The sequence below is a fragment of the Mesorhizobium sp. M2E.F.Ca.ET.209.01.1.1 genome (assembly GCF_004010375.2).
Classification (GTDB): domain Bacteria; phylum Pseudomonadota; class Alphaproteobacteria; order Rhizobiales; family Rhizobiaceae; genus Mesorhizobium.
In genome coordinates, this window is sequence record NZ_SADP02000013.1 from 1 (window position 1) to 54,432 (window position 54,432).

The following is a 54,432-nucleotide window of genomic DNA, read 5'->3' on the forward strand; positions in this document are numbered from 1 at the left end:
TCCTGTCCTCAAGGCCTTCCATCAGCGTCTCATTGCCAAGGGCAAAGAGCCCAAGGTCGCGCTCGTCGCCGTCGCGCGAAAGATCCTGACCATCCTCAGTGCAATGATCCGAAACAACGAACCTTGGAATCCAAACAGGCTCTGACAAACACAGTTGCTCATCCGTCTCGGCGCTGCGCGCCGAGCCACCTTCCCCCACAAGGGGGGAAGGGGAGGTCGCGGCACATTCACCCAGCTATTTTCCTCCCCACCCCCTTGGCATCGCCGCGCCTCATGCCATCATCCCGCCATCGGCCGAGGGGGCCGATTCGACCTGGGGGTTACCATGTCCATCTCTTTCGCGCGCCGCGTTGCCGCCGCGCTTTCGCTTGCCGTCCTCATCGCGCCCGCCGCCCATGCCGGCGACGTCACCTTCCAGATCAGGAACAACCATCCCAACGCCATGCGCGTCGAGCTCTACAGCCAGGACCGCGACTATGTCTGGCCGGGCAACGGCAAGGATTTCTATCTCGACGACGGCGAGACCAAGCAATTGCCGATCTCCTGCAACGATGGCGAGAAGATCTGCTACGGCGCCTGGGTCGACGGCGACGAGAGCACCTATTGGGGCGTCGGCCCCAACAACCAGGAGAGCTGCGAGGACTGCTGCTACACCTGCAGCGGCGGGCAAACGGAGGAGATTGATTTGGAGGAGTAGGGACGACAGCCCATCCTCCCAGCTTGACGCCCCTCGCGCCCGCGCCCTAAGCCTTGTCTCCACCCAACAGGAGACCCCACCCAAATGGCAGGCACGGTCGAAGGCGAGAAGATCGACGTTTCCTTCAACGGCAAGCGCTGCATCCATTCGCGTAATTGCGTGCTCGGAAACCCGCATGTCTTCGTGCCCAACGCGCCGGGCGAGTGGATCCACCCGGATGCGGCGAGCGTCGAGCAGGTGGTGGCGCTGGCGCAGAACTGCCCGTCGGGCGCCATCACCTACCACCGCAAGGATGGTGGGCCGCAGGAAAAGCCGCCGGTGGTCAACACGGTGCGTGTCCGCGAAAACGGCCCGCTGGCGGTCCATGCCGAGATCGTGCTCGGCGAGGAAACCTTCCTGCGCGCCACGCTCTGCCGCTGCGGCTTGTCGCAGAACAAGCCGTTCTGCGACAACAGCCACATCAAGGCCGGCTTCTCCGCCACGGGCGAGCCGCCGCTGAAGGAAGCGCAGGTGCTGGAAGCGCGCGACGGCCCGCTGACGGTGACGCCCACCGTTAACGGCCCGCTCAAGGTCGAAGGCAATGCCGAGCTCGTCACCGGCACGGGGCACACCATCGCCCGCACGACGAAGGTATTCCTCTGCCGCTGCGGCCATTCGGCGAACAAGCCGTTCTGCGACGGATCGCATAAAAGGGTGGGGTTCGTGGGGTAATTTCCTTCTCCCCGTTCTACGGGGAGAAGGTGCCCGAAGGGCGGATGAGGGGCAGCGCCGGGGCTGGATGATTGACGGCGAGGCCGGCGCGAGGCCCCCCTCTCTGCCCTGCCGGGCATCTCCCCCTCAAGGGGGGAGATTGGCAGTTCAGGCGCCTCGCTCCTTTCTATAACGTTGGCGATTGGCGAAAGCCGGCGTGACATCCGATCTCCCCCCTTGAGGGGGAGATGGCCGGCAGGCCAGAGAGGGGGGCCTCGCGCCGGCGTCTCAAAGCTTGGGTTCCTCGCCCCGCCAAAGGCGGGGAGAGGTGGCCGCGAAGCGGACGGAGAGGGGCCTTCGTAGGGCGCTCCCCTCTCCGTCTCGGCTTCGCCGAGCCACCTCTCCCCGCCTTTGGCGGGGCGAGGAACTTGCTCTCCACCCTTTGGCCCATTTCTCTCTTCTTTATCCGCCGGCCCGTATCGGCTAAGGGGCACGCACCAAATCCTCTTGCCCGGATTGCCGCCCCGCCCATGACCGCCAAGCCTCACCCCCTCTTCCTCGGCATCGACACCGGCGGCACCTACACCGATGCGGTCCTGTGGTGCGAGGAGGGCGGGCCTAAGGGAAAAGTTCTGGCCAAGGCGAAGTCGCTGACGACGCGCCACGATCTCGCCGTCGGCATTTCCGGCGCGGTCGATGCTGTGCTTCAGGAATCCGGCACCGATCCGGCCGCCATAAAGCTGGTCTCCATGTCAACCACGCTGGCCACCAACGCGCTGGTCGAGGGCCAGGGCGGGCGCGTGGCGCTCATCATGATCGGCTTTTCCGAGGCCGACCTTGCCCGCGACGGGCTGAAGACGGCGCTCGGCACCGATCCGGTGGTGTTCTGCCCCGGCGGGCATGACGTGCATGGCAATGCGGCCAAGCTCGACCTTTCCGGCCTCGAGGCAGCGCTGCCGGAATTGGGGCGTTCGGTGTCGGGCTTCGCCGTCTGCGCCTATTTCGCCACCCGCAACCCGGCGCATGAGCTCGCCGCCCGCGATCTGATCCGCGAGAGGACCGGCCTGCCGGTCACCGCCAGCCATGAGCTTTCGGCCAAGCTCGGCGGTCCCCGTCGCGCGCTCACCACCTTGCTCAACGCCCGGCTTATCTCGATGATCGACCGGCTGGTCGCGGCGACCGAAGGTTTTCTTACTAAGCGCGGCATCGCGGCGCCGCTGATGGTGGTGCGCGGCGACGGCGCGCTGGTGTCGGCGGCGTTCGCCCGCCAGCGGCCGATCGAGACCATCCTCTCAGGCCCGGCTGCCTCTCTGGTCGGCGCCCGCCACATGACCGGGCTGGACGACGCCATGGTGTCGGATATCGGCGGCACCACCACCGACGTCGCCGTGCTCGATGGCGGCCGGCCGCGCCTCGATCCGGAAGGCGCCACCGTCGGCGGCTTTCGCACCATGGTCGAAGCCGTCGCCATGCGCACTTTCGGCCTCGGCGGCGATTCCGAAGTGGCGCTGGAGGACGGCGCGCTCGACCCGAAGATCCTGCTTGGGCCGCGCCGCCTGGTGCCGCTGGCGCTGGCCGGCATGATGCATGGCGAGGCGGTCACATCAGAGCTGGAGCGGCAGCTGCGGGCGCCGAACCCCGGCCGCATGGACGGGCGTTTTGCCCTGCGCACCGGCGTGCCGGACCGGCTCGCCGCCGGCCTCACCGCGCCGGAAGCGAAACTCTACGAGGCCATCGGCGCCACGCCGCTGGCGCTCGACCGACTGCTCTCGTCGAATGCGCAGAACGCCACGCTGAACCGGCTGGTCGCGCGCGGGCTGGTGCATATCTCCGGCTTCACGCCATCTGACGCCGCCCATGTGCTGGGCAAGCAGTCGAACTGGGACGCCGCCACCGCCCGGCTCGGCGCCGAGCTTTTCGCCCGCCGCCGCGATGGCCGCGGCCAGGCGATCGCCGCGACGCCGGAAGCGATCGCCGGGCGCGTGCTGGTCACGCTCACCCGCTGGTCCGCCGAATACATCCTCGAAACCGCTTTCGCCGAGGACGGGCTGGACGGCGCCGCCACCGTCGCGCACGCGCTGGTGCAGCGCGCGGTCGACGCCCATCCCGGCATCGCCCGCTTCACCGTCGCCCTCGACCGTCCGGTCATCGGCCTCGGCGCCTCGGCGCCGCTGCATTACGCCGGCTTGGCCGTGCTCGTCGGCAATGGCTGCATCGTCCCGGAAGACACCGACGTCGCCAACGCGCTCGGCGCCGTGGTCGGCCAGGTGCGCGTCTCGGCCGAAGCTCGCGTCAGCCAGCCCAAGGAAGGCCTGTTCCGCCTCGCCTCCGGCCAGACGGTGCGCGACTTCACCGACGAGGCGAAGGCGATCGAGGCGGCCGAAGCCGATGTGCGGGCGATCGCGGCCGAGCGCGCCAAGGACGCCGGCACCGACAGCGCCGAGATCGGCATTTCTACCGAATTCAAGGTCTCGACCATCGAGGGCCAGCGCATGTTCATCGAGGCGCATGTCGTCGCGGTGGCGTCGGGACGGCCGCGGATTGCGGTGTGAGAGCTTTCCTTCTCCCCGTTTCACGGGGAGAAGGTGCCCGAAGGGCGGATGAGGGGCGGCGCCACCGTACGTTGTTGTTCTCCTCGTCGGCGGCTCAACGAATGCTAATTGTCAACGTCGGCGCCGCCCCTCATCCGGCTGCCGCCACCTTCTCCCCGTGAACGGGGAGAAGGCATGCTACACCCTAAGCCGAATTGACCCTCGCCCCCCAAACATGCCAAAGGCCCCGGCAAGCCTACCTATCTGGAGACGTGCAGATGACCGACCGCATCGAGATCGCCGGGTTGCGGATTGCCCGGGAACTCCATGACTTCGTGGCCGACGAGGCCGCGCCGGGCACCGGCATCGATCCGGAAAAATTCTGGGAAGGCTTTTCCGCCATCGTCCACGACCTCGCGCCGAAGAACCGCGCGCTGCTGGCCAAACGCGACGCCATGCAGGAAAAGCTCGACGGCTGGTATCGCGAAAACGGCGCGCCGATCGACATGGAGGCCTACAAAAACTTCCTCAAGGAGATCGGCTATCTGGTGCCGGAAGGTCCGGCCTTCAGCGTCTCGACCGAGCATGTCGATCCCGAGATTGCCGTCGTCGCCGGGCCGCAGCTCGTCGTGCCGGTGATGAACGCGCGCTATGCGCTCAATGCCGCCAACGCCCGCTGGGGCTCGCTCTATGACGCGCTTTACGGCACCGACGCCATTCCCGAGACGGGAGGCGCCGAGAAGGGCAAGGGTTTCAATCCCGCGCGCGGCGCCAACGTGATCGCCTGGGCGAAGGATTTCCTCGACCAGTCGGTGCCGCTGACCACCGGCAAATGGGCCGGCGTCAACGGGCTGTCGGTGGCGAACGGCGCGCTGAAGGCGGGCGAGGGCGCCGGCGCCACCACGCTCGCGGACCCGAAGCAGTTCGCCGGCTATCGCGGCGATGCCGAGAATCCCGAAGCCGTGCTGCTGGTCAAGAACGGCCTGCATATCGAGATCGTGATCGACCACGCCAGTGGGATCGGCAAGACCGATCCGGCCGGCATCGCCGATGTCATCCTGGAATCGGCCTTGACCACCATCCAGGACTGCGAGGATTCGGTCGCCGCCGTGGATGCGCAGGACAAGGTCGTCGTCTACCGCAACTGGCTCGGCCTGATGAAGGGCGACCTGGCGGAAGAAATCACCAAGGGCGGCAAGACTTTTACCCGCAAGCTCAATCCGGACCGCCGCTACACGGCGCCCAATGGTGGCCAGCTTCTGCTGCCTGGCCGCTCGCTGATGCTGGTGCGCAATGTCGGCCACCTGATGACCAATCCGGCGATCACCGACCGCGACGGCAACGAGGTGCCGGAAGGCATCATGGATGCGGCCATCACGGCGCTGATCGCGCTTCATGATGTCGGCGAGAACGGCCGCCGCGCCAATTCCCGCGCCGGCTCGATGTATGTGGTGAAGCCGAAGATGCACGGGCCGGAAGAGGTCGCCTTCGCGGTTGAAATCTTCGACCGCGTCGAAGCCCTGCTCGGCATGGCCAGGAACACCATCAAGATGGGCATCATGGACGAGGAGCGGCGCACCACTGTCAACCTCAAGGAAGCGATCCGCGCCGCGAAGGAACGCGTGGTGTTCATCAACACCGGCTTCCTCGACCGCACCGGCGACGAGATCCACACCTCGATGGAAGCCGGCCCGATGATCCGCAAGGGCGACATGAAGCAGGCCGCCTGGATTTCCGCCTACGAGGCCTGGAATGTCGATACGGGGCTCGAATGCGGGCTCGCCGGCCACGCCCAGATCGGCAAGGGCATGTGGGCGATGCCCGATTTGATGGCGGCGATGCTGGTTGAGAAGATCGCGCATCCCAAGGCCGGCGCCAACACCGCCTGGGTGCCCTCGCCGACGGCGGCGACGCTGCACGCCACGCACTATCACAAGGTCGACGTGCACGCAGTCCAAGCGGCGCTCAAGAGCCGGCCGAAGGCGAAGCTCAACGACATCCTGTCGGTGCCGGTCGCCGTGCGGCCGAACTGGACGCCGGACGAGATCCAGCGCGAGCTCGACAACAATGCGCAGGGCATCCTGGGCTATGTCGTGCGCTGGATCGACCAGGGTGTCGGCTGCTCGAAAGTGCCCGATATCAACGATGTCGGCCTGATGGAGGACCGCGCCACGCTGCGCATCTCCTCGCAGCACATTGCCAACTGGTTGCGCCACAAGGTCTGCTCGGAAATCCAGGTCCGGGATTCGCTGCAGCGCATGGCGGCGATCGTCGACCGCCAGAATGTCGGCGATCCGCTCTACCGCCCGATGGCGCCGGACTTCGACAAGTCCATCGCCTTCCAGGCTGCCTGCGACCTGGTGTTCAAGGGAACGAGCCAGCCCAACGGTTATACCGAGCCGGTGCTGCACGCGCGACGGCTGGAGCTGAAGGCGAAGGGCTGAACTTGTGCGGGGGCCATCGCCCTCGCTGCCTTCCGTCGAAGCCGGATGCGATCGCCGGCTTGAGCGCGCTCTTTATCGCACCCCGGACAAGGCGGAGCGCGACAGGAACACATCCGTGTGCCTGACATGCGCCGGGGTGTCGCGAAACGGCGCGCAGGGCCTGAAGCCGAATGCCTCGTACACGGTGATCGCGCTTTCCATATAGAAGGTGGTGTGGATCAGCACCGTGCGGGCCGGGCCTTTGTCGATCTCGGCCAGGACCGCGCCCATCAGCGCGCGGCCTATGCCTTGCCCCCGGAAAGCAGCGTCGACGAAGAACCTGTGAAGTTCCACCATGCCCTCGCCGAATGGATCGAAGGCGAGGCAGCCCGCCGGCAGGCCTCCGGATCTGGCGATGAACGCCACCGCATCCGGCGCGCCGAACTGCGCGGCCAATTGCGGGCCGCTTGTTTCGGGATGGAACAGAGCCCTGACATCCGCGGCCAAGACGCCATGCGGCGCCGAAGCTTCGACATCCCACTGCGCGAGCTTGCGGCAGAGCCCCGCCAGTGTCTCGAAATCTTCGGCGCTGCGCGCCGGCAGAACTGAAATCATCCCTCGCCCCCACGCGGACCGGCCCCACCATACCACGCAGCTTTCCGGGTGCGAATGCGTCGTCAAGCGTTCAACGCGATGGGGATGCCTCGCAAAACGCTTGACAGATATCGGTCTACCTACTAGTAGGTAGATTAAGACATCAAAGAAAGGTATCCGTCATGTCTGCACAAACAAGCGTTGAAAGCCCCGCCCGGTCCTCGAACGCCTGGCTCAAAAACTATTACTATCTGCGCTTTGCCGTATCGGCGGCCTGGGTCCTGGCGGCCTTCACCGTCGCGAAGGCAGTTCCGACGCTCGCCGCCGTCATGCTGGTCGCCTATCCCCTGTGGGACGCGCTTGCGAATTATGTCGACGCGCAGCGCAGCGGCGGGCTCGGCCGCAACAGGTCGCAACTGCTCAACTTCGTGGTCAGCATCGTCACCGCGATCGCGGTTGCCGTCGCGCTTGGCCACAGCATGAACGCGGTGCTCGCGGTCTATGGTGTCTGGGCCGTTTTCTCCGGCGCGTTTCAACTCCTGACGGCGTTTCGTCGCTGGAAGACCAACGGCGCCCAGTGGGCGATGATCCTGAGCGGCGCCCAGTCGGCGCTGGCCGGTTTATTCTTCGTCAAGATGGCGGGCGGCGCGGAGGCCATCGGCATCGCCAATGTCGCGCCCTACGCCGCTTTCGGCGCCTTCTATTTCCTGGTGTCCGCCATCTGGCTTTCGGTGAGCGATATGCTTCGCAAGTCGCCGCAGGCCGCGCGTTGAGATTTCTTCAGCCGGAGGTTAGAGCAATTCCAGGAAAAGTGTTTACGGTTTTGCGTCCGGAATTGCGTCAAAACAAAGGGATAGAGTGGTTCGCCGTTTCCGTGAAACGGTGAAACGCTCTAGGCATGCTTATGGACAGGCCTTCGAACACCGCCGATGACATCCTGGCCGCCGCGCGACGCTTCATCGTCGCCGGCGGCTATAACGGCTTCAGCTACGCCGATATCGCCGAGGTGGTCGGTATCCGCAAGGCGAGCATCCATCATCATTTCCCGAGCAAGGTCGATCTCGTGCAGACTCTGGTGAAGCGGTACCTCGAGGATGCCGTGGCGGGCATGACGGAGCTCGAGCGCAATGTGCCTGAACCGCCGGAGCTGCTCAGAACCTATGCCGGCTTCTGGGCCCAGTGCATCGAGGACGCGAGCAGGCCGTTTTGCGTGTGCGCGTTGCTGGCGAGCGAGCTTCCGGTCCTGCCGCCGGAAGTTGCCGTGGAGGTTCGGGCCTATTTCCAGTTTCTGTCGGGCTGGCTGACAGGCGTGATCGAGCGCGGCGCCGGGCAAGGCACATTGACGATCGCCGCCACGCCGCGCGTGGAAGCCGAGGCCTTCATGGCGACCGTGCACGGGGCGATGCTTTCCGCCCGGGCCTATGGCGACGTCCTGACCTTCGGCATGATCCTGGCGCCAACCCTGCAGAAGTTTATCCCGGCAACCGATTGACGTGAAATCGGTCAGGGCGGATCCAGCGTGGCTGCGAACGCCTTCCGGCTCACGCCGCCTGCGCCATCCGCTCCGCGCTCATGCGATAGGAAATCGCTTCGGCGAGATGGATGCGGCCCACCGTCTCGCTGACGTCGAGGTCGGCCAGCGTGCGCGCCACCTTGAGCACGCGGTGATAGGCGCGGGCCGAGAAGCCGAGCTTCTCGCTGGCGTCCTTGAGCAGCGCCAGGCCGGCCGTATCGGGCCTGGCGATCTCCTCGATGATCGAAGGCGGGCAGTGCGCGTTGGTGGTGGCGCCCGCGCCCAGTTTTTCGAGCCGTTCCCGCTGCATGGCCCGCGCCCGGGCCACGCGCTGCGCCACCGAAGCGCTCGTCTCGGCCTTGTCCGGGCGGATCAGGTCGCTCGCCGAGACTGCCGGCACCCCGATCCGAAGGTCGATGCGGTCGAGCAGCGGGCCGGAGATCCGCGCCTGGTATTCCGTGCGGCAGCGGTCGCCGCGCAGGCAGCGATAGCCGGGCTCGCCCGACATGCCGCAGCGGCACGGATTCATCGCCGCCACCAGCTGGATGCGCGCCGGATAGGTGACGCGGTGGTTGGCGCGCGCGATCATGCAGTCGCCCGTCTCCAGCGGCTGGCGCAGCGCGTCCAGCGTCTGCGGCGCGAATTCCGGCAGCTCATCGAGGAACAGCACGCCGTGATGGGCGAGCGAGGCTTCGCCCGGGCGGGCGCGCAGCCCGCCGCCGACCATGGCCGCCATCGAGGCCGAGTGATGCGGGGCGCGGAACGGCCGCCGGTCGGTCAGCTTGCCCTCGCCGAGCTCGCCGGCGACGGACGCGATCATCGAGACTTCGAGCAGTTCCTTTGGCGCCAGCGGCGGCAGGATCGAGGGCAGCCTTTGCGCCAGCATCGACTTGCCTGAGCCGGGCGGCCCGACCATGAGGAGATTGTGGCCGCCGGCCGCCGCGACCTCCACCGCCCGCTTGGCGCTTTCCTGGCCCTTGATGTCGGAGAGGTCCGGCAGATCGCGCGCGGCGAGCTGGATGCCGGCCTCGGGCCGCGACAGAACCTGCGTGCCGCGAAAATGGTTGGCGACGGCGATCAGGCTGCGCGGCGCAAGAATGTCGAAATCCTTGCCTGCCCAGGCCGCCTCCGGCCCGCAGGCGAAGGGGCAGATCAGGCCCTTGCCTTCGGCATTGGCGCCGATCGCGGCCGGCAACGCGCCGGCCACGCCCGCGATCGTGCCGTCGAGCGACAATTCGCCCAACACCACATAGCCGGTGAGCATGTCGCCCGGGATGGCGCCCAGCGCCGCCATCAGGCCGAGCGCAATCGGCAGGTCGTAATGGCTGCCTTCCTTGGGCAGGTCCGCCGGCGCGAGGTTTACCGTCACCTTCTTCGACGGCATCGACAGGCCGGATGCATGCAGAGCCGCCTGCACGCGCTCGCGGCTCTCGGCCACCGCCTTGTCCGGCAGGCCGACGATCTGCATGCCGACCTTGCCCGGCCCGACCATCACCTGGACATCGACCGGCAAGGCCTCGATGCCCTGGAAAGCGACCGTGCGAACCCGCGCCACCATGTTTCCTGCCCCCGGCAGCAACCCCTGCGATTGTCCAAGAATGGACTCTCGTTGAAACAATCACAATTCTTCGGTCGAATCAAGAACATTACGAGAACACGCAAACGCTGTGGTTGCAGGCGGATTGTGCCCCCGGGTGCAAAAGCGGAACATCGTTAAGGCAAAAGGAAAACGGCTGTCGCCGCGTGCTCTCGACCCGTCGAAAAGGCGAGCAGCCCCTCCGGCATCCGGGGCTGTTGCCGTCTAAAGCATGTCTCCCGAAAGTGAGAACCGGTTTCGGGAGACATGCGTAAAATCAAAGACCTAAAGCGCATGGAGCGAATCCGAAGGATCGCGACGCGCTTTAAGCGCTGATAAAGGCATCGACCGTGCCTGAAAGCGATCGATCGATTGCGATATGGGGTGGAAGCCACTCCATGACAGGATATCGGAAAGGCCAAGGCATGGCGATCCGGCGCGAAGACCCGCTTTCCAGAAAAATCTCATTTACAAGGTCTATGAACCGCCGGCGGTCTCGTTCAATCCGTTTCAAAGTTTGCGAACGAATATAGGCCCTGGGGATCCGGCGCTCCTTCAGCGCTAAGACAGCCTCCGCGATGGATCGGGGATCGGGTGGAACCGTAAGCGAATAATCGCCATCCAGATAATGGTCTCGGCCACCATGGTTCGGGGTCGTGACAACAGGTAGCCCCGCGAGAAGATATTCTGTGCTGGCGAACATTGGTCCCTCCATTTCAGAGAGACAAATTCCCACGGCTGCACGATTTAGATGCATGTTCACATGAGCCGGCGCCAGTCGGACAGGCTTGCCGGTGCTGTCAAACTCATTGATGAACACGTGACCCGGCGCGAGCTCCCTGTGCCGATTTATTCGCGCCCTTTCCGACTCCATCGTGGATGACTCCGATGAATCGCGATAAAAGATAAATGCGCAACGCTCGATGCCAAGGGACAAGTCGTGGCGTTTCCACGAAGCGAGTTGCGCATTGTATATTGCATCGAATTCTACAGGGACGTCCTCGAGGGGCCTGAATATGTATTCGGAGGTTGCTGAAGTCTTGTTGTGCAGGACGGCGGCCTCACCGGACTGATTCAAGAGATCGGCCTCACCTTGTGTGTTGGATAGGAAGATCAGCGAGTGACGGGGGTTCCTAAGCCTATGCAGAACGGCATAGGTCCGGATCATTTTGACGCTGGAATTGTTTTCGATGGACCAGGTTGGCGAGATGAGAAACCAGGCACGGTGGCTGCGTCGAAGGCGAGGCATGTGGCTTGCCAATCCGAGGGGCGTGCCGGACATTCCCGAATAGGATATGAACGGATCGTCCGACAGCAAACTTGCCTGAAGGGCAGGTTGCGACTTCGCGGAAGGGAGCCCTTTCCGGAGATACCGGCGATGACGCGACATTGCGCTGACAATCTCGAATACGGTAGCAGGGCGATACCCGTGCCGGAGAGTCAACATGCGGCAATCACGCGGCCGACGTCAGCCGCTTCCCCTCCACACAATCCCAGAACAGGCTGGCGATATCCGCGCCGCCGAAGCGCTGCACTTCGCGCACGCCGGTCGGCGAGGTGACGTTGATCTCGGTCATGTAGTCGCCGATCACGTCGATGCCGACCAGGATGAAGCCGCGTTCCCTGAGCGCCGGCCCGATGCGGGCGCAGATCTCGCGCTCGCGCTCCGTCAGCTCGGTCTTCTCGGCGCGGCCGCCGACATGCATGTTGGAGCGCGAATCGTGCTCGGCCGGCACGCGGTTGATGGCGCCCACCGGTTCGCCGTCGATCAGGATGATGCGCTTGTCGCCCTTGCGCACGTCCTTGAGGTAGCGCTGCACGATATAGGGCTCGCGGAACAGCTGGCCGAACATCTCGAGCAGCGAGGCAAGATTGCGGTCGACCTCGTGCAGGTGGAAGATGCCGGCGCCGCCATTGCCGTAGAGCGGCTTGACGATGATGTCGCCGAATTCCTTGCGGAAAGCGGCGACTTCCTGGGGGTCCTTGGTGATCAGCGTTTCCGGCATCAGGTCCGGGAATTCGGTGACGAAGATCTTTTCCGGGCTGTTGCGCACCCAGGCCGGGTCGTTGACCACCAGCGTCTTCGGATGGATGCGCTCCAATATGTGCGTGGTCGTGATGTAGTTCATGTCGAAGGGCGGATCCTGCCTGAGCAGCACCACGTCCATCTCGGAGAGGTCGGTGCGCACCTTCTCGCCCAGCGAGTAGTGGTTGCCCTTCTCGTCGCGCACCTGCATCTCCTCGACGCGCGCGAACACCTTGCCGTCCCGCATCGACAGCCGGTCGGGCGTGTAGTGGAAAAGCTTGTGGCCGCGCCGCTGCGCCTCCAGCGACAGCGCGAAGCTGGTGTCGCCGGCGATCGACACGGTGGAGACATGGTCCATCTGGACGGCGATCTTGAGCGGCATCTCGGGTCTCCGGCAAACTCAGTCGCCGATATAAGGAAATCGGCGGCGTCTGCCAATCGTGCTTGGTTGGTGCAGACGCTCAGCGGTCGAAGACCAGCCTGGAATAGCCTAGGAAGGACAGCGTCATGGCGACGATCGAGGCGATGGCGAGCGCGGCCAGCGGCGGCAAGGCCGGCAACGCGAGCAGGATGGCGCAGTAGACCAGGTAATTGACGATGCTGGTGGCGATGCCGACGCCGCCATAGCGGGCGCCTTCCTCAGCGATGCCCCGGCTCGACGGCGCGAAGGTCAGGTGGCGGTTGATCTGCCAGGTGACGCAGAGCGCGAAGCCGATCGACAGCACGCGCGCCGAAAGCGCGCCAAGCGGCGTGCCGGCAAGCAGCAGCCACAGCGCCGCCGCGTCGGCGGCGAAGCCGATGCCGCCGGCAAGAGTGAAGCGGATGAGGCGGCCCACTATGCCGCCCACTAGGCTGCCCGCGAAGCCTTGCCAGCTTCGCCCTTGGGCAATGCCCGCGCCGGCGTCCCGCGTTCCGCACGGCCGGAGGAGATCGACAGATAGAAGATGCGCTTCTGCTCAGCCCTGCCGCGCGACACCGAATCGAGGATCAGCCCGGTCATCATGGAGAGCATGGCCAGAAGCAGCATGCCGATCGACAGCACCCAGGTCGGCATGCGCGGCACCAGTCCCGTCTCGGCGAATTCGATGAGCACCGGGATCATCAGGCCGATGCTCGCCGCCAGGAAGAACAGCGCGAACGTGCCGAAGAAGCGCAGCGGCTGCGTCTCCTTCATCAGCATGGCGAACATCCACAGGATCCTGGCGCCGTCGCGGAAGGTCGACAGTTTCGACGACGAGCCCTCCGGGCGGCGGCCGTAATCCAGGGCCATCTCGCTCACCGGCAGCTTGAGCTGCGAGGCATGCACCGACATCTCGGTCTCGATCTCGAAGCCGCCGGACACCGCCGGGAAGCTCTTGACGAAGCGGCGCGAAAACACCCGGTAGCCGGAGAAGATGTCGGTGAAATCGGTCCCGAACAGGCCCTTGTAGAGCCGGTTGAAGATACGGTTGCCGAAGGCGTGGCCGTTGCGGCCGGCATCGTCGGTCACGCCGCGCCTGGTGCCCACCACCATGTCGCAGCGCTCGGTCTGCAGCACGTTGATCAGCTGCGGCGCGTCCTCCGGCGCATAGGTGCCGTCGCCGTCGGCCATCACATAGATGTCGGCATCGATGTCGGCGAACATGCGCCGCACCACATTGCCTTTGCCCTGGCGCGGCTCGCGCACGACGATGGCGCCGGCGGCGCGGGCCTTCAGCGCCGTGAGGTCCTTGGAATTGTTGTCGTACACATAGATCGCGGCCGAAGGCAGGGTCTCGCGGAAGCGCCGAACGACCTCGCCGATCGTGAGCTCCTCGTTGTAGCAAGGCAGGAGCACGGCGATGACCGGCTCGTGGCGGACTGCATGCGGCATGTCTGTCTCCGGACGCCCGACCAGCCTCCGGCCGGCCTGATGCCGGTCCCGTCGAGCCGTTTTACTATTTATTGAAGCCGTTAAGGCTAGGTTTAAACCGATCCTCTCCCGTCAAAGGTCACGGCAATGGGCACAGCCGAGAACGGCGCCGCCTCGTGGAAATCCGACCTCGTGCTGGCGCTGCTTGCAGCCTTGCTCGCGCTCGGCGTCGACGCGTGGACGGGGTTCGGCCCGCTGACCGATGCCGGCGGCGACAACGACAATCTGCTGCGCCTCGTCGAGGTCCGCGACCTGCTTGCCGGCCAGGGCTGGTTCGACCTGCACCAGTATCGCATGGGGCTGGAAGGCGGTTTCGTCATGCACTGGTCCAGGCTGGTGGATGCGCCGATCGCCGCGATGGTTCTTGCCGCCTCGGCGCTCACCGGCAGCAGGCCGCTTGGCGAGGATGTGGCGCAGGTGCTGTGGCCGGCCCTGCTCTTCTGGTCGACCCTGTTCTTCACCGCTCGCGCCGCGCGCGGTTTCGGCGGCGGCGGCGCGGTGCTGCCCGCCATCCTCATCGGTGGCGCCGGTTATTATTTCGTCGGCATCTATGCGCCGGGTGCGCTCGACCACCATAACGTCCAGCTGATGCTCACCATGGCGAGCCTCGCTCTGCTGCTCGAGGCGCCTGCCTGGCGCCGGGCCGCGCTGTTGTCCGGCCTCTGCGCCGCGCTGACGCTCGCCATCGGCATGGAAACGGTTCCTTATGTCGCGGCCATTGGGGCTTGCGTGTCGCTGCTGTTCGTCGCCGATCCAGGCGGCGAGCGGGCGATCGCCCGGGATTTCGGCCTCGGCTTCGCCGGCGTCTCGGCGCTTGTCTTCTTCGCCACCATCCCGCCTCCCGCATGGGGCGCGGCGCAATGCGACGCCTTCTCGGTCGCGCAATTCGCCGTCGCGGCCGTCGCGGGCATCGGGCTGGTGGCGATCGCCTCGGTCGAGCCCGCCGCTGGCGACTGGCGGTTCAGGCTGGGGTCACTGGCCGCGCTGGGCCTCGTCCTCGGCGTCGTCGTGGCGTCGCTGTTCCCGCAATGCCTCTCGGCGCCCTATGCCAGTCTCGATCCGCGCCTCAAGGAACTCTGGCTGGACCACATCGACGAGGCCCAGTCGCTGTTCACGCTGCTTGTCCACGATCCGGCGCGGGTGGCGGCGCGTTATGCGACGCCGCTGGTCGCGATCATCCTGATGGCGCTGCGCTTGCGGCGCGGCGGCTGGCGGCGGCAGGACAGTCTCGTCGCGGCGCTGCTTGGCGTCTCCTTCGTCGTCGGCGCCTGGCAGCTGCGCGGCACCACCTTTTCGATCGCCTTCGCGGTCATCCCGCTGTCGGCCTGGATCGCGAAATGGCGGGCGCGGGCCGAAGCCGGCTCTTCGCCCGGCGTGGCGCTGCGCCTTGCCGCAGTCTGGCTGGTCTCGATCAACCCGGTCTGGACCGGCGTTGCCGCCGCCGCCTCGGTGGCGTTCGAAAAAGGCCCGGCTGTCGCCGACCGCGGCACGACGGACAGGGCTTGCGAGAAGAAGGCCACCTTCGCGCCGCTTGGCGGCATGGCCGGCACCACCGTGCTTGCGATCTCCAATCTCGGCGCGCCCATACTCGTCTATAGCGGCCACAAGGTCTTCGCCGGCCCCTATCATCGCAACGTCGCTGGCAATCTCCTGGCGTTGGACGCCTTTCTCGGCTCGGCCGATGACGCGCGGCGGATCGTCGAGGCGCATCGTGTCGGCCTTGTCGCCATCTGCCCCGGCAATTTCGAGAGCCGGACCCTGACCCAAAAGGCGCCGCAGGGCTTCCTGGCCGGGCTGCTGCGCGGCAGCGTGCCGGACTGGCTCGAGCCGGTCAGCGAGACCAAGGGCAGCCCGATTGAGCTCTATCGCGTAAAGCAAGCGGGCTGACGCAATGTCCAAAAAGTGCGAGCGGCTTTTCGTCCGCACTTGCTTCAACGGAAGCGGCGTCTGAGGAAAAGATCGTTCGATATTCTATTAGATATGACGCATAAACGAATGTTTGGGCTAGACTAGCGTTTTTTGCCCGAAGCTGAACGCCCGCCAGCGACGCCAGCAACTCTTGGGCGAAGGAAAATCGATTTTCCGATACTTTTCCTAAACGCTTTGGTGCCAGTCTGATGAGAAATACCGACATCAGAACAGGGACATGATGCAAACGACGTTTGGCACCGGTCAGCCAGGCAGGGAAAACACGGATCTGGCCTTCACGGATTCGTTGACCGGGCTCGGCAACCATCGTCGCTTCTTCGACAAGGTCGATCGCCTGATCAGCGACCGCGCCGACGACCCCGCACCCTTCACCGTCGGCATCCTCGACCTCGACGGCTTCAAGCCGATCAACGACCTGTTCGGCCACAAGGCCGGCGACGACATCCTGATCCAGGTGGCGATGCGGCTGCGCGCCTCGATGGACGGCTATTCCACCGTCTGCCGCATCGGCGCCGATGAGTTCGCCTATCTCTACCCGATGGTGTTCTCCGAGGAGCAGGCGGCCGAAAAGTCGCGCATGCTGATCGAGATCCTGTCGGCCCCCTATGATGTCGGCGAGCGTACCGCGAGGCTTTCCGCCTCGGTCGGCTGCTCGCTCTTCTATTCCGGCGATGAGACCACCGAGATCCTCGTCAACAAGGCCGAGACCGCGCTCTATCACGCCAAGCGCTCGGGCCGCGGCCGCGTCGTCGTCTACACCCGCGAGATGGAGGAGGCGGCCAAGCGCGTCACCCGCATCGAGCAGGCGCTGCGCCGCGCCGTCTCGGCCGGCGAGGTCGAGCCGCATTTCCAGCCCATCGTCGATTTGAACAGCCGCCGCACCATCGGCTTCGAGACGCTGGCGCGCTGGACCGACCGCGACCTCGGCGTCGTGCCGCCATCCGTCTTCATCCCAATCGCCGAGGAACGCGGCATCATCGGCCCGCTGTCGCAGCTGGTGCTGCGCAAGGCGACGGAAGCGGCGCGCAGCTGGCCGAAGGATCTGTTCCTGTCCTTCAACCTGTCGCCCTCGCAGCTCGTCGACCAGAACACCGGCTTGCATATCCTCGCCATCCTCGACCGCACCGGCTTCGACCCGCGCCGCCTGGAGATCGAGATCACCGAGACCGGCCTGATGAATGATCCGGCCTCGGCCGAGAAGATCGTCGCGGACCTGCGCCGCGTCGGCATCCGCGTCTCGCTCGACGATTTCGGCACCGGCCAGTCGTCGCTCGGCCGCCTGCGCGAGTTCCATTTCGACAAGCTCAAGATCGACCGTGCCTTCGTCTCCTCCATCCTCGACGACCGGCCCTCGGAGCACATCATCCGCGCCATCCTCGCCATGTGCGAGGGGCTCGGCATGGATGTCGTCGCCGAAGGCATCGAGGACGAGGCCCAGGCCGATCGCCTCGTCCAGTTCGGCTGCGCCGGCGGGCAGGGCTATCTGTTCGGCAAGCCGGCCGATGCCGACGCCACGCTCGGCTATCTGCGCGATTCCTATCGCGGCGCGCTGCATGCCAAGGCGATCTGATAAGATAAGGTCTGTTGATATTCAGGTGAGGCCGGTCTGCAAATGGCGGCCTCCTGCGCTTCCGGTGCTCACGTACTTTAAGTACGCTCCGCTCCGGTTCTCGGAAACCACCCAGTTTGGGCGCTTCGCGCCCGTCTTCGACTCCGACTCGGCCTGACCTGAATCTCAACAAACGTTGAGCTGCTTCCGGGAAGACGGAGATGCAGATCTCATTTGTCGGACATAAGCTGCCGAATTCGCCTTTTCGCCCTTGCCCCCCGGCCCTGCGTGGCTAGGATGCGCGCCGGCCAAAGGGAGAAGAAATCATGATGCCATCGGCACGGTTCGCCGACCTCGACGGCGCCTCGGTGCTGATCACCGGCGGCGGCTCCGGCATCGGCGCGGCGCTGACCGAAGGTTTCATGCGCCAGGGCTCCAGGGTCGCCTTCATCGATATCGCCGACAAGCCAAGCACCGCCCTTGCCGACCGGCTGGAGAAGGAGCTCGGCCGCCGGCCGCTCTACCTCAAGGCCGACCTGCGCGACGTCGAGGCGCTGCGCGCCGCCGCGGCGAAGGCGGCTGAGGCGCATGGCGACGTGACGGTGCTGGTCAACAATGCCGCGCTCGACGATCGCCACGCTGTGGAAGACGTCACGGTCGAGTTCTGGGACAACAATCTCGCCGTCAACCTGCGGCCGCATTTCTTCACCGCGCAGGCCGTGGCGCCCGGCATGAAGCGCGCCGGCGGCGGCTCCATCATCAACTTCACCTCCACCTCCTATCTGATCAACCATCCCGATATGCCGGCCTACACAGCGGCCAAGGCAGGCATACTCGGCCTGACAAAGGGCCTCGCCGGCAAGCTTGGGCAAGACCGCATCCGCGTCAACGCGGTGGCGCCGGGCTGGGTGATCACCGAGCGCCAGCGCGAGCTCTGGGTCACTGACGAGGGGCTCGCCGCCCATGTCGCCAAGCAGTGCATCAAGGATGTGATGCAGCCCGACGACATGGTGGGCACGGTTCTGTTCCTGGCGTCGGACGCCTCGCGCATGCTCACCGCCCAAATGCTGATCGTCGACGGAGGCTTCCTGTGAGCGCGGCCCCGGCGGTCGCCGCGCTCGACTGGGGTACGACCAGGCTGCGCGCCTGGCTGCTCGACAACACCGGTAAGGTGCTTGCCGAGCGGCGCGGCGACGACGGGCTGATCACCGCCCGTGAAAAAGGTTTTGCCAACGTGCTGGAAAGCCACCTTGGCGCCATGGGTGCGCCGGACACGCTGCCGGTCATCATCTGTGGCATGGCCGGCTCGCGGCAGGGCTGGATCGAGGCGCCCTATGTCACCGTGCCGGCGCCCATCGGCGCTATCCTGCGCGGCGCCGCCCGCATCGAGGGCTCGCGCCGCGACATCCGCATCGTGCCTGGCCTCGCGCAGCGCCTGGCCGACGCGCCGGATGTCATGCGCGGCGAGGAGACCCAGCTTGCCGGCGCCGGTTTGCCGGCAAAGGGAAGGCATCTCGTCTGCATGCCCGGTACCCATTCAAAATGGGTTTCGGTCGAGGATGGCGCGGTCGCGGGCTTCGGCACCTGGCCGACCGGCGAATTGTTCTCGGTGCTTGCGGGGCATTCGATCCTGAAACATTCGCTGGGCGAGCATCCCGCTCCCGTCGCCGCGGACAGTCCGTTCTTCCGGCAATGGTGCGAGCGAGCCTTGGGCGAGGGTGGCGATATCACCTCGAAGCTGTTCGCCATCCGCGCCGCCGGGCTTCTGCAGGATCTGCAGCCCGCCGAGGCGGCGGCGGCTCTGTCCGGACTGCTGATCGGCGGCGAGATCGCCTCGGCAAGACGCCGCTATGGCGCCAGCGAAGCGCCGGTCGTGCTGGTCGCCTCGGGCACGCTGGCCACGCTCTACGGTTCCGCCCTGGGTTTTGCCGGACTTGCCTTCCGCACCGTGGACGCCGATGAAGCGGTGCGCGCCGGCCTCGTCGAGGCCGCGCGCGAGAACGGCATGATTGGAGGCGCTTCATGAGCCAGACCGCACCCTTCCCCAAACTCAAGCGCGGCCTAGTCGCCATCCTGCGCGGCCTGAAGCCCTCCGAGGCCGTGGCGATCGGCAAGGCGATCCACGACGCCGGCATCGAGGCCATCGAAGTGCCGCTCAACTCGCCGGAGCCGTTCGTCTCCATCGCCGACCTGGTCAAGGCGCTGCCGCAAAGCGCGCTGATCGGCGCCGGCACGGTGCTGACGGCGGAGGACGTCGACGCCTTGCACAAGGCTGGCGGCAGGCTGTTGGTCAGTCCGAACATCGATGCCGAGGTCATGGGCCGCGCCATGCATCACGGCATGGTGACGATGCCCGGCGTGTTCACGCCCACCGAAGCCTTCCAGGCGATCCGGTTAGGGGCCTCGGCGCTGAAATTCTTCCCGGCAAGCGTGCTTGGATCGAGCGGCATCGCGGCGATCCGCGCCGTGCTGCCGCCCGCAACCCTGATCGGCGCCGTGGGCGGCGTCTCGGACAAGGACTTTGCCGGCTACAAGGCGGCCGGCGTCAGCGTCTTCGGCCTGGGGTCCAGCCTCTACAAGCCGGGCGCGACGGTCGAGGACGTGGCGCGGCGCGCCAGCGCCGCGGTCGCCGCCTGGGATGAAGCTTTCGGAGGATGACGATGGACGGCGTTTCGGTTTTTTCCGACCACATCTGCGAACTCGGCGAAGGCCCGAGCTACGATCCCGCCACCGACACGCTGTTCTGGTTCGACATCGTCAACGGCAAGCTTCTGGAAAAGCCGCTCGCCGGGGCGCTGAAGGTGCATGACCTCGGCGTCATGGCCAGCGCCATCGCCGTCATCGACGCCGACCGCCAGCTCATCGCCACCGATATCGGCCTTCAGGTCCGGGACGTGAAAACCGGCAGGCTGACGCTGCACACGCCGATCGAGGCCGACAATCCGGTCACGCGCTCCAACGATTCCCGCGTCCACCCCTGCGGCGCGCTGTGGACCGGCACGATGGGCAAGGGCGAGGAGAAGGGCGCGGGCTCGATCTACTGGTTCTTCAAGGGCGAATTGCGCCGGCTGTTTTCCGGCATCACCGTCTCGAACTCGATCTGTTTTTCGGAGGACGGCACGATCGCCTACTACACCGACACCGCGACCGGACTTCTGATGCGCGTCGCCTGCGATCCGGCGACCGGCCTGCCCGCCGGCGAAGTGAAAGTGTTCGTCGATCATCGCGCCTCGAAAGGTTATATCGACGGTTCGGTCGTCGACCGCGACGGGGTTCTGTGGAACGCCGTCTGGGGCGGCAAGGCGGTGAAGGCCTATGCGCCGGATGGCACGCTGCTGCGCGAGATCGCCATGCCGGTGACGCAACCGTCCTGCCCGGCTTTCGTCGGCGCCAAGGGCGACCGCCTGGCCGTGACCTCGGCCTGGAGCGGCAAGGACGAAAAACAGCGCGCGCTCGATCCGCAGGCCGGCATGACCTTCCTGCTCGATATCCCGGTCAACGGCCGCTTCGAGCCGCGCGTGCTGATCGCATAAGGCAGTTCAGCACTATCAGGCAATCGCCTCAGTCCGGTCGGTTTCCCGCAAGCCGGCCGCTGCGGTCGTGCGATGGTAGCCCTGATTTCGACCGGAGCATTCAATGCCGCAGCCGACGCTGATCCTTGTCTACGAGCCGGAAAAGGCCTGTCTCGACCGCCTGTCCGCCGACGGATACCCGGCGGATCGTGCCCTGGAAATTTCGTCCTATCTGGCGCAGTCGACCGACCTTGCGCCCGAATTCAACCTGCTCGCCGCCGCCTGCGAGAAGCGCGGTCTCGCTTTCAAGCCTGTCGAGCTCGACGACGCGGCGCCCGTTCTGGCGAAGGCCGATCCCGCAACAACGCTGGTCTGGACGCTGACCGACGGCATTGCCTATTTCCGCGGCGGCGCTTCGCCGGCGCTGGCGCGGCTGAACGGGCTGCGCACCATCGGCGCCGACGATTCGCTTTTCGCGCTCTGCCAGGACAAATTGCGCTCCGGCGCCGTGCTCGGCGCGCTCGGCCTGCCAGTGCCGCAGGCGGGCTTCGCGCGCAACGGCGAGTGGCTGGTCGAGCCGCCGGCCTCGCCCAAGGGCTGGTTCGTCAAGCCCAACCGGCTCGGCGCCAAGATCGGCATCTGGCCGGATTCGCGCATCGCCGATCTCGGCCACGCGCTTGAGCTTAGCCGGCGTGTCTTTGCCCATTATCGCGACGGTGTCGTCGTCCAGCCCTATGTCGCCGGCCGCAACGTGCGCGCAAGCTTCCTTGGCCTCCAGCCGGAGACCGGCATCGAAGCGCTTGGCATCTTCTTCGTCGATTCCGGCGGCGATTTCCAGACCATGGCCGACTCAATGGCGCTTTATGGCGAGACCGGCCGGGCCGCGAAGGATGCGGGCACCTATGCCGAGCCGGAGCTGGAGGCTGTCGGCGCCAGCCAGCCGGAGGCGGATCGGAAAATCCGCGCCATCGCGCGGAAACTGATAAGCGGTCTCGGCCTGAGGGACGTGTTTTCCGTCGATTTCCGCGTCGAGGCCGACGACACCGTCCATCTCATCGAGTTCGAGGTATGTCCCGGCCTGCCCTGCTTCGATTTCCGCGACTATTGCCGCAGGCAGTGGGGGATGAGCCTTGCCGATGCGATGGCGCAGACGGCAGCTAACAGGCTGACGTCGCGGCGTTCATGATTGGCTGAGGCCGGGCACTTCGTCATTCTAGGGCGTAGCAAGGAGCGAAGCGACGCGCGCAGACCCTGGAATCCATGCCATTACCTCGGCCGTGGAGTGCAGCGGAGCAGAATTTCTGGACCGCGGCGGCGCGTTGAAGTCACGGAATGGATCCTCGGGTCTTCGCCGCGTCGCTTCGCTCCTTGCTCCGCCCGTGGATGACGACGAGATGGGCGGCCGATCTCCAACATACGCCGGCGCAGACGACCTAAACGCCCTCGACCAGCACGATCTCGCCCTCGGCCACTTTCTGGCGGATGGCGGCGGCGCGCTGGTATTCCGGCGAGTGGTAGCAGTCATGCGCCGTCGCCAGCGAGTCGAACTCAATGATGACATTGCGGGCGCGGCCCGGCCCCTCGGCCCTTTCATGCTCGCCGCCGCGCGCCAGGAATTTCGCGCCGAAGCGGTCGAAGGCGAGCTTGGCCGCGGCGACATAATCCTTGTATCCCTCGGCGTCGCGCACATCGACGCGAGCGATCCAATATCCCTTGGGCATGCGTTTCTCCTGTTTGTTTTCGCGAACGAGGACCGGTCCTTAGGCCGACTGCATTTCGGTGAGGATCACCTCGGCCGCGGCACGCCGATCCGGCGCCTTGACGATCGGCCGGCCGACGACGAGGTGGCTGGAGCCGTTGCGGATCGCTTGCGCGGGCGTCACCACGCGTTTCTGGTCGCCGTGGTCGCTGCCCGACGGGCGGATGCCGGGCGTCACAACCGCGAGGTCGGGTCCGACGATCCGGCGCACCGCTTGAGCCTCCTCGGCCGAGCAAACGATGCCGCCCATACCGGCATGCAGCGCCTGTTCGGAGCGCCTGAGCACCAGCGTGTGCGGGTCGTATTCATAGCCGGCGTCGATCACGTCCTGCTCGTCCATCGAGGTCAGCACCGTCACCCCGAGCAGGCAGAGATCGCTGCCCTTGGCCGCCTCGACGGCCGCTCTCATGGTTTTGGGATACGCATGCAGCGTCAGCATCGAAACACCCATCTTGACGATGTTCTCGACGCCCTTGGCCACCGTGTTGTCGATGTCGAGCAGCTTCATGTCGAGGAACACTTTCGTGCCGCCGCTGGCGAGCTCCCGCGCGAAGTCCAGCCCGCCGGCAAAGGCGAGCTGGTAGCCGATCTTGTAGAAGGAAACGGTGCCTTCGAGCTCACGCACCGCCTTCTCGGCCTCGCTCAGCGTCGGCAAGTCCAGCCCGACGATCAGCCGCTCCCGCATGCTGTCGGCCTCGGCGAAATGCATCATGCCTCGATCCGGGTGGACAGCATGCGCGAGGTTTCCATCAGTGTACGGCATAGGCGCTCCATCGATTGGTGTAGTCTGGCGTCCCTGAATTGTCCGTCCTCGGCGAACGCCGCGTCGGCCTCGGAGACCGAGCATTCCGGCGTGATCACCTCCATCTGGCAGCGCACCAGCACCGCGCGCAGATGATTGATGCAGCGTATGCCGGCGAACTTGCCCTCGGACGACGAGCAAAGCCCCACCGGCTTGCCAGCCAGGGGCCTGAACGTACGGCTGCCCTCGCGCCGTATCCGGCTCACCCAGTCGATCGCGTTCTTGAGCAGGGGCGGGATCGAGCCGTTATATTCGGGCGTCGCGATCAGCAGCCCGTCATGCGCCGCAATCTGACGCCCGAGTCTGAGCGCGTTCTCGGGGATGCCTTTTTCCTTTTCGAGGTCCTCGTCCATGATCGGCAGCGGATAGTCGCCGAGCGAGATGCGCGTCACCTCCGCGCCCTGCATGGCCAGTTCCTTCTGCGCCACATCGGCCGTCCGGCCGCTATAGGCGCCGGTCCGGACCGAGCCGGCGAAGACCAGGATTCGTGGGATCACTGCCATTGGCCTGCTTCGCTAAGGGAGTAGGGGAGTAAGGGAATAGGGCAGTAGGGATAGTGCGGAAGCTGAACGTTCATTCCCCTATTCCCCTACTGCCTTACTCCCCTACTCCCTTATCCCTAATGCGCCGCGCGGCGATAGATCCAAAGCTGAGTCGGCGGGATGTTGCGGAAGATGAAATCGAAATGCTCGACCGTGTAGTCGCCTCGGCCGGCCGGGATCGGCGACAGCGGGCCGTAGGTCAGCTGCACGATTGGCCGTCCGGCAGGAATGCGGTCGAGCAGGCTCTCGATATAGCCGATGCGCTGGGCGACCGGGAAATTGAGGAGCGGCACGCCGGAGACGACCGAATCGAACACCATGTCGCGGTTGTCGCCGAGCGTCGCGTTAAGATTGAAGGCGTCGCCCTCGATCACGTTGACGCCGGGATAGAGCCCGCGCAGATGGCGCACGAAGTCGGTCGAATATTCGACCGCGTAGAGGTTTTCCGGCTTCACGCCCTGGGCGAGGATGGCGCGGGTGATGACGCCGGTGCCGGGCCCGACCTCGAGCACCGGCAGGCCCGATCTCGGATTGACGATCGAGGCCATCTTGCGGGCGGTGATGGAACTGGTCGGAACGATCGAGCCGACCGTTTTCGGCTTGTCGATCCAGCCTTTGAAGAACTTCAGCTCGTCGTCGAATTTTTCCGCCAGCGCTTTGCGCAACCCGGGACTACGTGCCATCAGAGCTCTCCTCAATGCTCGCCCCCGAACCGCTACTTAGCAGGTGGGTGGGACAAGGCAAGGCGTCAAGCTGGCATAAGATGTTGATGACGCTTGGGAAGCGGATCGCCGCTTCCGATGCCGTTCGCAATGTGGGCCGTGACGATCAGTTTTCGCCGAACGACTCGAAAAAATCCTTCATGCGGGCGAAAAAGCCGCTCGACTGGGGCGAATTGTCCTTCGAGGAGAGCTGCTCGAACTCTTCCAGCAATTCGCGCTGACGGCGCGTCAGGTTCTGCGGCGTCTCGACCGCCGTCTGGATGTAGAGGTCGCCGACATTAGGCTGACGCAGCACCGGCATGCCCTTGCCTTTCAAGCGGAATTGGCGGCCGTTCTGCGTGCCTTCCGGCACCTTCACCTTGGTCTGCGTGCCGTCCAGCGTGGTGACCTCGAAGGAGCCGCCAAGGGCGGCCGTCGTCATCGAGATCGGCACCTTGCAATAGAGATCGGCGCCGTCGCGCTGGAAGAATTCGTGCGGCTTCACCGCCAGGAAGATGTAGAGGTCGCCGGACGGTCCGCCGCGCAGGCCCGCCTCGCCCTCATTGGCAAGCCGGATGCGGGTGCCGTCCTCGATGCCGGCCGGGATGTTGACCGACAGCGAGCGCTCCTCGGTGACGCGGCCCTGTCCAGCGCATTTCGGGCAGGGATCCTTGATCGTCTGGCCGCGGCCCTGGCATTGCGGGCAGGTGCGCTCGATCGAGAAGAAGCCTTGCGTGGCGCGCACCTTGCCGTGGCCGTGGCACATCGAGCAGGTCACCGGCTGGGTGCCGGGCTTGGCGCCGCTGCCGGAGCATTCCGAGCAGGAAATGGAAGCCGGCACGTGGATCTGGGCGGTCTTGCCGGAAAAGGCCTCTTCCAGCGTGATTTCCATATTGTAGCGCAGGTCGGCGCCGCGTTCGCGGCCGCCCGACGAGCGGCGCTGGCGGCCGCCCATCATGTCGCCGAAAATATCCTCGAAGATGTCGGCGAATCCGCCGGCGCCGAAGCCGTGCGCGGCGCCGTTCATGCCGCCCTCAAAGGCGGCGTGGCCGAAGCGGTCATAGGCGGCGCGCTTCTGCGGGTCCTTCAGCGTCTCGTAGGCTTCGTTGATTTCTTTGAACTTGTGCTCGCAGGCATGGTCGCCGGGGTTGCGGTCGGGGTGGAACTGCATGGCGAGCTTGCGAAAAGCGCTCTTGAGCTCCTTGTCGTCGGCGCCTTTTTGCACGCCCAGCGTTTCGTAGAAATCAGCTTTCATTTTTTCCCGCTGTCCGGATGCTCAATGTCTTCAAGCATTGTTGGCGACGTTTGCCGGCATGGCCTTGGATTTAGGAGCGATGTTTCCCGGATGCTAGTGCCAAGCCAGAGTCGCTCCGGGTTTTTCCGTCACTTTTTCGATTGGGGTTGCAAAAAAGCCCGGCTTTGCGCCGGGCTTTTGCACTTATTCGCCGTCAGCCGGCTCAGGCCGACTTCTTCTTGTCGTCGTCTTCGTTGATTTCCTCGAAGTCGGCGTCGACCACGTCCGGATCTTTGGCGGCATCCGCCTTGGCGTCGGCTTCGGCCGCTTCCTTCTGCGAGGCCTCGTACATGGCCTGGCCGAGCTTCATCGACACTTCGGCCAGCGACTGCGACTTGGCCTCGATATCGGCCGGATCGTCGCCTTCGGCGGCGGTCTTCAGCGCGGCGATGGCGTCGGAGATCGCGGTGCGGTCGGCATCCGAGACCTTGTCGCCATAATCCTTCAGCGACTTCTCGGACGAGTGCACCAGCGCCTCGGCCTGGTTGCGGGCCTCGACGAGGGCGCGGCGCTTCTTGTCGGCGTCGGCATTGGCCTCGGCGTCCTTCACCATCTTCTCGATGTCGGCGTCGGACAGACCGCCCGATGCCTGGATGCGGATCTGGTGCTCCTTGCCGGTGCCCTTGTCCTTGGCCGAGACGTTGACGATGCCGTTGGCGTCGATGTCGAAGGTGACCTCGATCTGCGGCACGCCGCGCGGCGCCGGCGGGATGCCGACCAGGTCGAACTGGCCGAGCAGCTTGTTGTCCGCCGCCATTTCGCGCTCGCCCTGGAAGACGCGGATCGTCACCGCCGACTGCGAATCCTCGGCGGTCGAGAAGGTCTGGCTCTTCTTGGTCGGGATCGTCGTGTTGCGCTCGATCAGCCGGGTGAACACGCCACCCAGCGTCTCGATGCCCAGCGACAGCGGCGTCACGTCGAGCAAGAGCACGTCCTTGACGTCGCCCTGCAGCACGCCGGCCTGGATGGCGGCGCCGAGCGCGACGACCTCATCCGGGTTGACGCCCTTGTGCGGCTCCTTGCCGAAGAACTGCTTCACGATCTCCTGGATCTTGGGCATACGGGTCATGCCGCCGACCAGAACCACTTCGTCGATCTCGGCAGCCTTCAGGCCGGCATCCTTGAGCGCCGCCTTGCAGGGCTCGATCGTGCGCTGCACGAGGTCGTCGACCAGCTGCTCGAACTTCGCCCGGGTGAGCTTCATCGTCAGGTGCTTGGGCCCGGTGGCGTCGGCGGTGATGAAGGGCAGGTTGATCTCGGTCTGCGTCGTCGACGACAGCTCGATCTTGGCCTTCTCGGCCGCTTCCTTCAGGCGTTGCAACGCGAGCTTGTCGGCCTTGAGGTCGATGCCCTGTTCCTTCTTGAACTCGGCCGCCAGATATTCGACGAGCCGCATGTCGAAGTCCTCGCCGCCGAGGAAGGTGTCGCCATTGGTCGACTTCACCTCGAAGACGCCGTCGCCGATCTCGAGCACGGAAATATCGAAGGTGCCGCCGCCGAGATCATAGACGGCGATGGTCTTGCCGTCCTTCTTTTCCAGGCCGTAGGCAAGCGCTGCGGCCGTCGGCTCGTTGATGATGCGCAGCACCTCGAGGCCGGCGATCCTGCCGGCGTCCTTGGTCGCCTGGCGCTGGGCGTCGTTGAAATAGGCCGGAACGGTGATGACCGCCTTCTCGACCTTCTCGCCGAGATAGGCTTCCGCCGTCTCTTTCATCTTCTGCAGGATCATGGCCGAGATCTGGCTGGGCGACTGCTTCTTGCCGCCGGCCTCGACCCAGGCGTCGCCATTGTCGCCCTTGACGATCTTGTAGGGGACAAGCTTCTTGTCCTTCTCCGTCACCGGATCGTCATAGCGGCGGCCGATCAGGCGCTTGACCGCGAAGATGGTGTTTTCAGGATTGGTGACCGCCTGGCGCTTGGCCGGCTGGCCGACGAGGCGTTCGCCGTCATTGGAGATGGCGACGATGGAAGGCGTCGTGCGCGCGCCTTCAGCATTCTCGATCACCTTGGGGTCCTTGCCATCCATGATGGCAATGCAGGAATTGGTGGTGCCGAGATCGATACCGATAACTTTTGCCATTGTTCTAGTCTCTCCTCTAAGCAGGCTCTCAGGACCCTTCAAAAGGCGTTCCGACGAAAGCCCCTGTTCACAAGAAATCCCGCCCCGGTCCCCGCTTTTCGGGGCCGGACGGCTTGGCGCGTATATAAGAACAGCCGACACGGGGCGCAAGCATTCTGCGCAAGCTGTCCATTGTCTCGACAGCGGCAACGGGGCGACCCGCCGCGATTTGCGGCAGAATCGGCGGGAGATCGCACTACCCTGTTGTTCCGAATAGCTTTTTTGGAATCGATGCCGCTGGCGCCGCACAGGTCGGGCATTTGGCGGGGGCAAGGCATCCCTTGGCGGGCGTGACTTTCGGTCGCGAAAGGGACGGAAAATCAGCCTGCCGCCAGTATTTGGAATCGGGCGGCAGGCCCTCGGCGCCCGGAGTGACACAGGTGAAGGTCGCCGTCAGCTCGCCCTTGTTCACCATCTGCAGCCGTCGCGCAAACCGTCAGCGCGTAGCTGCGAACGCTTCTGCGCACAGCGCCTGCAATTTCGCGAAGATCTGCCTGCCGCCGGTGATCACCTGCGTGCCCTGGTCGAGCACCGTCTTCGGATCCGCTCTGAGCACCATGCCGCCGGCCTCTTCGACCAACAGCATGCCGGCCAGACAGTCCCAGGCGTTCATGTGCTCCTCGACATAGCCGAGCAGCCGGCCGGACGCCGCATAGGCAAGCATCAGCGCTCCGGAAGCATTGCGATAGAAGACGCCGCCCTCCGCCATGATCAGGCTGATGAGCACCGCGACATGCTCTGTCGCCGTCCGGTTCGAAAGCCCGGTGCCGACGGAACCTTCGGAAAGCGACGCGGCATTGCTGGCCTTGATCGGCTTGCCGTTGATGAAGGCGCCGCCGCCCAGGCGGCCGTAGAACGTCTCGTCGATCGAAGGCTCATGGATGACGCCGACCACCGTCTCGCCGTCCTTGGCGCAGGCGATCACCACGCACCAGGCGGGAATGCCGCGCACGAAATTGGCGGTGCCGTCGATCGGGTCGATCACCCAGACATGGCCGGTCGTTCCGGTCACCGCCGCGTGCTCCTCGCCGACGATGCCGTCTTGCGGATAGGCCTCGGCGATCGCCGTGCGGATGAACAGCTCGACCTCGCGGTCGGCCTCTGAGACCAGATCCTGATGGCCCTTGCTCTCGACGGCCAGATTGTCGAGGTCGCGGAAATATTTCAGCCCCAACTCGCCGGCGCGGCGCGCCAGGTCGATGGCAAAATGCATGCGGTCGTCGAGATCTTTGGTCACGGGGAACTCTTGGCTGAGAGGGACATCTGCGCGCCCTTAACAGACCAATATGTCAGGCAAAAGTGACTGCGCGATCAGGCCGCCTCCGACATCGATTTGTGCACGTCGGCGAGAATCTCGTAGGAGCGCACGCGCGCCGCGTGATCGAAGATCTGCGCCGTCACCATCAATTCGTCGGCGCCGGTGCGGCGGATGAAGGCGTCGATGCCCTGGCGCACGGTCTCCGGCGATCCGACGACGGCGCAGGACAGCGCCTGGGCAAGCATGGTTTTCGCCATCGGGTCGAGATCGCGGTCGTAGTTCTCGACCGGCGGCGGCAACTGCCCGGGCCGGCCGCTGCGCAGGTTGACGAAGGCCTGCTGCAGCGAGCTGAACAGCAGCTTCGCCTCGGCATCCGTCGGCGCGGCAGAGACATTGAGGCCGAGCATGACGTAGGGCTTGTCCAACTGCGCCGATGGCTGGAAGCGCGTCCGGTAAACCTCCAGCGCATGGTCGAGCTCGGCCGGCGCGAAATGCGAGGCGAAGGCGTAGGGCAGGCCAAGAAGTGCTGCGAGCTGCGCGCCGTAGAGGCTGGAGCCGAGGATCCAGACCGGCACGGTCTGGCCTTCGCCGGGCACGGCGCGGATGCGCTCGCCTTCCTCGGCCGGCTGGAAATAGCCCATCAGCTCGACCACGTCCTGTGGGAAATTGTCGGCGGACTCCAGATTGCGCCGCAGGGCGCGGGCGGTCAGCATGTCGGTGCCCGGCGCGCGGCCGAGGCCAAGGTCGATGCGGCCGGGAAAAAGCGCGGCCAGCGTGCCGAACTGCTCGGCGATCACCAGCGGCGCATGGTTGGGCAGCATGATGCCGCCGGCGCCGACGCGGATCGTCTTGGTGCCGCCGGCGACATACGCGATCACGACGGATGTCGCGGCGCTTGCGATGCCCGGCATGTTGTGATGCTCGGCCAGCCAGTAGCGCTTGTAGCCCAGGCGCTCGGCATGGCGGGCAAGGTCGAGCGAATTGGCGAGCGACCGCGAGGCGGTGCTGCCTTGCGTGATCGGCGACAGGTCGAGAACCGAAAGGTCCGTCATTGGTCAGGTCTCCACGATGCGTTTTTCCTTGAGCCTCGCCTCGAAGGCGGCGCGGTCGGGAATGACGATGGCGAGCTGGTTCTCCAGCACGTCGGCGAGCTCCGCGGCCGTCGCGATCTCGCGCTGCTCGCTGCGGCCGCCGGCATGATGCGTCGACAGCCGGTTGGTGCGCAGCGCATAGCGCCGGTCGGGCAGGGCCAGCGCGGCGACAAGCGTCGACAGGAAATGCGAGCTCGGATGCGTCGACAGGAAATGGCTGGCGACCCGGTAGTCGACCTCATAGGCCTGGCTTAGGTCGAAGCGGTAGAGCGTGCGCCATTCCTCGCCGATATCGGCCTGCAGGCGGAATTGTCCGCCGGTCTCGACGAGGCGGAAGGTTTCGTGCGGCGTCTTTTGCCCCAGCCCGGCTTCCAAAAGCAGCGGCGCCGTCAGGGTCAGGCCGCCGAAGCCGACATCGGCGATGTAAGTGCGGCCGCCAAGCTCGATGCGCAGCAGCATATGGCTGCGCGCCGTGACGGCGTCCTCCGGCTGACCCCAGAGCACGCGGGCGGCAAGTCCGCCGACGGTGAAGCCCAGCGCGTCAAGCGCGTGCATGAAGATCAGATTGTGCTCGAAGCAATAGCCGCCGCGACCCTGGCCAAAAATCTTGTGCTGCAGCGAAGCGAGGTCGAGGCCGACGGAAACGCCCATCAAGGCGTCGATGTTCTCGAACGGGATCGCCCGCGGATGTGCTGCGTGCAGCGCCTGCAGCGTGGCCAGCGAAGCGTCAGCCGGTCCGCCGTAGCCGATGCGGGCAAAATAGCCATCGAGATCGAAGTCGCTCATTAAGGACAGGTCCGGCTTGACCGGTCCGATATAGGCACTGGCCGGCGGCGCCGCAAACAATGGGCGAGGTTTGAGATTGGGCCAGCGTTTCAGGATTTGTGATTGTTCTCGGCGGGCTCTTCCTCGATGGCCATGGACTGCTGCGCGGCCAGGAAATTGCCGACCGGGCTCAGGCTTTCGAAATGGTCGCAGAACACCTTGATGACGACCAGCAGAGGCACCGCCATCAGCGCGCCGACGAAACCCCACAGCCATGACCAGAAGGCAATGGCGATGAAGATCGCCACGGCGTTGATCTCGAGGCGCCGCCCGACCACCATCGGTGTAACGAACTGCCCTTCGACCACGTCGCACAAAAGCACGAAGGCCGGCGCGAGCAGCGCATAGGCGATCGTGTCGAAGCTGATCAGCGCGATGACGGCGACGAGCAGGATGGTCATCAGCGCGCCGACATAGGGCAGGAAATTGAGCAGGGCCGCTGTCGCGCCCCAGACCAGGGGATTGGGCATGCCGAGCCCCCAGAGACCCAGCCCGATAACTGTGCCGAGACCCACATTGATGATGGAGACCGTAAGCAGGTAGTGCGAAATCTCGCGCTCGACGTCGTAGACGACGCGCAGTGCCCGCTTCTTCTGGGTCATGCTGGTGAAGGACTGAACGATCTTCTCGTAGAACAGCGTGCCGGAGGCGAGAAGGAACAGCGACAGCACGAAGACGATGGTGATCGCGGTGCCTGCTTCCACGATGTTGCTGGCGGCGGAGGACAGCATGCCGGACGGCGCCACCGCGACCCGCTGCAGGCCGGGCTCCTGCGAGGTCTCGGTCAGCGTTTCCAGCTGATGCGCGAGGCCCATCATTCGTTCGAGCGGCCGCTTGAACGGCGCCAGCCGCTCGGTCAGCTGCTGGCCGATCGAATAGGAGTTGTTGATGAGGTCGATGACCGGGCCGCTGAGCAGATAGCCGGCGCTGGCGAAAACGAAGATGGAGAAAAGCACCAGCAGCGTCGCCGACACCACTTCCGGAATCCCGTGCTTTCTCAGAAAACGCACGATCGGCGTCAGCGTCAGCGCCAGCAGGAAGGCAAGCATCACCGGCATGAAGAAGGCGCGGGCGAAGTATAGCGCCGCCGCGACCATCAGAATGAAGATCCCGATCACCAGCGACCGCATCAGGCGTATGTCCGCCCTGGCATCGGCACGCGGGTCAGGGCTTTCGGCAGCGCTTGCGCCCGAAGCGATCTGTTCGGCTTTCATCGGTTCCCTTGCAAGCCGCCAGCCGACAATGCATGGCGGCGGGCCTGCGCTCGAAACGCGGGAGTTCCGGGCAAGGTTCCAAGAGCCGGCCTTCCCGGCATCCGAAGGCCGGTTTCGAGCGGCCGCTCGTCAGGCAGCCGGCGCTGGCGCCGCCTTGGCCGTCTCCTTGCGCACGAGCGGCGCCACCCTCGTGCCGTAGAGCTCGATCGCCTTCATGATCTTGGCGTGCGGCATGGTGCCGATCGCCATCTGCAGAAGGAAGCGGTCGTTGTTGAAGATCCTGTGCTGGGCGACGATCTTTTCAGCCACCTGCTCGGGGTTACCCACGAAGAGGGCCCCATTGGGACCCCGCGCCTGGTCGAAATGCGCGCGCGAGGTCGGGCCCCAACCGCGCTCGCGGCCGATGCGGTTCATCACCTCGGCCTGTGGCCCGTAGAAATCGTCGGCCGCCTGCTCGGTCGTCTCCGCAATGAAGCCGTGCACGTTGATGCTGGTGGCGAGGCTGGTCGGGTCGGTGCCCGCCCGGCGCGCCGCCTCGCGATAGATATCGAACAGCGGCGCGAACCGCGCCGGTTCGCCGCCGATGATGGCTAAAGCCAGCGGCAGGCCGAGCACGCCGGCGCGGGCGGCGGATTGCGGCGTGCCGCCGATGGCGATCCAGATCGGCAGCTTTTCCTGGAACGGACGCGGGTAGACGCCGCGGCCGTTGATCGGCGCGCGCAGCTTGCCCTGCCACGTCACCTTCACCTGGTCGCGGATGGCGAGCAACAGGTCGAGCTTCTCGGCGAAAAGCTCGTCATAGTCTTCCAAATTGTAGCCGAACAGGGGGAAGGATTCGATGAAGGAGCCGCGCCCCGCCATGATCTCGGCGCGGCCGTTGGACAGAAGGTCGAGCGTCGCGAATTGCTGGAAGTCGCGCACCGGATCGTCGGAGGAGAGCACCGTGACCGCGCTGGTAAGCCGGATCTTCTTCGTGCGCTCGGCCGCCGCGGCAAGCGCCACGGCCGGCGCGGAGGCGGCATAGTCGGGGCGGTGATGCTCGCCGAGCCCGAACACGTCGAGGCCGACCTGGTCGGCCAGCTCGATTTCCTCGATCAGGTTGCGCAGCCGCTCATGCGGGCCGATGGCGCCGGGACCCGGTTCCGGGCTGACATCGGCGAAAGTGTAGAGACCGAGTTCCATCTGATTGGATCCTGAGGTGTTCAAGTGGATTTTGTGTGTCGGCGCTAGAGGTAGCGGGCTGTCGTGCCGCTCGCCAGTGGTGCGATCTGTGAACAGTGCATCGCATGGTGCCGGGCCGTATCCCTGCGGCAACAAGCCCGGTTTTTTCATGGCTGGCATACCGTTTTGGCGCTTGAACTCGCCGCTTTCACGCGTATGTAAGCGTCGCGAATAGACTGCAGGGAAGTACACTTGGCTATCTACAGGGAAAAAGACATTTTCGAGCGGCGCAATGCCGCGAACGAGGCAAAGAAGGCGCTGCTCGCGCGCTTCAAGGCAAAGCCGGCGGCGGATGATCCCGCTGTGCTGGCGCGCCAGGCCGAACGCAAGGCGATCCTCGAGGCCCGCGCCATCCGCGAAGCGGAGAAGGCAAGGCTGAAGCAGGAAAAGCTGGCGCGCGAAGCGGCCGAGAAGGCCGAACGCGAAGCCGCCGCAGAAGCGGCGCGTATCGCCGCCGAAGAGGCTGCTGCCGCCGAGGCTAAAATCCGCGAGGCCGAGGAAGCAGAGCGCATCGCGCTCGAGCTCGCCGACGAGGCCGCGCGCAAGGCCAAGCGTGACGCACGCTACGCCGCCCGCAAGGCGCGCGTCGGCAGGACGCCTCCGGGCTTCTCCGCCCGCTAGAGCAATTCCAGGAAAAGTGCGTAGCGGTTTTCCGTCCGGAATTGCGCAAGAACCAAAAGCCTAGGACGGGTCGGCGATTCTGTGAATCGCTGAACCGCTCTAAGTTCGGGTTCGAATAGGAAATATTCAGGGTCGCCAAAAGCGGCCCTGAACGCGTTTGTGCTCCCGGCTGACGGGCCTCTCAGGCAACCAGCTTCAGCCCGACGATGCCGCAGACGATCAGGCCGATGCAGGCCAGCCGGACGACTGTCGCAGGTTCGCCGAGCAGCCAGATGCCGAGCAGCGCCGTGCCGACGGTGCCGATGCCGGTCCATACGGCATAGGCCGTGCCGACAGGCAGCTCCTTCAGCGCCAGGCCGAGCAGGCCGAGGCTGACGATCATCGAGGCGATGGTGAGAAGGGTCGGCAGCGGCCTGGAGAAGCCGTCGGTGTATTTGAGGCCGATCGCCCAGCCGATCTCGAACAGGCCGGCGAAGAAAAGAAAGATCCAGGACATCGAAAACGCTCCGTCATTCCAGCATCGCCTGAGATGCTTGCTGGCGGGTCGTGCCGGCCGGCTTTTCGGGGAATCGAGGTCGTCCTCGCCCCTTGATATGGGAGTGCCTTGTCTCTCGATCAACAAAACACCGGCAGCATTGTCATGCCGCCGGTTCAGATTCTGCAGAGAGCCGGATAGACCAAATTCGGCCGCTTACTTTTCCTTGATGCGCATCGCCTTGACCGGCGGCGCCTTCGGAGCCGGGGCCGCGGCGGGCTTCTTGGCGTCCTTCTTCGGCTTGCGGGCTTCCTTGCCCGCCTTCATCGCACCTTTAGCCATGATTCGCTCCTCCGATTGTGGACGCGCAAGTGAAACAAGAGAAATGCCGGACCGCAAGAGGCGGCGCCGCGCTTGCGAAGCCGTGCGGCCGGATGTCAACCGATTTTCCCTGCGCCGCGCTCCTTCGAGGAGCGCTTCAGCCGGCTTGAACCTCGGCCTGGCTGGCGCATTGTCTGTGGAGCTGTGGCGTGCGGCCCGCTAAGCTCGATGCATCGCAGAGAGGTCAAAAGCCAATGGCAGGGCATGCCGGCTCGAAAAGGGTCATCTACGCCGCGCTCGCCGGCAACCTGGCGATCGCGGCGACCAAATTCGCGGCCGCGTTCTTCACCGGTTCGTCAGCCATGTTGTCGGAAGGCGTGCATTCGCTGGTCGACACGGGTAACGGCACGCTGCTCCTCTACGGCATGCGTCGCGCCGCGCGGCCGCCCGACCGCACGCATCCGCTCGGCTATGGGCGCGAGCTCTATTTCTGGAGTTTCATCGTCGCGCTTCTGGTGTTCGCGCTCGGTTCCGGCATTTCCTTCTATGAGGGCATCATCCACATCATGGCGCCCGAACCTGTCGTCAACGCCAGGGTCAATTACATCGTGCTCGGGCTGTCCTTCCTGTTCGAGGGCAGCTCATGGCTGGTGGCGCTGAGGGAGTTCCGCCAGCAGAAGGGCAGGCAGGGCTGGTTGCAGGCGGTGCAGTCGAGCAAGGATCCGAGCGTCTACACGGTGCTGTTCGAGGACAGCGCCGCATTGCTCGGCCTCATCGTCGCCTTCGCCGGCATCCTCTCCGCGCAACTTCTGGAAATGCCCGAGCTGGACGGTGTCGGCTCGATCGGCATCGCCATCATCCTCGGCGCCACGGCGATCTTCCTGGCGCGCGAGAGCAAGGGCCTGCTGCTGGGCGAGCCCGCTTCACCCGAAGTGCAGAAGAAGGTGCTGGCGATCGTACAGGACGACCCGGCCGTCCAGCGGGCCAACGGCATATTGAGCGTCCACGTCGGTCCGGAGGAAATCGTCGCGGGCTTGAGCATCGAATTCGAGGATCATCTCACCGCGCCCGAGATCGAAGCCTGCGTCGAGCGCCTGGAGGCAAGGCTGAAGAAAGAGATGCCGCAAATATCGAGGCTCTTCGTCAAGCCGCAGGCAACTGGCACATGGGAGCGACGGCGCAAGGCCATGGCCGAGGCTTCGGAGGAGAGTTAGGTTGAACGGGGCGAAGTTTGTGAGGAGCACAGCCTATGAAGATCGACGGCGGATGCCATTGCGGCGCGATCACCTATGAGGCGGAGGTCGATCCGGAAAAGACCTCGATCTGCCACTGCACCGACTGCCAGCAGCTGACCGGGACGGCTTTTCGCGTCACCGTGCCGGCGCCGGAAAGCGACTACAGGGTCACTCGGGGCGCGCCGAAAGTCTATATCAAGACTGGATCGAGCGGCGCCAAACGGGCGCAAGGTTTCTGCGGCGATTGCGGCTCGCATCTCTATGCAACCTCGGTCGGCGACGGACCCAAAATCTATGGCATCAGGGTCGGCACAGCGCGCCAGCGGGAGGACCTTGTTCCGAGAAGACAGGTCTGGCACCGCTCGGCGTTGCACTGGCTGCCGGAATTCGAAGGCATGACGACTCTCGAGGAGCAGTAGGCTACTCATCGCCCTCGACGACCCGCAGCCTGAGCTGTCCCGTCTTTGAATCGGCCACCCGCGCGCCGGCTTCCGCCTTAGCGGGACCGCCGCGCGGCGTCTCGGTTTCGCCCTCGGCGAACTCCAGCGCCTCGATCTTCTGGCCGCGCTTGGTGACCTTCGACGTCGAGACCAGAATGTCGTCGATGTCCTTGGCCGCCTGGCCGAAATGCGTCTGCAGTCGGCGCACCCGCTCGTCGACCCTGGCCACATCCTCCATCAGCCGGATGACCTCGCCCTGGATCAGATGCGCCTGCTCGCGCATCCGGGCGTCCTTGAGGATCGCCTGGATCACCTGGATCGACAGCATCAGCAGCGACGGCGAGACGATGACGACGCGGGCGCGGTGCGCCTTCTGCACCACCGCTTCGAAATTCTCGTGGATTTCCGCGAACACCGATTCCGAGGGCACGAACATGAAGGCGGTGTCCTGCGTCTCGCCCTGGATCAGGTATTTTTCGGCGATATCGCGGATATGCACCTCGATGTCGCGCCGAAAAGCCTGCGCCGCCACCTTCTGCATGTCGGCGCCTTCGGCGGCGCGGATGGCCTTCCAGGCTTCCAGTGGGAATTTCGCGTCGATGGCGAGCATCGGCGCGCCGTTCGGCATCCGCACCAGGCAGTCGGGCCGGCTGCCATTGCTGAGGCTGGCCTGGAATTCATAGGCGCCGTGCGGCAGCCCGTCGGCAACGATCGCTTCCATCCGCGACTGGCCGAAGGCGCCGCGCGTCTGCTTGTTGGAGAGGATCGCCTGCAGCTGCACGACCTGACCGGCCAGGGACTGGATGTTGCCTTGCGCGGTGTCGATCACCGCCAGCCGCTCCTGCAGCTTGGCCAGGCTTTCATGCGTCGACTTGGTCTGCTCGGCCATGGTCTGGCCGATGCGGCCGGTCATGGCGTCGAGTCGCTGCCCGAGCGATTGCGTGAGCTCCGCCTGCCTGGCGCCGAACACGTCGGCGATCGCGCCCATGCGCCCCTGCATCTCGGCCTGCGCCTGCATGATGTCGGCCATCCGCGCCTCGGCGTCGCGGGCATGGTCGGCCGCTTCCGCCGCGGCAACCGCGCGCGCCTTGGCCGCGCGCCACAGGGCGATGACGAGCGCGGCGAACAGCACGACGAACAGGACGGCGACGATGCCAACCGCCTGGCCGAGCGTGATCGTGGTGGCGCCGAGCCGCGCGACCGGTTGCGAAAGGATGGAGGTCATGTCGTTCATGGGCGCAGCATAACCGATTCGCATCGCCGGCACAGATCAAAACGTGAACAGGGAAAAGCTGCCCCCGTTGACGCCTCGAAAGCGAAGTCTTAGGTGAGACGCCATGTCGATCAAGCCGCTCATCATCCTTCCCGATCCCGTCCTGCGCCAGGTTTCCAAGCCGGTGGAGCGCGTCGACGCCGATTTGCGCAAGCTCGCCGACGACATGCTGGAGACCATGTATGACGCGCCGGGCATAGGCCTCGCGGCGATCCAGGTCGGTGAGCCGCGTCGGCTTCTGGTCATCGACCTTGCCAAGGAAGGCGAGGAGCCTCAGCCGCATGTCTTCGTCAATCCGGAAGTGCTCGAGAGCTCCGACCACCGCTCGGTCTATGAGGAAGGCTGCCTGTCGATCCCCGACTATTATGCCGAGGTCGAGCGCCCGGCTTCCGTGCGGGTGAAATATCTCGACCGCGACGGCAAGTTGCAGGAGATGCAGGCGGAGGGCCTGATGGCCACCTGCCTGCAGCACGAGATCGACCACCTCAACGGTGTGCTCTTCATCGACCACATCTCCAAGCTGAAGCGCGACATGGTGGTGCGCAAGTTCAAGAAGCTCGCCAAGGACAAGGCGCCGGGCAAGATGGTGGGCTAAGGGCCGTTTCGGCCGCGCGAGCACCTGAGCCTACCGCAAACGGGATCGCAGACCTCATGCCGCTTCGCGTCATCTTCATGGGCACGCCGGATTTTTCCGTGCCGACATTACGCGCCATCGCCGAAGCCGGCCACGAGATCGCGGCCGTCTACACGCAGCCGCCGCGCGCCGCCGGCCGGCGCGGGCTGGAATTGACGCCCTCGCCGGTGCAGCGCGAGGCCGAGCGGCTGGGGCTCGAAGTGCGCACGCCGACATCGCTGAAGGGTGTGGCGGAGCAGGCGGCTTTCGCTGCCCTGCAGGCCGATGTCGCCGTCGTCGTCGCCTATGGGTTGCTGCTGCCGAAAGCCATTCTGGACGCGCCGAGGCTGGGTTGCCTCAACGGCCATGCCTCGCTTTTGCCACGCTGGCGTGGTGCTGCTCCCATCCAGCGTGCCATCATGGCCGGCGATGCCGAAACCGGCATGATGGTCATGAAGATGGAAGAGGGTCTGGATACCGGGCCGGTGGCAATGGTTGAAAAAGTCGCCATCGCACCCGATATGACGGCCGGCGAATTGCATGACCGCCTGATGGTTCAGGGCGCTTCGCTGATGGTCGAGGCGCTCGCGCAGTTGGGGATAAATTGTCTGACATTTACCCCGCAGGCGACGGAAGGGGTGACCTACGCCCGAAAGATCGATAAATCGGAGACACGCGTAGACTGGACGCGGCCTTCTGGCGAAGTCCACAATCACATTCGCGGCCTCTCGCCCTTCCCGGGCGCGTGGTGCGAGGTCGAAATTGGCGGCCGCACGGAGCGGCTGAAACTGCTTCGCTCGACGCTCTCGGATGGCGTCGGCGAGTCGGGAGGAATTCTCGATGACCGGCTGACGGTCGCCTGCGGGTCGGGCGCGGTCAGGCTGGTCGAAGTTCAACGGGCGGGCGGAAAGCCTGCCGCCGCGCAGGAGTTCTTGCGCGGAGCCAAGATCGAAAAAGGAACGAAACTGACATGAGCATGATGTCGATACGCGCGGCGACGCCGCGGGATCGCGAGGCGATCCGCCTCGTCGAAGAGCATGCCTTTGGCCAGCAGGCGGAAGCCGGGCTGGTCGACGCCCTGGTCACCGGCGGCGATGCCGTCGTCGAGCTGGTTGCGGAGGAAGACGGCCAGGTCGTCGGCCACATCCTGTTTTCCAGGCTTTACGTGCAGAATGGCGGCAAGCGTTTCGCGGCCGTCGCCCTTGCGCCGCTAGCGGTCGAACCGTCGTTTCATGGCACCGGCATCGGCGGCGCGCTGATCCGCGAGGCGCATGTGCGGCTCAAGGAAGCCGGCGAGACGCTTGCCGTGGTCCTGGGCGATCCGACCTATTACGGTCGTTTTGGCTACGCCCATGACCGCGCTGCAAGGTTCGAGAGCGAGTATCAGGGCGAAGCGCTGCAGGCTCTGGCCTGGGGCGACGCGCCGGAGACCGGCAGACTGGTCTACGCTACCGCTTTCACAGCGCTCGCCGCCTAGGCGAGCGCCGAACAACCGCAGAACATGCCGCGTTTTCGGCTCGATATCGAATATGACGGCAGCCAGTTCGCCGGCTGGCAGCATCAGGCCGACCAGCCCTCGGTGCAGCAGGCGATCGAGCAGGCGATCGAAAAGTTCTGCGGTGAAGACCTAAGAATACGGGCCGCCGGCCGCACCGATGCCGGCGTGCACGCCACCGCCCAGGTGGCGCATGTCGATCTCGCCAAGGCGTGGTCGGGCGACAAGGTGCGCGATGCGGTGAATGCCCATCTGCAGGCGGCCGGCGCGCGCGTAGTCATCCTCAAGGCGGGCGTCGTCGCCGACGGCTTCGACGCGCGCTTTTCCGCCACCGGCCGCCGCTATCTCTATCGCATCCTCAACCGTCGCGCCCCGGCGGCGCTGGAAAAGGGCAAGGCCTGGTGGGTTCCGAAGCGGCTCGACGCCGAGGCCATGCACGAAGCTGCCAAGGTGCTGCTTGGAAAGCATGACTTCACCACCTTCCGCTCTACCCAATGCCAGGCCGAAAGCCCGGTCCGCACGCTTGACCGCCTCGATGTCAGCCGCAATGGCGATTTCATCGAGGTGCGGACCTCGGCACGCTCCTTCCTGCACAACCAGGTGCGCTCGATGGTCGGCTCGCTGCGGCGCGTCGGCGACGGCTCCTGGGGCGCCGCCGATCTCAAAGCGGCGCTTGAAGCGCGCGACCGCGCCGCCTGCGGCCAGGTGGCGCCGCCGGACGGGCTGTTTCTTGTCGGGGTGGATTATCCGGAAGACGTCTGAGACTGGCGCCGATCAGCCGGCGTCGTCCCCGGTGAGTTCGTTCGACCAGTTCGCTCCGCCATAGAAAAGGCGCAAAATCACCACCCGCTCAGGCTCCACGATGAAAGCGACGGTGATCCGGCGTTCAAACCCGACGACGCGAAGGCCCTGCCGCACGTCATCACGCCGCGTGCCACGTTCAGAGCCATGCTCGAGACGCTCGCAGAACGCCCGTATGCGACGATCATAGCCCTCCGCCGTGACGGGGCTGCTGGCTTCAGCAACAATGGTGTAGATGCGATCGAGATCGTCGCCGGCATCAAGCGAGTAGACGACGACTCGGCGCTTCACGGTTTCTTCTGCGAATGGGCCTCGTGGCGCTTGCGCGCACGTTCCGTCATTTCCGCAGGCGAAATGACTTTATCAGGGTTTGTCGTCAACGCATCATAAGTCGGTGCGACTTCCTCGCGGAGCCAGCGTTCCACCGCGGCGTCGCGCTCCTGAAGAGCGCGAAGCCCCGCGCGGATGACTTCGCTGCTGGTCGCATAGGTGCCCGAGCGGACGAGTTGATCGATGAAGGCGGCTTGCTCCGCCGGCAGGCTGAAGGTGCGTTTTTCGGTGGCGGACATAGCTTCTCTCCACGAGGAGAATGGTATGAAACTATCATACCACTATGCCCATGAATTGAAAGACTTTGTCAATCGGTCAGGATCAGCCCGTCGTGCTGTCCGGTATGTCGATGCCGAGCAGCGCCTGCAGGGCGAACAGGACGAGCAGCGAGGCGATGAACATGCCGACAAAGACGGCGGTGCCCACCGCGGCGCCCTTGCCGATCGACGCGTTGGTCATGCGCCAGGTCAGCAGCGCCGACAGCGCGAACAGGAACAGAGACACAAGGCTGCTGACCTCGCTGGTTGAAGGCAGGAAGAGCCTGAGCAGCGCCGAGGGCAGCATCAGCCAGGCGATGATCGCCGACGCCCAGTTGGAGGCAACGACATAGTGGACGAAACGGCCGCCGATGCCGGCGCGCGGCGCGACCAGCGCCAGCGCCACCAGCGGCAGCACCCAGGAGCCGATATCGACCGTCGCCAGTCGGATCAGCATGCCGAGGCGCCCGGCGAAGGCCTCCGGATCGCCGATCTCATTGGCGATCCCGACCCAGCCGACGATCAGCGCCGGCGCTGCCACGACGATGGCGAAGAAGGAGTTCCAGAAACCGTCCGCCGAAAGGTCGAGCAGGCGCAGCCCGTCAGTCTTGCCGAACATCAGCCGCCAGGCGCCGGCTAGCGAAGCGTAGGTTTCGTCCGCCGATAGCATGGTCACGAAAGGCCTTTTGCGAACCAGTCTTCGATGAAGCGTTCATAGATCTGCGTAAGCGTCTCGAGGTCGGCAAGCGCGACGCGCTCGTCCACCATATGCATGGTCTTGCCGACCAGCCCGAACTCGACCACCGGGCAGTAATCCTTGATGAAGCGCGCGTCCGACGTGCCGCCGGAGGTGGAGAGCGCCGGCGTCTTGCCGACCACCGCCTTGACCGAGCTGCTCAGCGTATCGATCAGCCTGTCGTCGCGGGTGAGGAAGACATGGCTCGGCCGGTCGCGCCAGACAAGCTCATAGTCGACCGGCGTCTTCTTGCCCGGCCGGTACTTCTTGCGCCCCGCCGCCTGGTCGAGCCGGTTGTGGATCTCGGCCTGTATCGTTTCGGCGTCCCATGTGTCGTTGAAGCGGATGTTGAACGTCGCCGTCGCCTTGGCCGGGATGACATTGGTCGCCGGATTGCCAACATCGATCGACGTCACTTCGAGATTGGTCGGCTGGAAATCCTTGGTTCCCTTGTCGAACACGGGATGCAGCAGCGCGTCGACGAGGCTCATCAGCCCGCGCACCGGGTTATCGGCAAGCTGCGGATAGGCGGCATGGCCCTGGCGTCCGTTCACGGTCACGGTGCCAGACAGCGAGCCGCGCCGTCCGATCTTGATCATGTCGCCCAGCGCATCCGGATTGGTCGGCTCGCCGACGATCGAAGCATCCCACTTCTCGCCCTTGGCCGCCGCCCAGTCGAGAAGCTTGGTGGTCCCGTTGATCGCCGGTCCTTCCTCGTCGCCGGTGATGAGCAGCGAGACCGAGCCTTTCGGGCCGCCGTTTTTCTCCACGTGGCGCGCCACCGCGGCGATGAAGCAGGCGATGCCGCCCTTCATGTCGACGGCGCCGCGGCCATACATCTCGCCTTTGGCGATTTCGGCGGCGAAGGGGGGATGCGTCCATGCCGATTCGTCCCCCACAGGCACGACATCGGTATGGCCGGCAAACATCAGATGCGGGCCGTTGCCCGAGCGCCGCGCATAGAGGTTCTCGATGTCCGGCGTGCCATCTTCCGAGAAGATTGGACGTTCGACCGAGAAGCCGAGCGGCTTCAGCATCTGCTCCAGCGCGGCAAGCGCCCCACCTTCTGCGGGTGTCACGGACGGACAGCGGATCAGGGCGGCAAGATTCGCGGCGGGATCGGTCGGCAATGTCATGGGCAAAGCGATAGTCGAAAGCGTTTGTCGTGTCACGGTGGCAGATGATCGCCGGTCATGCCGCCGACAATATGGTTTTCATCACGTATAAATGCATGTCGCCTGGACGTGTGCAGCGGTCGGGAGACCGACATGCGGCTGGCAAGTCGGGAGCCAGGCGAGGACGCCAAGCGGGGACAAATGCATGGCCAGCAAAACAAGCACCATCGCGATAGCCGGCGCCGGCAGCATCGGCTGCTATGTCGGCGGCTGCCTGGTGCTCGCCGGACGCAAGGTTGTTTTCCTCGGCCGCGGCCGCCTCGTCGAGACCACGCGCCAGGGCGGACTGCGGATCAGCGATCTTGACGGCCGCGACCGCCGCGTCGAGGCGCAAGCGATTTCAGCCACCGACGATCCGGCGATCGCGTTGCGCGAGGCGGACGTCGTCCTGGTGGCGGTGAAGAGCGGCGCGACCGGGGAAATGGCGAAGCTGATCGCCGCCCACGGGCGCCCGGATGCCGTGGTGGTCAGCCTGCAGAACGGCGTGGACAATGCCGACAGGCTGCGCGCCGCGCTCGCTGGACGGCGGGTGCTGACCGGCATGGTGATGTTCAACGTCGTCCAGTCGCCGGACGGCGAGCTGCCGTTTCGCGTTCATCGCGCCAGCCAGGGCGAGGTGATGATCGACCAGGGCGTCGATGGCCTCGCCGACCTGCTCGATGTCGACGGGCTTCCCGTCGAAGCGCGCACCGACATGAAGGCGGTGCAGTGGAGCAAACTGCTGATGAACCTCAACAATGCCCTGGTGGCGCTCTCCGACCTGCCGCTGGCGAGGCAACTGGCCGACCGCAGCTGGCGCGTGATCCTGGCCGCCCAGATCGACGAGGCGCTCGCCGCGATGAAGGCGGCGGGGATCGCGCCGGCGCGCATCACCGGCCTGCCGCCGGCGCTGCTGCCGAAAGTGCTGCGGCTGCCCGACTGGCTGTTCGGCCTCCTGGCGCGCCGCATGCTGGCGATCGATCCCGAAGCCCGCTCGTCGATGTGGGACGATCTCAAACGCGGCCGCCAGACCGAGATCGATGAATTGCAGGGCGCGGTCATTCGCCTGGCCAGGCAAGCCGGCATCCCGACGCCGATGAACGAACGGGTCGTGGCTCTGGTGCGTCAGGCCGAAGCGGAAAAGCGCGGCCCGCCGAAGCTGGCTGCCCAGAAGGTCAGAGCAATTCCAGGAAAAGTGTGACGCGGTTTTCCGTCAGGAATTGCGTCAAAACAGAAAGATAGAGCGGTTCGCTGTTTCCGTGAAACGGTGAAACGCTCTAGCGGCGGCCCTCGATCAGCGTGATCTTCTGCCAGATCTTGCGCGACAGGTTGGAGCTCAGATTCTCGATGTCGTTGACCCCGTCGATGACGACATCGTCATTGACCGACTGCGCGAACAGCGCCGCGATCTTGCCGGTGATCGACAGCATCTCCGAGCAATAGTCGAGATAGCGCGCAAGGTCCGCGGCGTTGGTGATGCGGGCGGGCGAGTGCGCGGTCGGCTTGAACTCGGCCGACAGCGCAGCCGGGTCCTTGGTCAGCTGGTGCATGTCGATGACATGGATCAGCGAGCGCAGCCCGTGCAACTGGCGGAACACCTTCTTGCGCTTGATCCGCTCCTCGGTGCGGACCAGCGCCAGCAGCCCGAGCACGGCCAGGATCACCGTATTGATCGTCGCCTCGATGCCTTGCATCGACTGCACGGCGTCATCGGCGCCCGAGATGCGGTCGAGCGGCAGGATCGTGCCGACGAACAGGAACACCGCCACGCCGGCGATGAAGGCCGCGATGATGACGCCGCGCAGCCACCAGATCGGCGTCTCCAGTTCCCTGGCTGCCTTGGCGAGGTCCCGCGACAGCGACACCAGCTCGGCGGCGACGCCGCGCAGGCCGGCATCCGGAAAACGCTCGCCGATCCGCCCCTCCAGCCTTTCGGCCGTCTCGATGATCAGTTGCGGATCGAGCGCGCGATAGCGCATGACGGCCTCACGGATCGGCCGGCGCGTTGGTGCGCCTGCCGTAACGATTCGGTCCGGGATCGCTGCGGAAACAGGAGAGGACGATGAGCAGGATGGGACCGATGATGAGCGAGATTAGCGCAAAATAGGTCGGCTTGCCGAAATCATGGAAGCGCTTTGCCGTCACCGCGAAGGTGGCCCAGGCCGAGATCAGCAGCACGCCCCAGCATATCATGGCCCAGTTCTGACTGGCGGTGGTGTTCAGCTCCGCTCGCGCGAACTGGTAGAACGGGAAAAACTGGACGAGCACCAGCAAAACCCCGGCCAGCGCATAGGCGACCGGGCTCAGCCGCCCCGAAAGGCTGAAGAACAGCCAGAAGAATTGCGATTTTTCAGACAATCGCGTCCGCTCCGTAAGCATGTCTCCCGAAAGTGGGAACCGGTTTCGGGACAAAGACATGCGCAAGATCAAAAACCTAAAGCGCGGGGAGCGAATCTGAAAGATCGCGACGCGCTTTAGGCAGGATCAATCGCGCAGCAATTCGTTGATCGAGGTCTTGGAACGGGTCTTGGCGTCGACGCGCTTGACGATGACGGCGCAGTAGAGGCTCGGACCCGGCTCGCCATTGGGCAGCGGCTTGCCCGGCAGCGATCCGGCGACGACCACCGAGTTTGCCGGCACCTCGCCGTAGAACACCTCGCCGGTGGCGCGGTCGACGATCTTCGTTGACTGCCCGATGAACACGCCCATGCCGAGAACGGAGCCTTCGCGCACGATGCAGCCTTCGACCACTTCCGAGCGCGCGCCGATGAAGCAATTGTCCTCGATGATGGTCGGTCCGGCCTGCATCGGCTCCAGCACGCCGCCGATGCCGACGCCGCCGGAAAGATGCACGTTCTTGCCGATCTGGGCGCAGGAGCCGACCGAGGCCCAGGTGTCGACCATCGTGCCCGAATCGACATAGGCGCCGACATTGACGAAGGACGGCATCAGCACGGCGCCCGGCGCGACATAGGCCGAGCGGCGCACGATGGAGGACGGCACGGCGCGGAAGCCGGCCTTCTCGAAGTCGACCGCGCTCCAGCCGTCGAACTTCGACGGCACCTTGTCCCACCAGACCGCCTGGCCGGGGCCGCCCTTGATGATCTCCATGGGGTTCAGCCGGAAGGAGAGCAGCACCGCCTTCTTCAGCCACTGGTTGACATGCCACTTGCCGTCGTCCTGCCGCTCCGCGACCCGGGCGACACCGCGGTCGAGCAGGTCGAGCGCCGTCTGGATGGCCTCGCGCGGCTCACCGCGCGTCGCCGTCGAAATCGCCTCGCGCTCCTCGAAAGCCTTTTCGATGGTCGTTTCGAGGCTCGCCAGATCGGGCTTCGACATGATTTCGCTCCATTACCAAGCTGTTAAGGGGCTCAGCCTTAACCTGTTTAAAAGTCGCGCGGACCCTATGTTAAGGCTTAATGAGGGTCAATCGCGCCAGCGTCACGGGACGGCGCAGTTAAGGGAATTGGACGGGTGGATTCGATGACTCCCATGGAAAAGGCGGGGTGGACGCCGCTGCCGCATTCGGACGAGGACCTGGAACGCGCGAAAAGCGTGCCGGACACCCCGCAGACTCGGGCCGAGACCTACCGGCTCGCCTGGAACGATCCGGACTTCATGACGCGGCGCGAATTGCGCGCCGTGCGGCTGCAGCTCGAGCTCTTGAAGCCGGAGATGATCCTGGCCGAACGCGGCATCCGCTCGACCGTGATCCTGTTCGGCGGCGCCCGCTTGCCCGAGCCGGGCGGCGAAGCCTGGGCGGCCAAGAACGAGACGCAGAAGAAGAACCTCGAGGCGAACAGCAAATACTACGAGGAAGCGCGCAAATTCGCCCGTCTGTGCTCGCAGCAATCGGCCACCTCCTATTATCGTGAATATGTCGTCGTCACCGGCGGCGGGCCTGGCGTCATGGAGGCGGGCAACCGCGGCGCCGATGATGTCGGCGCTCCGTCGATCGGTTTGAACATCGTGCTGCCGCACGAGCAGGCGCCCAACGCCTACGTCACGCCGGAGCTCTGCTTCAACTTCCACTACTTCGCCATCCGCAAGATGCATTTCGTCATGCGCGCCAAGGCGGTCGCCGTGTTTCCGGGCGGCTTCGGCACGATGGACGAGTTCTTCGAGACGCTGACCCTGATCCAGACGGGGCGCATGGAGCGGGTGCCGGTGATCCTGTTCGGCAAGGCCTTCTGGCGAAGGGTGATCGACCTCGATTTCCTCGCCGAGCAGGGCACGATCTCGCCCGGCGATCAGGACATCATCGATTTCGTCGACACCGCCGAGGAAGCCTGGGACATCATCCGACGCTTCTACAAGTTGGGGGATTAGGAACTGATGAATTGAAGAACTGAAGAATTGAGGAAAAAGGACGTCCGGATCGTTCGTCTGTTCTCCAGTTCTTCAATTCCTCTATTCGGGACGGCATCCCGGCTCGGTCCGCTTATACCGGCAACTCGGCCAGCCAGCCATTCGAGTGCGCGAAGCGCACAATGGCCGCCCGCGAGCGGAGCTCGAGCTTCTCGGACGCCCTGGTGCGGTAGGTTTCGATCGTCTTGATGCTGAGGTTGAGCCGGGACGAGATTTCCTTGTTGCTGTAGCCGAGCGCCACCAGCTGGATCACCGACCGCTCCCGTTGGCTGAGATTGCCCGGATCGCCCTGCGGGGCGCTGCGCGGGCTCAGGATGCGCGCCGCGAGTGCGGGATCGACATAATTTTCACCGGCCAGCACGCATCGGATCGCCTGCAAGAGGTCCGTCGCGGTCGCGCGCTTGACCACGAAGCCGCGGCCACCGGCCGCAAGCACCTGGCGCAGGCAGCCGGGGTCCTCATGCGCCGTCAATGCTATGCAGCTGACCTCCGGAAATCGCTCGCCCAGCTTTTCGATCAGCGTGATCCCGCTGTCCCCGGGAAGCGATATATCGACCACGGCGACATCGGGCAGCGTCTTGCCGATCCCTTCAAGGGCATCCTCGACATTCCCGGCCAGGCCGACGACCGTCAGATCGTCCTGGCTGTTGATCATCGCCCCAACCCCCGACAGCATGATCGGGTGGTCGTCGACCAAAAATATCCGCCTGCAGCGCACCTTAACCTCCATCAGTCTGTCAAAGGCCCTGTCACGCGGAAAGGGTCCTCTTGTCCTTGATGGTCTAGGCAACTGCCCCGCCTGGCGCGGGACGCCCGTCTTCCTCAGGCCTTAAACGGCCGCAACGGGTAAGCCATCCCCCGCCTAACCCCATGAGCCCGAATTGTAAGTCGGGACCAATGTCCGGGATGTGCAGCGCTTCACGTAGACGAGTTTAGGAAAGGAGGTCGCGGTTTTGCTATCCGAATTGGGTGCAAAACTTCACACCTGGCGAGACGCGACGGACCAGGCCCGAAGCCAAAACGCTATTTCCCCACCCATCAGACTGTCCTTGGAAAGCGCAGTCTCCCACTTTTCAATGTGCCAACGGCACATCCGCGTAAACGGTAGTCCCTTTCATCGTGGCGGTTTCGACCGTCAATTCACCGCCGACCAGCGCCAGCCGCTCCCGCATTCCGGCAAGTCCCAGGTGGCCCGGACCGAGTTCGGCGCGGCCGTCAAAGCCGCGGCCATCATCCTCGATTGTTAGGCGCATTCGATCGTCCTGGATATGGGCCGTTACGCTTATCCGGCTTGGCTGGGCATGCTTGCCGATATTGGTAAGCGCCTCCTGCGCGACACGATAAAGCGTGAGCGCGGTCTCGGCGGGCAGCGGGTTCGAAAGGGCTTCGAGATCCATCTCGCATGGAATGCCGAGCTGGCTGCAAAGCATTGTCGCCAGATCCTCGACCGAAGCGCGCAGGCCGAGACGATCGAGGTCGGCGGGACGCAGGTTCCAGGCAGCGTCATGCACCTTGGCGCTGAGCCGATCGACAAGCATCGCAGCGCGCTCGAGACGGCCGTCCATCCCTTCCGTGCCGGCACGTACGTTGTGCAATTCCAGCGCGACACTGGCCAGCATCTGGCCGAGGTCGTCATGCAGCTCTCGCGACAGGCGCAGGCGCTGCTCTTCCTGCACGGCGATCAAGCGCCGTGCAAGCCTACGGCGCAGGGCCCTATCGTCCTTGCCTGTAGTCATACCCGCCCACATCAACCTTTCTCTTCCCATTGCCGTCGCGGGGGTCGCAAGCCACCCGCGGGTCGGCGAGAAAAGGCATGAATGTCAGCGCAGCATACACCCGCCAGATGCTTATGCCTGTCAGTTTTTTCCTGATTGCTTCAACTTTTCCTGACACCGGGATCAGCAGAAAAACCGACAGCGCCTGCCGATCAGCCCGAATGTATCGCCACTATTTCTGCGTGCATCCTTCGAGCGTCCTCCCGGTCACCTTGGATTGCCCGGGAAGCTCAACGCAAACGAAGGAGAACGTCATGAGAAAGATCATCCTGGCCGCGGCCGTGCTGTCGGCTCTGACCGGTTCGGCATCCGCGCTTTCGATCGGTAGCGGCAATGGCAACGGCAACGGCAATGTCGGCGTCGGCAACGGCAACGGCAATGGCAACGCCAATACCGGCGCCTTCAACGGCAACTTCAACGGCAATGGCAATTTCGGCTTCGGCAACGGCAACGGGAACGGCAACGCCAATATGGGCGCCTTCAACGGCAACTATAACGGCAACCTGAATGCCGGCGTCGCGAACGGCAACGGCAACGGCAACGGCAATTTCGGCCTCGGCAACGGCAACCTGAACGGCAACGGGAACTGGGGCTTCGGAAACGGAAATGCCAACGGCAACGGCAACTGGGGCGCCGGCAACGGCAACGGAAACGGCAACGCAAATCACTAGCGCCGTCCAACCGCCAGCGTCGCCAAGCTTCAGTTTGGAAAGACGCTGATGGCTCTGGGACCGCCGAGCCACGCGCCCGTCCCCCGCGCAAGGCTATCGCGACATGTCGCCGGCGGTCCCAGTCCTTTTCGCGACAGGTTCCAATTTCAAAAGCAAAGCCATGGAAGGAGCTCGCAGATGAAACGCTACGTCATACCGGCGCTATGCCTGGGGTTGTTGAGCGCACCCGCGGCGAAAGCCGACACCGCGACGGGCAGCCAGGCCTTCGGCAGGTCGGCCGTCCAGGCGGCGGTCGGCAAATACGGCCAGGCTATCGGCTCGGACGTCAGGGGCATGGATCCGCTCGGCAATTTCGGTGGCAATCTCGGCTACAAGAACAGCGGCAGCGGCAATGTCGGCGCCTTCAACAGCGGTACCGGCAATGTCGGCGCGTTCAACGGCAACGACAATACCTCGACGACGAGCGGCAACGGCAACATCGGCGCCTTCAACGGCAACGGCAACACCGGCGAATATAACGGCAACGCCAACATCGGCGCCGGCAATGGCAACTTCAACGGCGGGTCGTTCAACGGCAACGGCAATGTCGGCGCCTTCAACGGCAACTTCAACGGCCGGGGGAACCGCTGATGTCCGGCCTGAAATCATCCACGCCCGCCAGGCCGCGCGAGCGCCGGGTGGCGGCGAGGCTGCTCGATGGCAACGGCCTCGCTCTCGGCACCCTGCTTGCCGCGTTGCTGGCCGCCGATGCCTCGACCCTGGTCAGGATCGCCGACCTTCCGATCGGGGCCGATGTCGCCAACGGCCTTGGCAACACCGGAAATTTCAACGGCAATGGGAATACCGGCAACTTCAACGGCAACGGCAACAGCGGCAACTTCAACGGCAACGGCAATGCCGGGAGCTTCAGCGGCAATTTCAATGGCGGCAGCTTCAACGGCAACGCCAATTGCGGCAACGGCCACGGCAATGGCTACGCGTCCGACGGCAACGGCAACGGCACGGGAGCCGCCGGCAATCCGGACTTGGTCAGGCCGCCACGTCGACGATCGCGGTCAGGAAGCCGGCGAGATCGTCGGTGACGAAATCGACGTCGTCCTCGTTTGCCGGGTCGCGTTCCCATATCTCCGAAAAGGTCGGTTCGAAATTGCGCGGCACCACCAGCACGGTCGTCATGCCGAGCGATTTCGGCACGGCCAGATTGCGCGCCAGATCCTCGAACATCACCGCGTTGTGCCCGGTCACCGAGTGCAATTCGGCGAAGCGTTCATAGGTCTGGCGCTCCGGCTTGGGGTTCAGCCCCGCCGCGATGATGTCGAAGATGGCATCGAAATGCTCTAAAATGCCCAGCTGGCGCGCGGTGCGCTCGGCATGCCTGCGGTCGCCATTGGTGAAGATGAATTTGCGCCCCGGAAGCTGGCGGATCGCCGCGCCCAGCACTGGATCAGGCACCAGCCGCGAATAGTCGATGTCGTGCACCTTCTCGAGGAAATCGTCGGGATCGATGCCGTGCCGCTTCATCAGCCCGTTCAGCGTCGTGCCGTATTCCAGGTAAAGTTCCTTCTGCAGCTTGCGCGCCTCATCGCGCGAAAGCGTCAGCAGCTCGCCGACATAGGCGGTCATCTTCACATCGATCTGCGCGAACAGGTTCGAGTGATGCGGATAGAGCGTGTTGTCGAGGTCGAACACCCAGTCCGTGACATGGGCAAAGCGGGCGGGATCGGGTGTCATTGTCATGGTTTCTTATGGCATGCCGACGCTGAATTTATCCACAACTTATGCGCGTCAAGAATTGTGAAAATGGCTTCTCGCTTCAAATTTTAAAAGTTCCGGAAAGGTCGCCTTTAGCGCTTGCTGGCACACAGGCTATCCCTTGGGAGCAAGTGATGAGTCGCATATTTCTAAAGGCCGCTACCGTAGCATTCGCTTCGGTCGCTGTCTCGCTGTTGTTGACGCTGATTGTGGTTCCGGCAATGGGCTTTCCGATGAGCCGCACCATCTGGCTGGCATCGACGGTGTGCCCGCTCATGCTCGCCTGGGCCGCCAGCGCCGGCACCTTCTGGCACAGCGACCGGCTGCAGAACGCCCATCGCGAGCTTGCCCGTGCCCACGCGCAGCTCGCCGCCGCGCACAGGCGCCTCTCCGAAAAGGCAAGCCGCGACGACATGACCGGCATGCTCAACCGCGAAACCTTCTTTGCCGCGCTCGACGGGTCGCGGCGCAAGAGCGATCGCGGCGCGCTGCTCATCATCGACGCCGATCACTTCAAGAGGATCAATGACAGCTACGGCCATTTGACGGGGGACGAAGCGCTGCTTCTGATCGCCGGCGCGATCGAACGCGGCGTGCGCAGCGGCGATGTGCTCGGCCGCATTGGCGGCGAGGAATTCGCGGCTTTCCTGGTAGGTGCCAGCGAGCATGAGGCCAAGCACGTCGCCGAACGCATCCGCCGCGAGGTCGAGCTGATCCGGTTCCGCCCTGGCGACGAGCGCACCGTGACGCTCACTGTCTCGATCGGAGGCATAAGCTGCGGCGAGAACGCGACCGTTTCCGATTTGATGCGCGCGGCCGACCGCAGGCTCTATGAGGCAAAGAACCGTGGCCGCAACCTTTCGATTCTCGACCGCGAGCTTCCGGAAGCGGCCTGAAGATTCGCCGCAGCGTTAGGAAAGCCCTAACCATGTCCATATTCAACCGCGCTAAACTTCCGGGTGTAACGCCGTCTTCACCCTGGTTTGGCACGGAATTGGCCTCCTCGGCGGCATGTGTGCCGTTCAGGAACGGCATGCGTGGATCGAGGCCCCTATCGAGAGACGTGTCATGAGCAGGTTCATAAGAAAAATGTCGCGCCGCGCGATCGTGCAGGCGTTGATCGCTTTGCCCGCCCTGTCGCTGTTCCGCAACCAGCCGGCCCCTGCCAACCCTGACGAGATCGACCGCGATGAAATCGTCGAGATCAACGGATGGATCCTGCGGCGGAGCGACCTCGCATGATCTTCGACAGCTATGAAGCCTACAAGCAGGCCGGCTTCAAACCCAGGGCCTGCATCCTCGGCTCCGGCCCGGCCGGCACGACGATCGCCAGGAAGCTGGGCGCCGCCGGCATCCCGGTCGTCGTCCTGGAGGCGGGCTCGCGCGAGTTCAGCGACGAGTCGCAGGATTTCTACCGCGGCAAGACGGTCGGCGATTTCTATTTCGACCTCGACATCACCAGGCTGCGCTTCATGGGCGGCTCGTCCAACCACTGGGCAGGCTGGTGCCGCGTGCTCGACAGCCAAGACTTCGAGCCCAAGGCCTGGGCGCCGGACACCGGCTGGCCGATCAGCCGCGCCGACATCGAGCCCTATCTTGGCGAAGTCCACGACATCCTCGAGCTTCCGGCGTTCCGTCCGGACGCCCAGGTTTCGGACGACATCCGCTGGGTGCAATTGATCAAGAGCCCGGCGGTTCGTTTTGCCGAGAAATATGCCGACGAGCTTGACCAGAGCAAAAACATCGCCGTCGTGCTCAACACCTATGCGACCGAGCTTATCGGCGACGGCAAGCGCGTCACCGGCGCGAAGCTGTGGTCGAACGGCCAGGACGCCGGCACCTACAGCGCGGACTATTTCGTCACCTGTACCGGCGGGCTGGAGAACTCGCGGCTGCTGTTGTGGTCGAACGAGCGCTCGAATGGCGGCGTGGTGCCGAATGCAACGGCGCTCGGCCGCTACTGGATGGAGCACCCGACCTTCGAGGGCGGCAACGCCATTCTTGCCAACTACTCGGAATTCGAGGTCGACGCCTCGAACGAAGCCTTCTTCTCGCCGACGCTTGCCGCGATGGAGCGGCTGCAGATCATGAATTTCGGCATCCGCCTGATCGAGAGCCCCTATCCCAATGTCAAGAAGCTGATCGCCGACCTTGCCTGCACCGCGCCGAACATGGCGGAGTGGATGTCTTCTCAACTGGACCAGAGGCTGCGCTGCGCCGCCCAGCTCTATGTCGCCTGGGAGCAGGTGCCGCTCGCCTCGAACCAGATAGAGCTGTCGAAGACCGATGTCGATCACGCCGGCGTGCCGCGCATCGAACTGCACTGGAAGAAGTCGGCGCTCGAGCGCCGCACGCTGC

58 protein-coding genes and 1 pseudogene (1 of these 59 only partly in view) are annotated in these 54,432 nt (G+C 64.8%); 29 read left to right on the plus strand and 30 right to left on the minus strand.

Translation table 11 applies throughout. The features are described from left to right. The 5 genes and pseudogenes from EN852_RS42450 to EN852_RS22410 form a co-directional block, all read left to right on the plus strand. Window positions 1-145: pseudogene (locus tag EN852_RS42450) on the plus strand (IS110 family transposase); the annotation flags it as partial. Window positions 146-325: 180 nt separating this feature from the next. After that, a complete protein-coding gene (locus tag EN852_RS22390) occupies window positions 326-697 on the plus strand; it encodes a hypothetical protein (protein ID WP_127880148.1) in 372 nt (123 codons plus the stop codon). A gap of 84 nt (window positions 698-781) precedes the next feature. Further along, window positions 782-1,408: a CDGSH iron-sulfur domain-containing protein gene (locus EN852_RS22395; protein ID WP_127880149.1), complete on the plus strand. Its 627-nt coding sequence runs from the start codon at window positions 782-784 to the stop codon at window positions 1,406-1,408. A gap of 509 nt (window positions 1,409-1,917) precedes the next feature. Beyond that, window positions 1,918-3,939, plus strand: a complete 2,022-nt coding sequence (locus tag EN852_RS22405; protein ID WP_127877109.1) for a hydantoinase/oxoprolinase family protein — start codon at window positions 1,918-1,920, stop codon at window positions 3,937-3,939. Window positions 3,940-4,196: 257 nt separating this feature from the next. Beyond that, on the plus strand, window positions 4,197-6,362 hold the full coding sequence (locus EN852_RS22410; RefSeq protein WP_127877111.1) for a malate synthase G: 2,166 nt from the start codon (window positions 4,197-4,199) through the stop codon (window positions 6,360-6,362). A 72-nt stretch (window positions 6,363-6,434) separates the two neighbouring features. Here EN852_RS22410 and EN852_RS22415 read toward each other — a convergent pair whose 3' ends face one another. Continuing rightward, window positions 6,435-6,956, minus strand: coding sequence for a GNAT family N-acetyltransferase (locus tag EN852_RS22415; protein ID WP_127877113.1), 522 nt, complete (start codon window positions 6,954-6,956; stop codon window positions 6,435-6,437). A gap of 161 nt (window positions 6,957-7,117) precedes the next feature. Between EN852_RS22415 and EN852_RS22420 the strand changes: the two genes are divergently transcribed. Beyond that, entirely contained in the window at window positions 7,118-7,708 is a 591-nt protein-coding gene (locus tag EN852_RS22420; protein ID WP_127877115.1) for a DUF308 domain-containing protein, read from the plus strand. Window positions 7,709-7,839: 131 nt separating this feature from the next. Continuing rightward, window positions 7,840-8,427: a TetR/AcrR family transcriptional regulator gene (locus EN852_RS22425; RefSeq protein ID WP_127877117.1), complete on the plus strand. Its 588-nt coding sequence runs from the start codon at window positions 7,840-7,842 to the stop codon at window positions 8,425-8,427. A 49-nt stretch (window positions 8,428-8,476) separates the two neighbouring features. On the opposite strand, the gene EN852_RS22430 is transcribed toward EN852_RS22425, so the two are convergent. From EN852_RS22430 to EN852_RS22450, 5 genes are all read right to left on the minus strand, one after another. After that, window positions 8,477-10,006, minus strand: coding sequence for a YifB family Mg chelatase-like AAA ATPase (locus EN852_RS22430; RefSeq protein ID WP_127877119.1), 1,530 nt, complete (start codon window positions 10,004-10,006; stop codon window positions 8,477-8,479). A gap of 343 nt (window positions 10,007-10,349) precedes the next feature. Next, window positions 10,350-11,342 carry a glycosyltransferase family 4 protein gene (locus EN852_RS22435; protein WP_127877121.1) on the minus strand — a complete coding sequence of 331 codons (993 nt, stop codon included), beginning with the start codon at window positions 11,340-11,342 and terminating at the stop codon, window positions 10,350-10,352. A gap of 136 nt (window positions 11,343-11,478) precedes the next feature. After that, complete coding sequence (gshB, locus tag EN852_RS22440) at window positions 11,479-12,432, minus strand: glutathione synthase (protein ID WP_127877123.1); 954 nt, start codon at window positions 12,430-12,432, stop codon at window positions 11,479-11,481. A gap of 79 nt (window positions 12,433-12,511) precedes the next feature. Then, window positions 12,512-12,886 (minus strand): GtrA family protein, encoded by a 375-nt coding sequence (locus EN852_RS22445; RefSeq protein WP_127877125.1) that lies wholly within the window; start codon window positions 12,884-12,886, stop codon window positions 12,512-12,514. Between the two features lie 11 nt (window positions 12,887-12,897). After that, window positions 12,898-13,902 carry a glycosyltransferase gene (locus EN852_RS22450; protein WP_127877127.1) on the minus strand — a complete coding sequence of 335 codons (1,005 nt, stop codon included), beginning with the start codon at window positions 13,900-13,902 and terminating at the stop codon, window positions 12,898-12,900. Window positions 13,903-14,028: 126 nt separating this feature from the next. On the opposite strand from EN852_RS22450, the gene EN852_RS22455 reads away from it, so the two are divergent. The 7 genes from EN852_RS22455 to EN852_RS22485 all read left to right on the plus strand — a co-directional run bounded on the left by EN852_RS22455 (window position 14,029) and on the right by EN852_RS22485 (window position 22,117). Continuing rightward, entirely contained in the window at window positions 14,029-15,828 is a 1,800-nt protein-coding gene (locus EN852_RS22455) for a GtrA family protein (RefSeq protein WP_127866240.1), read from the plus strand. Window positions 15,829-16,090: 262 nt separating this feature from the next. Next, on the plus strand, window positions 16,091-17,440 hold the full coding sequence (locus tag EN852_RS22460; RefSeq protein WP_127866347.1) for an EAL domain-containing protein: 1,350 nt from the start codon (window positions 16,091-16,093) through the stop codon (window positions 17,438-17,440). Between the two features lie 305 nt (window positions 17,441-17,745). Then, complete coding sequence (locus tag EN852_RS22465) at window positions 17,746-18,513, plus strand: SDR family oxidoreductase (protein WP_127877129.1); 768 nt, start codon at window positions 17,746-17,748, stop codon at window positions 18,511-18,513. Beyond that, a complete protein-coding gene (locus EN852_RS22470) occupies window positions 18,510-19,445 on the plus strand; it encodes a 2-dehydro-3-deoxygalactonokinase (protein ID WP_127877131.1) in 936 nt (311 codons plus the stop codon). The genes EN852_RS22465 and EN852_RS22470 overlap by 4 nt, the downstream gene beginning before the upstream one ends. Then, window positions 19,442-20,077, plus strand: a complete 636-nt coding sequence (locus EN852_RS22475; RefSeq protein ID WP_127877133.1) for a 2-dehydro-3-deoxy-6-phosphogalactonate aldolase — start codon at window positions 19,442-19,444, stop codon at window positions 20,075-20,077. The genes EN852_RS22470 and EN852_RS22475 overlap by 4 nt, the downstream gene beginning before the upstream one ends. Then, window positions 20,074-20,952: an SMP-30/gluconolactonase/LRE family protein gene (locus tag EN852_RS22480; protein ID WP_127877135.1), complete on the plus strand. Its 879-nt coding sequence runs from the start codon at window positions 20,074-20,076 to the stop codon at window positions 20,950-20,952. Before EN852_RS22475 ends, EN852_RS22480 begins: the two co-directional genes overlap by 4 nt. Window positions 20,953-21,055: 103 nt before the next feature. Next, a complete protein-coding gene (locus tag EN852_RS22485) occupies window positions 21,056-22,117 on the plus strand; it encodes a D-alanine:D-lactate ligase-like protein (RefSeq protein WP_127877137.1) in 1,062 nt (353 codons plus the stop codon). Window positions 22,118-22,364: 247 nt separating this feature from the next. Here EN852_RS22485 and EN852_RS22490 read toward each other — a convergent pair whose 3' ends face one another. The 11 genes from EN852_RS22490 to EN852_RS22540 all read right to left on the minus strand — a co-directional run bounded on the left by EN852_RS22490 (window position 22,365) and on the right by EN852_RS22540 (window position 33,718). Continuing rightward, window positions 22,365-22,652, minus strand: a complete 288-nt coding sequence (locus tag EN852_RS22490; RefSeq protein WP_127877139.1) for a DUF1330 domain-containing protein — start codon at window positions 22,650-22,652, stop codon at window positions 22,365-22,367. Between the two features lie 39 nt (window positions 22,653-22,691). Continuing rightward, entirely contained in the window at window positions 22,692-23,399 is a 708-nt protein-coding gene (gene pyrF, locus EN852_RS22495) for an orotidine-5'-phosphate decarboxylase (RefSeq protein ID WP_127877403.1), read from the minus strand. Beyond that, window positions 23,399-23,995, minus strand: a complete 597-nt coding sequence (locus EN852_RS22500; protein WP_127877141.1) for an NADPH-dependent FMN reductase — start codon at window positions 23,993-23,995, stop codon at window positions 23,399-23,401. Before EN852_RS22500 ends, pyrF begins: the two co-directional genes overlap by 1 nt. Window positions 23,996-24,111: 116 nt before the next feature. Further along, window positions 24,112-24,717 carry a phospholipid N-methyltransferase PmtA gene (gene pmtA, locus EN852_RS22505; RefSeq protein ID WP_127877143.1) on the minus strand — a complete coding sequence of 202 codons (606 nt, stop codon included), beginning with the start codon at window positions 24,715-24,717 and terminating at the stop codon, window positions 24,112-24,114. Between the two features lie 145 nt (window positions 24,718-24,862). Beyond that, a complete protein-coding gene (dnaJ, locus tag EN852_RS22510; RefSeq protein ID WP_112128917.1) occupies window positions 24,863-25,990 on the minus strand; it encodes a molecular chaperone DnaJ in 1,128 nt (375 codons plus the stop codon). A 202-nt stretch (window positions 25,991-26,192) separates the two neighbouring features. Continuing rightward, entirely contained in the window at window positions 26,193-28,109 is a 1,917-nt protein-coding gene (gene dnaK, locus EN852_RS22515; protein WP_127877145.1) for a molecular chaperone DnaK, read from the minus strand. 475 nt (window positions 28,110-28,584) lie between these two features. Beyond that, window positions 28,585-29,385: an inositol monophosphatase family protein gene (locus EN852_RS22520; RefSeq protein WP_127877147.1), complete on the minus strand. Its 801-nt coding sequence runs from the start codon at window positions 29,383-29,385 to the stop codon at window positions 28,585-28,587. A 74-nt stretch (window positions 29,386-29,459) separates the two neighbouring features. Then, window positions 29,460-30,458, minus strand: a complete 999-nt coding sequence (locus EN852_RS22525; protein ID WP_127877149.1) for an LLM class flavin-dependent oxidoreductase — start codon at window positions 30,456-30,458, stop codon at window positions 29,460-29,462. A 3-nt stretch (window positions 30,459-30,461) separates the two neighbouring features. Continuing rightward, window positions 30,462-31,283 carry an arylamine N-acetyltransferase gene (locus EN852_RS22530; protein ID WP_127877150.1) on the minus strand — a complete coding sequence of 274 codons (822 nt, stop codon included), beginning with the start codon at window positions 31,281-31,283 and terminating at the stop codon, window positions 30,462-30,464. Window positions 31,284-31,372: 89 nt separating this feature from the next. Then, entirely contained in the window at window positions 31,373-32,536 is a 1,164-nt protein-coding gene (locus EN852_RS22535; protein WP_127877152.1) for an AI-2E family transporter, read from the minus strand. Window positions 32,537-32,665: 129 nt separating this feature from the next. After that, entirely contained in the window at window positions 32,666-33,718 is a 1,053-nt protein-coding gene (locus EN852_RS22540; RefSeq protein WP_127877154.1) for an LLM class flavin-dependent oxidoreductase, read from the minus strand. A gap of 231 nt (window positions 33,719-33,949) precedes the next feature. Between EN852_RS22540 and EN852_RS22545 the strand changes: the two genes are divergently transcribed. Next, window positions 33,950-34,378 (plus strand): DUF6481 family protein, encoded by a 429-nt coding sequence (locus EN852_RS22545; protein ID WP_042647354.1) that lies wholly within the window; start codon window positions 33,950-33,952, stop codon window positions 34,376-34,378. A 181-nt stretch (window positions 34,379-34,559) separates the two neighbouring features. Here the strand turns inward: EN852_RS22545 and sugE are convergent, their stop codons facing one another. Next, a complete protein-coding gene (gene sugE, locus EN852_RS22550) occupies window positions 34,560-34,874 on the minus strand; it encodes a quaternary ammonium compound efflux SMR transporter SugE (protein WP_127866254.1) in 315 nt (104 codons plus the stop codon). 195 nt (window positions 34,875-35,069) lie between these two features. Then, window positions 35,070-35,195, minus strand: coding sequence for a hypothetical protein (locus EN852_RS43215; RefSeq protein ID WP_095819016.1), 126 nt, complete (start codon window positions 35,193-35,195; stop codon window positions 35,070-35,072). 233 nt (window positions 35,196-35,428) lie between these two features. On the opposite strand from EN852_RS43215, the gene EN852_RS22560 reads away from it, so the two are divergent. Further along, entirely contained in the window at window positions 35,429-36,388 is a 960-nt protein-coding gene (locus EN852_RS22560) for a cation diffusion facilitator family transporter (protein ID WP_127877156.1), read from the plus strand. A gap of 35 nt (window positions 36,389-36,423) precedes the next feature. Then, window positions 36,424-36,828 (plus strand): GFA family protein, encoded by a 405-nt coding sequence (locus EN852_RS22565; protein WP_127877158.1) that lies wholly within the window; start codon window positions 36,424-36,426, stop codon window positions 36,826-36,828. 1 nt (window position 36,829) lies between these two features. Here EN852_RS22565 and EN852_RS22570 read toward each other — a convergent pair whose 3' ends face one another. Next, a complete protein-coding gene (locus EN852_RS22570) occupies window positions 36,830-38,083 on the minus strand; it encodes a DNA recombination protein RmuC (protein ID WP_127877159.1) in 1,254 nt (417 codons plus the stop codon). A gap of 103 nt (window positions 38,084-38,186) precedes the next feature. On the opposite strand from EN852_RS22570, the gene def reads away from it, so the two are divergent. Genes def through truA form a run of 4 tightly spaced genes read left to right on the plus strand, consistent with a single transcriptional unit; the run spans window position 38,187 to window position 40,992 of the window. Beyond that, window positions 38,187-38,717 carry a peptide deformylase gene (def, locus tag EN852_RS22575; protein ID WP_127877160.1) on the plus strand — a complete coding sequence of 177 codons (531 nt, stop codon included), beginning with the start codon at window positions 38,187-38,189 and terminating at the stop codon, window positions 38,715-38,717. A gap of 56 nt (window positions 38,718-38,773) precedes the next feature. Continuing rightward, window positions 38,774-39,709 (plus strand): methionyl-tRNA formyltransferase, encoded by a 936-nt coding sequence (gene fmt, locus EN852_RS22580; protein WP_127877161.1) that lies wholly within the window; start codon window positions 38,774-38,776, stop codon window positions 39,707-39,709. After that, entirely contained in the window at window positions 39,706-40,212 is a 507-nt protein-coding gene (locus EN852_RS22585) for an N-acetyltransferase (protein ID WP_127877163.1), read from the plus strand. The genes fmt and EN852_RS22585 overlap by 4 nt, the downstream gene beginning before the upstream one ends. A 24-nt stretch (window positions 40,213-40,236) precedes the next feature. Next, on the plus strand, window positions 40,237-40,992 hold the full coding sequence (gene truA, locus EN852_RS22590; protein ID WP_127877165.1) for a tRNA pseudouridine(38-40) synthase TruA: 756 nt from the start codon (window positions 40,237-40,239) through the stop codon (window positions 40,990-40,992). 12 nt (window positions 40,993-41,004) lie between these two features. On the opposite strand, the gene EN852_RS22595 is transcribed toward truA, so the two are convergent. The 4 genes from EN852_RS22595 to dapE form a co-directional block, all read right to left on the minus strand. Beyond that, window positions 41,005-41,322, minus strand: coding sequence for a type II toxin-antitoxin system RelE/ParE family toxin (locus EN852_RS22595; RefSeq protein WP_127877167.1), 318 nt, complete (start codon window positions 41,320-41,322; stop codon window positions 41,005-41,007). Then, window positions 41,319-41,600, minus strand: coding sequence for a type II toxin-antitoxin system ParD family antitoxin (locus EN852_RS22600; protein ID WP_127877169.1), 282 nt, complete (start codon window positions 41,598-41,600; stop codon window positions 41,319-41,321). The genes EN852_RS22595 and EN852_RS22600 overlap by 4 nt, the downstream gene beginning before the upstream one ends. A gap of 82 nt (window positions 41,601-41,682) precedes the next feature. Then, window positions 41,683-42,288, minus strand: a complete 606-nt coding sequence (locus tag EN852_RS22605; RefSeq protein WP_127877405.1) for a transporter — start codon at window positions 42,286-42,288, stop codon at window positions 41,683-41,685. A gap of 2 nt (window positions 42,289-42,290) precedes the next feature. Further along, window positions 42,291-43,490, minus strand: a complete 1,200-nt coding sequence (gene dapE / locus EN852_RS22610) for a succinyl-diaminopimelate desuccinylase (RefSeq protein ID WP_127877171.1) — start codon at window positions 43,488-43,490, stop codon at window positions 42,291-42,293. A gap of 184 nt (window positions 43,491-43,674) precedes the next feature. On the opposite strand from dapE, the gene EN852_RS22615 reads away from it, so the two are divergent. Further along, window positions 43,675-44,709: a 2-dehydropantoate 2-reductase gene (locus tag EN852_RS22615; protein ID WP_127877173.1), complete on the plus strand. Its 1,035-nt coding sequence runs from the start codon at window positions 43,675-43,677 to the stop codon at window positions 44,707-44,709. Between the two features lie 76 nt (window positions 44,710-44,785). Here the strand turns inward: EN852_RS22615 and EN852_RS22620 are convergent, their stop codons facing one another. The 3 genes from EN852_RS22620 to dapD all read right to left on the minus strand — a co-directional run bounded on the left by EN852_RS22620 (window position 44,786) and on the right by dapD (window position 46,847). Next, window positions 44,786-45,487: a hypothetical protein gene (locus tag EN852_RS22620; RefSeq protein WP_112128932.1), complete on the minus strand. Its 702-nt coding sequence runs from the start codon at window positions 45,485-45,487 to the stop codon at window positions 44,786-44,788. 7 nt (window positions 45,488-45,494) lie between these two features. Next, window positions 45,495-45,866: a DUF805 domain-containing protein gene (locus EN852_RS22625; protein ID WP_189546105.1), complete on the minus strand. Its 372-nt coding sequence runs from the start codon at window positions 45,864-45,866 to the stop codon at window positions 45,495-45,497. Between the two features lie 126 nt (window positions 45,867-45,992). After that, window positions 45,993-46,847 (minus strand): 2,3,4,5-tetrahydropyridine-2,6-dicarboxylate N-succinyltransferase, encoded by an 855-nt coding sequence (gene dapD, locus EN852_RS22630; RefSeq protein ID WP_127877177.1) that lies wholly within the window; start codon window positions 46,845-46,847, stop codon window positions 45,993-45,995. 144 nt (window positions 46,848-46,991) lie between these two features. Here dapD and EN852_RS22635 point away from each other — a divergent pair, with 144 nt between their 5' ends. Beyond that, window positions 46,992-47,837 carry an LOG family protein gene (locus EN852_RS22635; RefSeq protein ID WP_127866268.1) on the plus strand — a complete coding sequence of 282 codons (846 nt, stop codon included), beginning with the start codon at window positions 46,992-46,994 and terminating at the stop codon, window positions 47,835-47,837. A gap of 112 nt (window positions 47,838-47,949) precedes the next feature. On the opposite strand, the gene EN852_RS22640 is transcribed toward EN852_RS22635, so the two are convergent. Further along, window positions 47,950-48,573: a response regulator transcription factor gene (locus EN852_RS22640; RefSeq protein ID WP_246694352.1), complete on the minus strand. Its 624-nt coding sequence runs from the start codon at window positions 48,571-48,573 to the stop codon at window positions 47,950-47,952. A 376-nt stretch (window positions 48,574-48,949) separates the two neighbouring features. Then, window positions 48,950-49,552: a sensor histidine kinase gene (locus EN852_RS22645; RefSeq protein WP_246694357.1), complete on the minus strand. Its 603-nt coding sequence runs from the start codon at window positions 49,550-49,552 to the stop codon at window positions 48,950-48,952. 353 nt (window positions 49,553-49,905) lie between these two features. Here EN852_RS22645 and EN852_RS40915 point away from each other — a divergent pair, with 353 nt between their 5' ends. The 3 genes from EN852_RS40915 to EN852_RS40920 all read left to right on the plus strand — a co-directional run bounded on the left by EN852_RS40915 (window position 49,906) and on the right by EN852_RS40920 (window position 51,404). Then, on the plus strand, window positions 49,906-50,322 hold the full coding sequence (locus tag EN852_RS40915; protein WP_189401438.1) for a hypothetical protein: 417 nt from the start codon (window positions 49,906-49,908) through the stop codon (window positions 50,320-50,322). Between the two features lie 177 nt (window positions 50,323-50,499). Then, on the plus strand, window positions 50,500-50,952 hold the full coding sequence (locus EN852_RS22655; protein ID WP_127877183.1) for a hypothetical protein: 453 nt from the start codon (window positions 50,500-50,502) through the stop codon (window positions 50,950-50,952). Continuing rightward, the gene (locus EN852_RS40920; RefSeq protein WP_189546109.1) at window positions 50,952-51,404 is read left to right on the plus strand and encodes a hypothetical protein; all 453 of its coding nucleotides are present in this window, start codon (window positions 50,952-50,954) and stop codon (window positions 51,402-51,404) included. The genes EN852_RS22655 and EN852_RS40920 overlap by 1 nt, the downstream gene beginning before the upstream one ends. On the opposite strand, the gene EN852_RS22665 is transcribed toward EN852_RS40920, so the two are convergent. After that, complete coding sequence (locus EN852_RS22665; protein ID WP_127877185.1) at window positions 51,352-52,059, minus strand: pyrimidine 5'-nucleotidase; 708 nt, start codon at window positions 52,057-52,059, stop codon at window positions 51,352-51,354. The two genes, EN852_RS40920 and EN852_RS22665, sit on opposite strands and share 53 nt — an antisense overlap. Before the next feature lie 149 nt (window positions 52,060-52,208). On the opposite strand from EN852_RS22665, the gene EN852_RS22670 reads away from it, so the two are divergent. The 3 genes from EN852_RS22670 to EN852_RS22675 form a co-directional block, all read left to right on the plus strand. Beyond that, on the plus strand, window positions 52,209-52,970 hold the full coding sequence (locus EN852_RS22670) for a GGDEF domain-containing protein (protein ID WP_127877187.1): 762 nt from the start codon (window positions 52,209-52,211) through the stop codon (window positions 52,968-52,970). A gap of 172 nt (window positions 52,971-53,142) precedes the next feature. Then, on the plus strand, window positions 53,143-53,316 hold the full coding sequence (locus EN852_RS40925) for a hypothetical protein (RefSeq protein ID WP_181592077.1): 174 nt from the start codon (window positions 53,143-53,145) through the stop codon (window positions 53,314-53,316). After that, a protein-coding gene (locus EN852_RS22675) for a GMC family oxidoreductase (RefSeq protein WP_127877189.1) crosses the window boundary here: on the plus strand, window positions 53,313-54,432 show its 5' portion. It continues 320 nt past the right edge of the window; 1,120 of the gene's 1,440 nt are visible here — the first part of the coding sequence; its start codon is at window positions 53,313-53,315; its stop codon lies beyond the right edge, outside the window. Before EN852_RS40925 ends, EN852_RS22675 begins: the two co-directional genes overlap by 4 nt.

What these genes read in the sequence shown, in the direction of transcription:
- EN852_RS40925 (WP_181592077.1), top strand. Translation starts at nt 53,143, where the DNA reads ATGAGCAGGTTCATAAGAAAAATGTCGCGCCGCGCGATCGTGCAGGCG.
- EN852_RS22570 (WP_127877159.1), bottom strand. Translation starts at nt 38,083, where the DNA reads ATGAACGACATGACCTCCATCCTTTCGCAACCGGTCGCGCGGCTCGGC.
- def (WP_127877160.1), top strand. Translation starts at nt 38,187, where the DNA reads ATGTCGATCAAGCCGCTCATCATCCTTCCCGATCCCGTCCTGCGCCAG.
- EN852_RS22635 (WP_127866268.1), top strand. Translation starts at nt 46,992, where the DNA reads ATGACTCCCATGGAAAAGGCGGGGTGGACGCCGCTGCCGCATTCGGAC.
- EN852_RS22600 (WP_127877169.1), bottom strand. Translation starts at nt 41,600, where the DNA reads ATGTCCGCCACCGAAAAACGCACCTTCAGCCTGCCGGCGGAGCAAGCC.
- EN852_RS22560 (WP_127877156.1), top strand. Translation starts at nt 35,429, where the DNA reads ATGGCAGGGCATGCCGGCTCGAAAAGGGTCATCTACGCCGCGCTCGCC.
- EN852_RS22390 (WP_127880148.1), top strand. Translation starts at nt 326, where the DNA reads ATGTCCATCTCTTTCGCGCGCCGCGTTGCCGCCGCGCTTTCGCTTGCC.
- EN852_RS22670 (WP_127877187.1), top strand. Translation starts at nt 52,209, where the DNA reads ATGAGTCGCATATTTCTAAAGGCCGCTACCGTAGCATTCGCTTCGGTC.
- EN852_RS40915 (WP_189401438.1), top strand. Translation starts at nt 49,906, where the DNA reads ATGAGAAAGATCATCCTGGCCGCGGCCGTGCTGTCGGCTCTGACCGGT.
- EN852_RS22480 (WP_127877135.1), top strand. Translation starts at nt 20,074, where the DNA reads ATGACGATGGACGGCGTTTCGGTTTTTTCCGACCACATCTGCGAACTC.
- EN852_RS22525 (WP_127877149.1), bottom strand. Translation starts at nt 30,458, where the DNA reads ATGACGGACCTTTCGGTTCTCGACCTGTCGCCGATCACGCAAGGCAGC.
- EN852_RS22405 (WP_127877109.1), top strand. Translation starts at nt 1,918, where the DNA reads ATGACCGCCAAGCCTCACCCCCTCTTCCTCGGCATCGACACCGGCGGC.
- truA (WP_127877165.1), top strand. Translation starts at nt 40,237, where the DNA reads ATGCCGCGTTTTCGGCTCGATATCGAATATGACGGCAGCCAGTTCGCC.
- dnaK (WP_127877145.1), bottom strand. Translation starts at nt 28,109, where the DNA reads ATGGCAAAAGTTATCGGTATCGATCTCGGCACCACCAATTCCTGCATT.
- fmt (WP_127877161.1), top strand. Translation starts at nt 38,774, where the DNA reads ATGCCGCTTCGCGTCATCTTCATGGGCACGCCGGATTTTTCCGTGCCG.
- EN852_RS22425 (WP_127877117.1), top strand. Translation starts at nt 7,840, where the DNA reads ATGGACAGGCCTTCGAACACCGCCGATGACATCCTGGCCGCCGCGCGA.
- pyrF (WP_127877403.1), bottom strand. Translation starts at nt 23,399, where the DNA reads ATGCATTTCGCCGAGGCCGACAGCATGCGGGAGCGGCTGATCGTCGGG.
- dapE (WP_127877171.1), bottom strand. Translation starts at nt 43,490, where the DNA reads ATGACATTGCCGACCGATCCCGCCGCGAATCTTGCCGCCCTGATCCGC.
- EN852_RS22455 (WP_127866240.1), top strand. Translation starts at nt 14,029, where the DNA reads ATGGGCACAGCCGAGAACGGCGCCGCCTCGTGGAAATCCGACCTCGTG.
- EN852_RS22605 (WP_127877405.1), bottom strand. Translation starts at nt 42,288, where the DNA reads ATGCTATCGGCGGACGAAACCTACGCTTCGCTAGCCGGCGCCTGGCGG.
- EN852_RS22500 (WP_127877141.1), bottom strand. Translation starts at nt 23,995, where the DNA reads ATGGCAGTGATCCCACGAATCCTGGTCTTCGCCGGCTCGGTCCGGACC.
- EN852_RS22420 (WP_127877115.1), top strand. Translation starts at nt 7,118, where the DNA reads ATGTCTGCACAAACAAGCGTTGAAAGCCCCGCCCGGTCCTCGAACGCC.
- EN852_RS22565 (WP_127877158.1), top strand. Translation starts at nt 36,424, where the DNA reads ATGAAGATCGACGGCGGATGCCATTGCGGCGCGATCACCTATGAGGCG.
- EN852_RS22530 (WP_127877150.1), bottom strand. Translation starts at nt 31,283, where the DNA reads ATGAGCGACTTCGATCTCGATGGCTATTTTGCCCGCATCGGCTACGGC.
- EN852_RS22410 (WP_127877111.1), top strand. Translation starts at nt 4,197, where the DNA reads ATGACCGACCGCATCGAGATCGCCGGGTTGCGGATTGCCCGGGAACTC.
- EN852_RS22490 (WP_127877139.1), bottom strand. Translation starts at nt 22,652, where the DNA reads ATGCCCAAGGGATATTGGATCGCTCGCGTCGATGTGCGCGACGCCGAG.
- gshB (WP_127877123.1), bottom strand. Translation starts at nt 12,432, where the DNA reads ATGCCGCTCAAGATCGCCGTCCAGATGGACCATGTCTCCACCGTGTCG.
- EN852_RS43215 (WP_095819016.1), bottom strand. Translation starts at nt 35,195, where the DNA reads ATGGCTAAAGGTGCGATGAAGGCGGGCAAGGAAGCCCGCAAGCCGAAG.
- EN852_RS22475 (WP_127877133.1), top strand. Translation starts at nt 19,442, where the DNA reads ATGAGCCAGACCGCACCCTTCCCCAAACTCAAGCGCGGCCTAGTCGCC.
- EN852_RS22615 (WP_127877173.1), top strand. Translation starts at nt 43,675, where the DNA reads ATGGCCAGCAAAACAAGCACCATCGCGATAGCCGGCGCCGGCAGCATC.
- EN852_RS22430 (WP_127877119.1), bottom strand. Translation starts at nt 10,006, where the DNA reads ATGGTGGCGCGGGTTCGCACGGTCGCTTTCCAGGGCATCGAGGCCTTG.
- EN852_RS22620 (WP_112128932.1), bottom strand. Translation starts at nt 45,487, where the DNA reads ATGCGCTATCGCGCGCTCGATCCGCAACTGATCATCGAGACGGCCGAA.
- EN852_RS22585 (WP_127877163.1), top strand. Translation starts at nt 39,706, where the DNA reads ATGAGCATGATGTCGATACGCGCGGCGACGCCGCGGGATCGCGAGGCG.
- sugE (WP_127866254.1), bottom strand. Translation starts at nt 34,874, where the DNA reads ATGTCCTGGATCTTTCTTTTCTTCGCCGGCCTGTTCGAGATCGGCTGG.
- pmtA (WP_127877143.1), bottom strand. Translation starts at nt 24,717, where the DNA reads ATGGCACGTAGTCCCGGGTTGCGCAAAGCGCTGGCGGAAAAATTCGAC.
- EN852_RS22485 (WP_127877137.1), top strand. Translation starts at nt 21,056, where the DNA reads ATGCCGCAGCCGACGCTGATCCTTGTCTACGAGCCGGAAAAGGCCTGT.
- EN852_RS22415 (WP_127877113.1), bottom strand. Translation starts at nt 6,956, where the DNA reads ATGATTTCAGTTCTGCCGGCGCGCAGCGCCGAAGATTTCGAGACACTG.
- EN852_RS22535 (WP_127877152.1), bottom strand. Translation starts at nt 32,536, where the DNA reads ATGAAAGCCGAACAGATCGCTTCGGGCGCAAGCGCTGCCGAAAGCCCT.
- EN852_RS22465 (WP_127877129.1), top strand. Translation starts at nt 17,746, where the DNA reads ATGATGCCATCGGCACGGTTCGCCGACCTCGACGGCGCCTCGGTGCTG.
- EN852_RS22450 (WP_127877127.1), bottom strand. Translation starts at nt 13,902, where the DNA reads ATGCCGCATGCAGTCCGCCACGAGCCGGTCATCGCCGTGCTCCTGCCT.
- EN852_RS22395 (WP_127880149.1), top strand. Translation starts at nt 782, where the DNA reads ATGGCAGGCACGGTCGAAGGCGAGAAGATCGACGTTTCCTTCAACGGC.
- EN852_RS22665 (WP_127877185.1), bottom strand. Translation starts at nt 52,059, where the DNA reads ATGACAATGACACCCGATCCCGCCCGCTTTGCCCATGTCACGGACTGG.
- EN852_RS22460 (WP_127866347.1), top strand. Translation starts at nt 16,091, where the DNA reads ATGCAAACGACGTTTGGCACCGGTCAGCCAGGCAGGGAAAACACGGAT.
- EN852_RS22540 (WP_127877154.1), bottom strand. Translation starts at nt 33,718, where the DNA reads ATGGAACTCGGTCTCTACACTTTCGCCGATGTCAGCCCGGAACCGGGT.
- dapD (WP_127877177.1), bottom strand. Translation starts at nt 46,847, where the DNA reads ATGTCGAAGCCCGATCTGGCGAGCCTCGAAACGACCATCGAAAAGGCT.
- EN852_RS40920 (WP_189546109.1), top strand. Translation starts at nt 50,952, where the DNA reads ATGTCCGGCCTGAAATCATCCACGCCCGCCAGGCCGCGCGAGCGCCGG.
- EN852_RS22655 (WP_127877183.1), top strand. Translation starts at nt 50,500, where the DNA reads ATGAAACGCTACGTCATACCGGCGCTATGCCTGGGGTTGTTGAGCGCA.
- dnaJ (WP_112128917.1), bottom strand. Translation starts at nt 25,990, where the DNA reads ATGAAAGCTGATTTCTACGAAACGCTGGGCGTGCAAAAAGGCGCCGAC.